The following is a 57,671-nucleotide window of genomic DNA, read 5'->3' as shown; positions in this document are numbered from 1 at the left end:
TCCTAAACCAACCAAACCCGAATTTTGATAGAGATAGCGACGTAGCTGAATTACTGATTCGTAGCTTTCTCGATCTTTGGGAACTAAACAAGCCATAATTGCCCTTGGTCTTGCCATAACCCCCCATAATTGCCAAGTAAGGGGTTTTTTATCTGATAGAGACTCTTGATACTGTTGAAAACTGGCTGCAACTTCTTGCTGTAAGACACGATCAAACTCAGCATTAGCTGCGATCGCTTGACGATAACTTTCGTCCCAAATCAAGTCTGCTAAAGTGAAGTGAAAACTACTTGCAGGTAGAGGGATAAAGAGATCTGTTTCTAGCTGTTGGGATAGTTGTTGTTGAATAGTTTCTACCTGACGATAAAAATCCTGATTGAGATTATCTTCCTCCATCGGAGGGGTGATCGCGCTATAACCAGGAAAAGAAACTGGCTTTCCTTCCACAAACTTAGGAGAATGCTGAATAGTTTGTAGTTGCATTGAACAAGCAGTTGGTAAGGTTAACCTTGCCACTCGGTTGATATAGTCTTGATATGATTCGTCCAATCTAACTTACCTCTAATTCGATCGCTCTGTCGCAATAACTATTGTTTTCAGTGCGGATACTTATTATATTTATTGTGCCGTCTTAATTGCAGGATTTAAACATCAAATGTAACCCACTAGATGTATTAATATTTTATTATTATAAAGATTGCGTATTTAAGCTTAGAATACTGATGTGTTTCAATACACTTATCAAACCTCAATTAATACTCAGCTGTGAAGGGAAAGATTATAGGCTCTCGTTATAAAATCCTTGAGTATCTTGCTGAGGGGGGGTTTGGCAAGACTTATTTGGCAGAGGATACTCAACTACCAGGAAGAGATACTTGTGTGGTTAAGCAACTCCATCCCAGTAGCCAAGATCCCAAGTTTTTAGCCATAGCCAGACGATTGTTTCAAACAGAAGCTTCTACCCTCCATAATTTGGGTCATCATCAACAGATCCCCAAGCTTTTGGCTTATTTTGAGGAAGATGAAAAGTTTTATTTGGTACAGCAATATATTCAAGGTGAAACCCTGGGAAAAGAGCTAGATTCTGGTCTAATCTGGTCGGAAAGCCAGGCGATCGATCTTTTGCGGGATGGGTTGAATATTCTCAAGTTCGTTCATGGTAGAGGCGTAATTCACCGCGATGTCAAACCAGACAATCTAATCCGTTGCGACCTTGATGGTAAAGTTGTGTTAGTAGATTTTGGCACGGTCAAAGAAGTACTTCAAGGACAACAAACTAATATTGGTCAATTGACTGTAGCAGTAGGTACTCAAGGTTATATGCCAACGGAGCAAGCTAGGGGTAAGCCTCGTCCTTCTAGTGATTTATATGCTTTGGGAATGATTGCTATTCAGGCTCTTACGGGAATTGCTCCTCTAGATTTACCCGAAGATGATGATGGAGAAATTATTTGGGAGTCTTCGGCTAATATCAGCCGCGAATTGGCTGAAATATTAACTACCATGACAAGGTATCATTTCAAAGATCGTTATAAGTTAGCACACGATGTTTTGCAAGGGTTAAATAAATTGTCGTCTGCTCGTCTTACCAAGGCGCAATCTATTACTTCTATTCAATCTTGCGTTTTAGATCGGGATTTAAATAACGATCTAGGGGATGTTTCAATGTCTTCAACGGCAAAAATTAAATTGGTTGCTACTTCTACTATCGATCGCCATGATCTTCCAAAGACTGTAAGTGAAAATTGCGATCAAGCAGTTTTACCTCAAGAGAAAATTGACTCTACTACCAAGCATTCTCGACCTCAAAAAACGACCCCAGACAAACCAAAAAGCAAACATATCGATCGCAATATTATTAGTTTAATTGTAGTTTTTGTTTTCCTCGCTCTTGGAGGAATTGGCTTTTTTATGATTAATCGAACTAATTCAGATTCCGAAATAGAACCCGATCTTTCTAAGGAAAGAATGGAACAGGGAGAAGGTTTTAGAAAAGATTTATGAAACTCTACGATTATTTGAAACTAGATCAGTTTAAAATTTCTAAAGACTCAATCATCTTTTCTGCTTTGGGTAAAAACTTATCAAATTTATCGGGTTCGGCAGTATAAATTATCGTATAAATTTCTTTGTAATTAACCGTCCAAACTTCTTGTCGTTTAACTTTTTTGTCTAGATCCATTCCTTGATAAATTACGTATTTACCATCGCTACGCCCTAAGGTTGTTGGTCTTGGAGGAGAAAGAATAAAGTTGGCTAACTTTTCTATTTGATTAACTGCTTGATTGCTATATTCAGTCAGAGATAAAGGTCGAGAAGATTCTTCGACAATTATTGCTACTCTTTCTTGAAATTCATCTGATTCGCTTTCTTTGGGAGAAATAAAAACCATCGTATTATTTAAAAAGTTACTTCTATTTTCTCTCGACCAACCAGCAGGATATTCTACTTTAATATGTTCATTTTCATAAGTAATAAAATCTCCTTGACGAAAACTACTTAAATATAGCCAAGAAGGAATAGCAATGGCACTTAATATTCCTAAGCCAGCTAACATTTTAAATTTATCTAATTTATTTTTATCTGGAATAACAGGAGAATTTTCTGTCGATATACTACTATTTTCTTCCTGAATTGATGTTGGTTTTTGATTTGTAAATGATGTTGAAATTTCAGTGTTTTGAGCTAAATAAATAAGATTTAAAGCTTCCAAAATAGCCGTAGCAGACTGATAGCGTTTTTGCCATTGTTGCTCTACCATTTTGTCAATTAAATCGAGAAAGTTAAGGTCGTAATTAATATGAGGAGGCAGAAGATCTCGCCACATTAATTCTAAATTGACATTTCTATATAATTTATTAGGGTGTTTTCCTGTCATTGCTTGGATTACCACCATTCCCAACGCATAGATATCGCTGCAATATTCTGGCTTGCCATGAAATTGTTCGTCAGGAGTATAACCAGGACTTAATATACCTACTGTACGAGTAAATTGCCCTTCTTTACCAATATTTTGAGGATTGATTTTTTCTTTTACCGCACCAAAATCAATCAAGAAAATCCTATTATCAAAACGATTTCTAATTAAATTAGATGGCTTGATATCTCGATGGATATATCCCGCTTCGTGAATAAATTCTAAGACTTCTAAAGTTTGGCTCAAAAACTTAATCGCTCGATCGCGATCAAAATAATCTATTTCAGTTAATTCTTGCTCGATAGTTTTTCCTTCGATAAATTCTTGAACCAGAAAAAAATGGCTTTCTTCTTCAAAAAAGTCATAAATTCGGGGTATTTGGGGATGATTGCCCAATTTTTGCAAAGTATCTGATTCTTGTTGAAACAAACGCATTGCAGTTTCCAATTGAGCTTGATTATCATAAATAGGGGAAAAATGCTTGACGACATAAGTGCCACCAATTGCACTGAAGGTATCTCTGGCTAAATAGATCGTGCCAAAACCACCACTATCTAGCCTCTTTTCTAAATAATAATGTTCTTTTAGTGTCTTTCCTGCTAAGTTATCAGACATTAAGCTGGTTTCTCAAGAATTAAACTCTAGATTCCAGTCATTGTAATATTATTTACCCGACTTCGGTATCGATCGATTACGATCTGTTATTTATTTTGCATCTATCTTGGCGATCTCTATTGTCTAATTTTCTAGCAGAATTTGCGGTAATTTGGCGATCGCTCTTTGAAAAGGTTGGGTATCATTGGTAACTCTGACTAATACTAATGCACCCTGAATCATTATCATGGCATCTTCGGCTCTTAAACGAGCTTGTCTTGATTCAACTCCAGTTTCTTCGACAATCTTAGCTAAGGTATCGAGCCATTTTTTGAGAGATTGCTGTAGTTGTTGATGAAAGAGATCGTCTGCTTCGCCTAAAGACATCACTGCTAAAAGACAAGGATTTTTTCCCCTTGCATAAAATCGATCTATTTCACCAATCATCAGGATAATGCGATCTTGGGCAGGAAGTTCGGACTGCAAAGGTGCAAAAATATTTTCTTCGAGCCAACTAGCAGTATATTCTAAAACCGCTTCTGCCATTTGCTCTTTACCTCCCTGAAAGTGATGATAGAGGCTGGCTTTTTTTAATCCTGTAGCTTTAGATAATCGGGATACGGTTGCACCCTCATAGCCGTAATGGCGAAATATGGGGATTAATTTGGCAATTAGTTCTTCTTTAACCATTATTTTTGAATAAGAATATCTTGATTGTATGCCGAATGCTTATTGGATACGTAATTTTGTCTATTTTAAAGTCCATATATTTGATTTTTTACCAAACGTTCGGTATATTAAATTCAGCGAAACGAACTAACATTCGGTAGGTCTAGAAGAAAAATGAACCAAACAAAAATCAAACTCTACGGACACGAACTCTCTGGTAACGTTTACAAGGTAAGACTATTACTTGCTCTTTTAGACATCGAATATCAATTTGTCCGCATTGATGTCATGAAACAAGAACAGAAATCCGCAGAATATTTGAAACTAAATCCTTTTGGACAAATACCTCTGCTCGTAGATGGCGATAAAATAATTCCTGACGCTCAAGCAATTTTGGTTTATTTAGCTTGTCAATACGGTAACGAACAATGGCTACCGATAGAAGCAGAGGCGTTGAGTCGTGTTGTCCGCTGGTTATCGACTACTACAGGGGAAATTCGTCAGGGAGTGGAATCGGCAAGATTATTCTATCTATTCAAAGCAAAAACTGTAGATATTAACATCGCCACTCAAAAATCCACGTTTATTCTGGAACAAATCGATCGCCATTTAGCCGATAGAGAATGGTTAGAGTTGGGACATCCAACTATTGCAGATATAGCTGCTTTTCCCTATATTGCTCTTGCCCCCGATGGTAAAATATCTTTAAAGCAATATCCTCATATTTTGGCTTGGATCGAACGCATCAAGCAGTTACCTAAATTTAGAGGAATGCCTGGAATTGATTCCCCTACTATTGTTCCTGTTTAAACTGATCTTCAACTTCACTTTTAAACAAAAAGGAGAAAGATATTATGACAAATTCAGGCTGGGGACGTACCGAATCACCCTTTCATGCAGGGGAAATAGCTATCCAAACTCGATTGGGAATACAAGATCGAATGGATCGTCAGGGAAGGAGGATCATTCGCGAATATTTAACCGAACAACATCAAAAGTTTTTTGCTCGACTAGCTTATGCCATTGTGGGTATAGTAGATGAATTTGATCGCCCTTGGACTTCCATTTTGATAGGTAAACCAGGCTTTCTCTCGACTCCAAGCGATCGCCTTTTAAAAGTTGTAGCCAAACCACTTCCAGGCGATCCTCTCAAAGACAACTTAACAGTAGGCAATGATATTGGCTTGTTGGGAATTGAACTACACAGTCGTCGGCGCAATCGGCTGAATGGCATTATTTCGTCTAGCGATCGCAATAGCTTTGAAGTTACGGTGAGCCAGAGTTTTGGAAATTGTCCCCAATATATTCAAGCTCGAACGTTTGAATTTGTGGAAACTTCCAATAGCGTATCTCCACAAATAAAAGAAATCAATTCGTTTGGAGAATCAGAAAACAATTTAATAGCTAATGCAGACACTTTTTTTATTACTAGCGCATATCAGAAAGAGTCGGCAGGTATTGCCAAGGGTATAGATGTTTCCCATCGAGGGGGGAAGCCTGGCTTTGTTCGTATTGATGGTGAAAAAACTCTGACTGTTCCTGATTTTTCGGGTAACAATCATTTTAATACCCTCGGTAATATAGAGTTGAATCCCTCTGTAGGATTGCTTTTTCTAGATTTTATGTGGGGCGATGTGCTATATCTTACAGGTACTGCGGAGGTAATTTGGTCGGGAAGAGAAATCAGTACTTATGCAGGAGCGCAACAGCTAATTCGTTTCGATCTCCAGAAAGGATATTTAGCTAAAACTAGTCTTCCTTTGTGCTGGACAACTCCAGATTTTTCACCTTTTCTAAAAGATACGGGTTCCTGGAAATAATCTAGATCGTCTAGTCTTGCTTGATGTATGTGTCTGCGTCAGAATAAGTTGAAACGGCACTATAAATTAATGAATACAAAAAGCACTATAAATTATCAAGAGATCGCCAAAGAATTAAACGGAATCGAAACAACTACTAATAGCGATCGCTTAACTAAACTATCTTTAGATTATTATCACTTTAGTCCCATTCTCACAGAGCAATTACAAAATAAACGAGGAGAATTGGCTGCATTTCCTACTACAGAAGCAGAAGTGCTAAAAATTGCTCTAATTTGCGTCAAATATAAAATACCTCTAACCGTCAGGGGTGCGGGTACAGGGAATTATGGGCAGTGTATCCCCTTGGAGGGTGGTATCATCCTAGATACTAGTAAAATGAACCAAATACAATGGCTCAAACCTGGCATAGCTTGCGTCCAACCAGGGGTTAAAATGGCAGCTTTTGACAAGCAAGCTAGGAAAATAGGCTGGGAACTACGCATTGCTCCTTCTACCTATCGTACGGCGACTATAGGGGGCTTTATTGGTGGTGGTAGCGTGGGGATGGGTTCGGTTAATTACGGACAAATAAGCGATCGTGGAAATTTACGACGAGTCCGTCTAGTTACCCTTGAAGAAACACCCCAAGTTTTAGAATTAGAGGGAGATCGAGTGCAGAAAGTGCTTCATGCTTATGGGACGACGGGAATTATTACCGAACTGGAAATTCCTCTAGCACCTGCTTATCCTTGGCAAGAAATAATTGTTACTTTTGATGATTTTATGACTGCTGCTAGCTTCGGACAAGCTCTCAGCGATAGTCATGGTATTGTTAAAAAACTAGTCAGCATTCATGCTAGTCCGATACCCAGTTATTTTCCTGCCCTGAAAAACTACATTCCCCAAGGCAAACACTGTGCTTTATTAATGGTATCGGAATACGATATTACACCATTCCAAGATTTGGTGCAGGAATATCAAGGGGAAATAACCTATAGCAAAACCGCCGCCGAAGCAGCAAAAGGCACTAGCTTATTAGAATTTACCTGGAATCACACTACCCTCCACGCTCGCAGTGTAGATAATAAACTAACCTACTTGCAGACATTTTATTTCACCCTCGAAAGACTAGAAAAACTTTACCAACAAAGGGGAGATGAAATTATGATTCATTTAGAATTTTTGCGAGCGGGAGATAAAGCCGTACCTGCGGGATTGCAATTGATTCGCTTTACCACTGGAGAGAGACTAAACGAAATTATTCGCGATCGCGAATCTCAGGGAGCTTTTATCGCCAACCCCCACGTTTACACGATTGAAGATGGGGGAAACAAACAAGTCGATCCGCAAAAAGTTGCTTTCAAACAACAAGTCGATCCTTATGGTTTATTAAATCCTGGTAAGATGCGCGGCTTTAGGGAATAACTAATGATTGATGATTGATAATGAATAATTGACAATTATAATAGAGCATCCATCAAATCCATAATTTCAATACTCTCAGCAGAGGTAGCTGTATTTTTGTTTGCCAAATCTGTTTCTAATAATCCTTTAAGGGCGATCAATTTCATGCTATTCTCAGCTAAAGTATTGGCGATCGCTTTTCCTGCTTTAATATAACCCACTGCACCCAAATCCATTAAAGCCGAACGACGTAATTGTAGATCGTCCCCCTCTAAAGCTCGAATCAAGATCTCGCCATACTTATCTTCGCGAGTTAGCTGATACATGGCTCTAGCAGCAGCATATTTAACTTTCTCTGTAGGATGCTGGGTAAATGGCTCTATATACTCTACTGCTTCAGTAGCAGACAAAGTTCCTAGTGCTTCGATTACGGCTTCGTAAGGCTCAACTAAATGGGGCTTTCCTGGTACTCTGGTAGCTGATTCTATTCCCCCATCCAACATTTTAATTAAAGCAGCAATACAGCTGTGATCGTCTAGCATTTCTAAAGCTTGAGCAGCAGCTTCTCTGACATAATAATCGGGAAATTCCAAACAACGAGTCAACGGCTCGACAGCCCTTTTATCCCCTAGCTTACCCAAGGCTCTAGCTGCATTACGTCGCAGGGGATAGCCTCCATCGGGGGCGCGGTCTTGTTCGTCTTCTAATGCCATTAATAGGGTGCTAACTGCTGCGGGATTTTTAATTCTAAATTTTCCCAACCACCACGCAGCGTAATATCTCGCCCCTAAATCTTCTTTCTGCTTCAAATTGGCGATCGCGGTTTCTTCGGTTAGCTGCTCTGCTTCATGGATCTCGGTATCCTTTAGGGCATTTACTTCCTCGTTTCTCATCCTTATATCCCTTTGAAATGACAATACTCAGAAAAGTAAACAAATACTAGCCTTTCGGCACGGCATCCGCATACTCTTCTGAGTAGTGCTTGATTAATCAAGTATCTTGATTTTTATATAATGACTATCTTGAAGCAGATAGACTCATATTTATTAGCTGCGATCAAACTAAAACAGTTCTAGCTAAGTGCGTTAATTGCATAGTCTAGGTAGCTGTTTGCTTCAGTAGCAGGATCTCCACTTAAACCGTGGTTAGATTTGATATATTTTAATGCTTCGATATACCAGCTAGGAGATAGCTCGTAAGCGCGGTTGATTTCATCAAGACCAGCTACTAGGTATTCATCCATAGGGCCTGTACCACCAGAAACTAGGCAATAAGTTACCATGCGTAGGTAGTAGCCGATGTCACGAGAACATTTTGCTTTACCTGTAGGAGTAGAAGCATAGTTAGGTCCTTGAGTGCTAGTAGTGTAGGGGAATTTCGCATACACTGCATTAGCTGCGCCATCGATTAAACTTTGAGAGTTGCTAGTCAAAGCTTTTGCAGCTTCTAAGGAAGCATTAGCTTGTTTAAAGCGACCGAAAGCAGTTTGAATTTCAGTGCTGCTTAAAAAACGACCCTGGGAATCAGCAGAGGATACCGCTTCAGTTAGAGGAGTTTTCATGATTGTGATGTTTCTCTTGTTTTACTAATTTTTTGCTAAACAACCAAAGATTGGTTGATTTTATCCAAAGGATAGTTTTTCCCGTCCGGATTAACCTACTGCAGAAGCAGCACGGTCGAAGTAGCCAGCAATTTCAGAAGCAATTGCACTACAGTCGCCAGGAGTAATTCCGTTGCGATCGTTAACGATTGCTAAAGCAGCATCTTTCATTTTTTGCACGCCAACAGCTACGGAAGCACCAGGAGTACCAAGAGCTAAATAAGTTTCACGTAGTCCGTTGAGACAACGATCTTCAAGAACGCTAGCGTCACCAGTGAAGATAGCGTAAGTGATATAACGCAAAATGATTTCCATGTCGCGCAAGCAAGCTGCGTTACGACGACTAGTGTAAGCATTTCCACCAGGAGCGATTAATTGGGGTTGCTCGGCAAACAAAGCACGAGCAGCGTTAGTAACGATAGAGGAAGCGTTACCAGTGATGCGGTTAACAGAATCCATACGTTTGTTGCTAGCAGCAACCATTGCACTAAGAGCATCTAACTGGCTAGTGGATAGGAATTCACCACGAGCGTCAGCTTGAGACACTACTCTAGTAAATGCGTCGAACATTATAAATAATCTCCTACTCGATTTAAATTTGGTTTAGTTGAACTTCAAAAAGGAATCTTAACTTATAAACTCCCCCGAGGCACCAGCGTGAGCCAGCTTGGGGAAAGTCGGGATACTCCACGTCTTACATCGAAGCGGGAGTTAGTTAATCGCCGAAGGTGCTAAGTTACTATTCTCTACGAGCTTAGTAAAAATTTCTTAAGCCACCCAATAAAACTTTACACTCTTAATAAAAAACCTTTCGAGAGATGCACTTATTGGCGATCGCCTGCTGGCTGAACCATAGAGCATTTACCCCTCAGGTAACTTTTATACAACGGCATTGAACCTTTATTTGTTACATCTTGTTAACTTTTCCTGTTTCTACTGAATTCGCACAACAAAATATTTGTTGACTTTGCGAGTTAGTGTTCGCCTCAATCGAGGTTAATTCTCTACGAATAGCCAAGCGAAATTAAGCTCGACTATGAAGTTATGAGAATGAAAGGAAAAAATTTTCTTATGACTTATTATCTTATTTTTCCGTAACCAAAAGCAATTCGCTGTTACTTTTATCAACAATTGACTAAAAAATGTTGTTTATCCCTCAACTAACCAAAGCTAATTGACGTTCGAGGTCGAATAAAAAGCCATGAATATATTCTTCCGTCCATTCTGACCCATACAAACGAGTTAGCATCCCTCTAGCGGGGTCTTTTTCTGCGCGATAGTCAGCATAGCTTTTCTGTGCTTTGAGAATTGCTGATAAGCGTTGTGGATCGCTTACTTTCTGTGCTTGCTGCACGAAATTAATATAAGCATCAAGATAATCGCCAAAAGCTGCAAAAACTTTTGTTTCTACTATTTCTGTTTCGCTGGGGCGAGTCCACAAAAAAGCTGGAGAAAAGTATTGTTGTGCCTCCTCAGGGAAATCCCCCCCCCCAAGGTAAATCTTTTTGGTACTCGTGAAACATCGCCATAATTGGCTCGCTGTATTTAGCCTGATAAGATTTATCTTGACTAAACAAAGGTTGCATATCGATCGCGATTAAATGTCCCCCTGGTAGAGTTACTAAATCCGCACCAAAAAAAGGCAAATCATAATTTAGATCGGGAAAAATTACAAAATTCAGTACCTGGAGAGAATTTCCTCCTTCTACGTGAGCTGCGCGAATTTGTCTTAATTTCTCGGATTTAAAACCGTAACTAGTGGTTAATACCGCTTCTTCTCTTTTACCTTTACCCATCAGACCCTCTTTACGCTCAAAGCCTTGAGGAATAGGATAGGGTTCTAGATCTAACTTTTTTTGCAAAGTTGCGATCGCCAGTTCTAAAAATGGTTGGTATAATGTCATTTCATTTTGTGATTAAACATTTAATGTTTGGGAGCAGATACTGCTAGGGGAGAAGCATCTTCAAATAAGAATTCATACAAGAATTTCTCCGACCATTCCGATCCAAAATAGCTACTAAATAAACCGTGAGCGGGATCTCTCTCCGCACTATATTGGTCGTATTCTTTTTGAGCTTCTACAATACGTTGAATATCTTCTGGCTTAGTTAGAGGCTCGGCTTGATCTAACATTTGCCAATATAATTCCAGATATTCTTGAAAAGCGGGAAACAGACTGTTTACCACGGTTTCCGAATCGAGTTTGGCAAACAGCAAATATTTAGAAAAATACTGATTAGCATCGTAGAATTTCATTTCCAAATTCTGGGCTAGTTCGTTGTATTTATCCCGTATCTCTGCCATTGGCTCAATATACTTATCGACATAGGCGCGATCGCGGAATAATGGCTGAAAGTCCATCACTATCAGGATTTTCTTTTTCCCAAAAGAGAGAAAATCTACCCCCAACAAAGGAACATCGTATTTATGAGCTGGATAAATAACACTATTAAATACTTGAGCGGTTTCTCCCGCATCGATATAAGAATAGCGAATTTTTCTTAATTGTTCGGATTGATAACACCAACTCTGAATAGTTGCAGGATTTTTTCCCCTAGCACTAACATTAGATTCCAATCCCGCAGGAATAGAACGACTGCGGAGATCGAAACGATTAAAAAGTTCTTCTTCTAAATATTCTTTAAAGGGCGCGAACATATAATTATTGCTATATACAGTATGCCTTGTTACCAGAATAAAAACTGAGTCCCTTTCAAGTCTCTTTTTCTCAAGACAATGCAACAAAGCTTTACGAAAAAATGCCTAAAAAAAAAGGGCAAAGACTGATCAATTCTCAGCCTCTTTCCTTTTAAGATAAGCCCGTCTATTCTGATGAAACTTATTCTTCTCCCGCTTCTAAAATACGTTGAAACAAATAGCCTGTACCTCTAGCAGTCAAAATTAATTCGGGGTTGCTAGGATCGTCTTCCAATTTGGCGCGCAGACGAGAAATATGAACGTCTACTACACGAGTATCTACATGACGTTCTGGAGTATAGCCCCATACTTCTTGGAGAATTTCTGAACGAGAGAAAGGCTCTCCAGAGCGACTTACCAATAACTCTAACAAACTAAATTCCATGCCAGTCAGACGAATGCGTTCGTCACCTTTATATACTTGACGCTTATTGGTATCGATTTTAATCGAGCCTACGTGAATTACCCCCGAACTAGGAATTCCTGGCGCGCCATTTTTTTCAACTCGACGCAATACAGAGCGAATTCTAGCTTCCAATTCTTTAGGAGAAAAAGGCTTGACAACATAATCATCTGCACCGAGTTCCAAGCCTGTGATGCGATCGGCAACGTCGCCCAAAGCGGTCAACATAATAATAGGAATATCAGATTCTTTGCGCAGTTCTTGGCAGACTCCATAACCGTCAAGTTTAGGCATCATCACATCTAAGACGACTAAACTAGGTTCGGCGGTACGAAAAGTTTCTAGAGCTTCTTCTCCATCAGCAGCCGTTACTACATCATAACCAATCATCGAAAGGCGCGTTTCTAAAATACGGCGAATACTAGCTTCGTCATCTACCACTAAAATTTTTTCTTTATTAGTCTCCAAGTTAATATACACTCCTTGTTTAAGTAAAATTACTGATATTTAAGTTAAATTTTTATTACCTTTACCTTCTAGATTATCCCGTTGTTGCTCTCTAGTGAAACAGACTACCTAGTTTATGGCGATTATCTTAACAATTCTCTCATTTTTCAAGTATTTCCTGATTTAATTTATCTTTGAATGTCTTGAAATTTCTTAGGATTAAATTTGTATTACCCATTAAGTTTACTAACTTATTATTTTTTTTCTTTAAATCTCTAATTTTTCTTAAGAAAATGGCTAAAGCTAAACAGATATATATTTGTAATGAATGCGCTGCTGAATATAGTCAGTGGTTTGGATTATGCAAAGAGTGTAACGAATTTGGCACGATTTCCGAAGAACCCGTAGAAGTTTCCCCTGGGGGTGGGGGCTATACCAAAGGAGGTGGCTGGCAATCTGGTACGAGGGCGAATAGCAGACATTCTGGGGTTGCTAAACCTAGAATGTCTTTGAAATTTTCCCAAATAAATAATGACGAACAGGAAAGATTTCCTTCTGGCTATAACGAATTTGATCGCGTCTTGGGTGGAGGAATTGTGCCTGGTTCTCTAGTTTTGATTGGGGGAGATCCTGGCATTGGGAAGTCTACCTTACTGTTACAGGTAGCGAATAAGTTATCTCATAGCCTTCCTCGCATCCTTTATGTATCGGCAGAGGAATCGGGACAACAGGTTAAATTGCGAGCATCTCGTTTGGATGTGGGAGAAGAAGAAACTGAAATAGAAAATGGTAACGGTAAGAAAAACGGTAAAGCTGCTACTAAAAGAGAAAATAATCTTTATGTTATGCCAGAAACCGATTTGGAGGAGATTTTAAGGGAACTCGAATCATTAAAACCCCAGGTAGCAGTGATTGATAGTATCCAAACTCTACACTTTGCTGCTTTGACTTCTTCTCCTGGTTCGGTAGCCCAAGTCAGAGAATGTACTTCCGCATTAATGCAAGTGGGAAAAAGAGAGAACATTACCATGCTCATCGTCGGTCACGTTACCAAAGAAGGAGCGATCGCAGGGCCTAGAGTATTAGAACACTTAGTAGATACGGTACTCTATTTTGAAGGCGATCGCTATGCTTCCCATCGTTTGTTGCGTTCGGTTAAAAATCGTTTTGGTGCAACCCACGAAATAGGTATTTTTGAAATGGCTCAAAGTGGTTTGGTCGAAGTAGATAATCCTTCTGAATTGTTTCTGGGCAATCGCGATGAAGCTTCTCCTGGTACGTCGATTGTGGTAGCTTGCGAGGGGACTCGCCCAATTGTAGTGGAGATTCAAGCTTTAGTCAGCCCCACTAGTTATACGTCTCCCCGTCGTTCGACGACAGGTATCGATTACAATCGTCTCCAGCAGATCCTAGCAGTGCTAGAAAAAAGAGTCGGCGTGCCTCTATCCAAACTGGATGCTTATGTGGCTTCTGTGGGGGGGTTGGGAGTTGGTGAACCCGCTGCGGATTTGGGAGTTGCGATCGCTATTGTCGCCAGTTTTCGCGATCGCGTGGTCGATCCCCGCACCGTATTAATTGGAGAAGTTGGTTTAGGGGGACAAGTCCGCCTAGTTTCTCAAATGGAATTGCGCCTTAAAGAAGCTGCTAAATTAGGCTTTAAAAAAGCGATCGTGCCGAAGGGTCAAAGTTTTCCGAGCGATATGGGTTTAGAAATCATCCCCATTTCTAAAGTTATTGATGCCATTATTGCTGCCATTCCTTCAGAAAGATCTGGTGATTTCCCCGTGATAGTTGAATCAGAAGATTGAAATCCTGCATTCAAACTTAATATTAATAGTAGTTTTTGAAATATATCTGGGAAATTCCTTGATAAAAATTTCGCCATCTGCCATAATGATTATCGGCAAGCAAATCTAATATCTCTTTTGAGAGTTGACTTTGTTTTAATGCGGGTGTAGCTCAGTGGTAGAGCGTCACCTTGCCAAGGTGAATGTCGCGCGTTCGAATCGCGTCACCCGCTTATATGTATAAAGATTCAATAACTTGGCAAGTAATTGTTAATCCTGGTCTTGCGACTTTATTAAAATAAAGCTTAAGGCTGCTGGGAAGATCGTAAATAGGTAATATATTTATTTTGATAAATTATCGTAAAAGTATATCTAGCAGTTAACTTCTAATAATCCCCATCGACTAAGCGTGCGTTCATACAAAATACAGAAAATAGATCTAAGCAGCGAGTATCCATGTCCTTGTCGACGAAAAGGCAACTTAAAACCAATTGTGTTGACTGAAGCCTTGGGATGCGATCGTTGTCAGCAGATTTTTGTGGTCAAAAAAGATGGTCAGATAATCGAGCAGCTATCCTCCATCTATCAAAAGAAATCTTGGCGATGGACGGGGAATCGCTGGAAAAATGCCTATGCTCGTTGGACGCAGAGTTATTTATCTACAATGGCTCTTTTGGCTTTAGCTTCAATTATTGTGGCGATAGTTCTCTTGCCGTTAGTATTGCGTTGGCTCAGTAGCCAGAGTATCATTTCTTGGGCAGTGTTATTTCTAGTTGTGACTATACTGCTGATACTGACGCTGTTTGTAGCCTATCGGCATTAACGGAAAAGCAATGCAAAGTAGTTCATCAAGCAAAGTATTGAATATAGTTCGAGAATCTCATAAAGCAGCCACTCAATTGGCTCAAACATCAGCAGCAAAAAGAAGGCTGGGAGTATCAATACTAGCTAAAGCGATTGGTAGTAGTTTTGATGAAATATTAGAAGCCAATACCTTAGACTTAGAAATGAGTCGAGAAATGGCGATCGCCGAACCAATTGCAGATTGGCTGAAATTAACTCCAGAAAGATTGGAAATGACGGTTTCAATTTTGAAACAATTATCAAAATCGGCAGATCCCACAAGGCGTTTGATTAACGCATCCTATCAGCTAGAGCCATCTCAGACTTATTGTCAGTTAATTCCTTTGGGTACAATAGCTTTGGTTTACGAAGCATTCCCGGAATTAGCAGCAATTGCAGCGGGGATGTGCCTCAAGACGGGGAATAGTCTGATCGCTAGAGGATGTAGTGCGGCTAGTAATTCCAATCAAGCGATCGCTAATATTCTACAGAAATCCTTGGCTGCTGCGGATTTACCGCCAAATTCCTTTGGGGCAATCTCTCCTGATTCAGGAATTTCTGTTCAAGAATTAGTTACCCAAGATCGCTATCTTAATTTAGTAATACCCTATGGTCGTCCTAGTTTGGTACAACAAGTGGCTGAAAAAGCAACAGCCACAGTATTGAAGACTACTATCGGCAATTGCTATTTATATTGGTCGATTAGTGGGAATTTGGATCTAATTCGTCAAGTAGTGGTTGATAGTCACGATAGCGAGCCTGATGCGGTTAATGCGATCGAAAAGGTATTGGTCAATCACAATATTAAATCCCCTGCATTGCAAGCTTTATTTAATAGTCTGCAACAACAAGGTTTTCATTTACGTGGTGACGAAGTATTAGTTGAAGCCTTTCCTGAATATCTAAGTTTAATGGAGTCTGGAGAATGGCGCAGACCATATTTGCGTAAGATCGTCGCATTTCGGTTTGTTGAAAACTTACCTCAAGCTGTCTCTTGGATTAATCGCTATAGTAGCGGTCATGCAGACTCCATTGTAACTGAATCTTATCGAGAATGTCGTCAGTTTGTGCGAGATGTAGATAGTGCTTTGGTTTATATTAATACGTCTCCCAGATTTTCCCGCAACCCAGAAGGAGGAGAAGATGTGTTTTTAGGAATGTCCAATCAAAAAGGATATCGCCAAGGATTAATTAGCGTCGAAACCTTTACTACAATCAAGCAGATAGTCCAAGGGTAATCATTGAAAATTTATCTTCTTTTGAGGACACTTAATCACTGACAAGTATAATGAATCATCCAGAGAGAATTGAGCCACAGCCAGGACAAGAATCAGTATGGGATTATCCCCGTCCACCCCGTTTAGAGAAGTCTCCCAAACAAATTAAAATTATCTTTAACGATATTGCGATCGCAAATAGCTCCAATACCTATCGAATATTAGAAACTAGTCATCCTCCTGTTTACTATATTCCCCCTGAAGATATTAAAACAGAGTATCTTTATTCGGCAAGCTCTCAACGCTCCTTTTGTGAATGGAAGGGATTTGCTGGCTATTATGATTTGGTAGTGGGAGAGAAGAAAGTAGCTAATGCAGGTTGGTATTATGCTCAACCCGCAGAGAATTTTGAAGCCATTAAAAATTATGTTGCTTTTTATCCGAGTAAAATGGATGCTTGCTATGTTGATGGGGAATTAGTTACAGCGCAAGTAGGTAATTTTTATGGTGGCTGGATTACTCAAGATATTGTAAGGCCTTTTAAGGGTAGTGCGGGTAGCTGGGGATGGTGATTTTTTTAAGTAATGAGTAATGAGTAATAAGTAAATAATTAGGGAGTTGAGTAATGCTTAAAGCTTGGTTGGTTGGAGTAGGGATTTTGTTTGTTTTGGCTGAGTTTGGTATTTGGCTGAAACAGTTTATTTTGCCGTTGCCAATTTATATTTTAGGTGGGGCTTTTTTGGCGATCGCATCTAATTACGAACAGGGTATCATTGGTATGTTTAGACAACAAGAAGCGACTACTCCTGAAGTATTAGCGCAAACTGCTACTTTGATTAAGGAAGCTAAAATGCTTGAGGATAATAGTAGTGTTTCAAGTCTTCCTTTTGCTTTGAAAACATCACAACTTGATGAGTAAAATATTAATTTATTTTAGAGAAAATCGCTTTATTAAAGATATTCTTGAGCGGAAATCAAAATCTAATTAAATATATAAATTGCTAGTAATATACTGTTCTGTTTTTTATTCCATCTAATTATCAACCACAACTTATAACTGCGATCGCTTTTTCCTCGATCCCATTTTTCTCAGATTTTCTTACAATCTAGATAAGGATATATAAAGAAACTTTAAGCAGTAGGGTATATGAAACGGATTGTTGCGATCGCAGGATTTGAATCTTTTAACGCTAATCTATATCGTCAAGCTGCTGAAATGGCGATGGGGAGGTGTAAAGGGTTGGAAGTGATCTTTTTTAGCGATCGCGATATTACCACTTCCCCTGATCAGGTAGAAACTGCGCTTAAGTCTGCGGATGTCTTTTTTGCTAGTTTAGTTTTTGATTACGACCAAGTTATTTGGTTGCGGGAAAGAGTTCAAGATATTCCCATTAGGTTAGTATTTGAGTCGGCTATAGAATTAATTAGTCTAACTCGCTTGGGTAAATTTGCGATCGGCGATCAACCCAAGGGAATGCCCAAACCTGTTAAATTTATCCTCAGTAAGTTTGGTAATAGCAAGGAAGAAGATAAGTTAGCTGGCTATATTAGCTTTCTTAAAACAGGACCCAAATTACTTAAATACATTCCTGGTAAAAAAGTACAGGATTTACGTAACTGGTTAATTATTTATGGTTACTGGAATGCAGGAGGGACAGAGAATGTAGCTTCGATGTGTTGGACGCTGGCAGAAAAATATTTAGGATTAGAAGTGGGAGAAATACCCCAACCCATTGAAACCCCTAATATGGGTTTACTACATCCTGAATACCAGGGATATTTTACCTCGCCCCAGGATTATCTGGAATGGTATCACAACCATGTAGGGGCTGTTCGCGAACAGCCCCTACTACCAACCATCGGCATATTGTTATACCGTAAACACGTCATCACCAAACAACCCTATATTCTCCAGTTAATTAAACATTTTGAATCCCAGGGATTAATTCCCCTCCCCGTATTTATCAATGGTGTAGAAGGTCATGTAATTGTCCGTGATTGGCTGACTACCGACTACGAACAAGTACAAAGACAGCAGGGTAATAAAGAAATCCTTTCCTTAAAAGATGATGCAGTCAAAGTAGATGCGATCGTTTCTACCATTGGCTTTCCCTTAGTTGGAGGTCCTGCGGGTTCGATGGAAGCAGGAAGACAGGTAGAAGTAGCTAAACGTATCCTCACTGCGAAAAACGTACCTTATATAGTAGCTGCACCTCTATTAATACAAGATATCCATTCCTGGACTCGTCAGGGAATAGGTGGTTTACAGAGTGTGGTGTTATATTCTTTACCCGAATTAGATGGGGCGATCGATACTGTACCTTTGGGTGGTTTAGTAGGAGAGGATATATATCTAGTACCCGAAAGACTCCACCGTCTGACAGGGAGACTCAAAAACTGGATTGGTTTACGTCAGACTCCGACACCAGAAAGAAAGCTAGCGGTTATTCTATACAATTTTCCTCCTGGCTATGGCGCAGCAGGTACAGCAGCACTATTAAATGTCCCCAAGAGTTTACTAAACTTACTTCACTCATTGAAAGCCCAGGGTTATGACGTAGGAGAGTTACCCCAAGATGGCGAAGAGATAATTAAGCAGGTAAAAGAAGCCGATGAATCTGTTACCCCTGTAAATCAGGTAAACGTTCGTACTTTAGCAAAATGGTTGGGATATCTGCAAACCCATAGAGTAGAAAAACAATGGCAGTCTTTAACGGGTACGGGAATTAAAACCTACGGTGATGAGTTTCAACTCGGTGGTATTCAATTGGGTAACATTTGGATAGGCGTACAACCGCCTTTAGGTATTGCAGGAGATCCCATGCGGTTGATGTTCGAGAAAGATTTAACTCCCCATCCCCAATACACCGCTTTCTATAAATGGTTGCAAAACGAATATCAAGCTGATGCAATAGTTCACTTTGGAATGCACGGTACAGTAGAATGGTTGCCAGGTTCGCCTTTGGGTAATACGGGTTATTCTTGGTCGGATATTCTACTAGGGGATATTCCTAATCTTTATATCTATGCAGCCAATAATCCCTCAGAATCTATTTTGGCAAAACGTCGGGGTTATGGTGTTTTAGTTTCTCACAATGTTCCTCCTTATGGACGTGCGGGTTTATATAAAGAGTTAATTGCCCTACGGGAATTAATTGGGGAATATCGGGAGGATACAGCCAAAAATTCGGCACTTCGGGAGATTATTTGTCAGAAGATTGTGGATGCTGGTTTAGAAAAAGATTGTAAGTTTGAGGAAGGTTTGAAACAAGGCATTAGTTTTACGGTAGAGAATGCCAAACTGTTTAGTAAGAATATGCTGAATCAATATTTTGTGCAGGTATATGAATATTTGCAAGTATTGGAACAGCGTTTGTTTTCTTCGGGGTTGCACGTTTTGGGGGAAAAGCCGACTGTAGAAGGGTTGCGATCGTATTTGGAGGCGTATTTTGATGGGAAATTGTCGGAAGATGAGATTGAGGGAATTATCTCACGCAGAGGCGCAGAGGCGCAAAGGGATGACGCAAAGTTTACTTCTGAGTTTGAAGAGGCGTTAAAAATTAGGGATTTATTGACGCAGAATACGGATGAAATGGTGAATTTATTAAGGGGATTGAATGGGGAATATATACCCCCTGCCCCTGGTGGCGATTTGTTGCGAGATGGTAGCGGAGTGTTACCGACGGGGAGAAATATCCATGCTTTAGATCCTTATCGGATGCCTTCCCCTGCTGCCTATGAACGGGGTAAAGAAATTGCCAGAAAGATTATTCAGCAGAATTTAGAGGACAAGGGCGCGTATCCCGAAACCGTAGCAGTAATGTTATGGGGTTTGGATGCGATTAAAACTAAAGGGGAATCTTTGGGGATTTTACTAGAATTAGTGGGGGCTGAACCTGTCAAAGAAGGTACGGGGCGCATTGTGCGTTATGAACTAATACCTGTAGAACAATTAGGGCATCCCCGCATCGATGTATTAGCTAATCTATCGGGTATTTTCCGCGATACTTTTGTCAATATTATTGAGTTGCTAGACGATTTGTTTAGAAGGGCAGCAGAAGCCGAGGAATCAGAAGATAATAATTATATTCGCAAGCATTGTTTGGCTTTACAAGCCCAAGGAATAGAAAATGCGAGTGCAAGAATGTTTTCTAACCCTGCGGGGGATTTTGGATCTTTGGTAAATGACCAAGTGGTAGATAGTAATTGGGAATCTAGCGACGAACTTGCAGACACTTGGAAAAACCGCAACGTTTTTAGTTATGGACGCAAAGATAAGGGACAAGCTAGACCAGAAGTACTAACACAACTATTGTCAACTAGCAGTCAAATTATTCAAGAAATAGATTCGGTTGAATACGGCTTAACTGACATCCAAGAATATTATGGCAACACTGGCGGGTTGAAATTAGCTGCGGAAAAACAAAGCGGTAAGGAAGTAGAAGCATCATTTGTGGAAAGCTTTTCTAAAGATACCAATCCTCGCAAGCTAAAAGACTTACTCCGCATGGAATACCGCACTAAATTACTTAATCCTAAATGGGCGGAAGCAATGGCAGATCAGGGTTCTGGTGGTGCTTACGAAATCTCCCAACGAATGACGGCGTTAATCGGTTGGGGCAGTACCGCTAGTTTCAAAGACGACTGGGTATACGACCAAGCAGTTGATACTTATGCCTTAGATGCAGGGATGGCAACCAAGTTACGAGAAGCCAATCCTGAAGCTTTTAGAAATATTGTAGCGCGGGCGATCGAGGCTCAAGGAAGAGGTTTATGGAATGCAGATGAGGAGAAGTTAGATAAGTTGAGGGAATTATACGAGTCTACCGAGGATGAGCTAGAGGGAGTTACAGTTTAATAGTCACATAATATTGCGCTTATATTGATATATTGTGCTTGTATTACTTATTGTAAAAACTGAGAGATTTCGTTTATCTAGGGAGTTAGGGTGTAAACAATATCTATAAAAAGAAATTTTGTTTTTACCCTGAATTACCATTAAAGTAAGAATCGTGTGCAACAAATCAGTTTAATGTGTTTCTCATTTTATCAGGCTAAAGTAAGCAACTAGCCTTGAGTTTTATATGTTCTAACTCTATAACTTGCAAAGTATGAAACCAATTCTAAAAATAGATCGCGCCACCATTATCAATCATTTGAAACTCTCCAGCCAGTTAAACCGAGTTTTGGAAGGAATCGCTACTTGTAAGATTATTGAATCTAAAGCAAGGGAAATCGGAATTGATATTAGCGATGAAGAATTACAGCAAGCTGCTGATGATTTTCGGATAACCCACGATCTACAAAATATTGAAGCTACTTGGCAATGGTTAAAAAGCAATCAGATGTCAATGGATGAGTTTGAGGTTTTGATGCGTACTAATATTATTACGAAAAAACTAGCTCATCATTTATTTAGCGATCGCGTTAAAGCTTTTTTCTTTCAAAATCACTTAAACTATGCTGGAGCAGCTATGTATGAAGTAATTTTAGATGATGAGGATATGGCGATCGAATTGTTTTGCGCTCTCCAAGAAGGAGAAATGAGCTTTCATGATATAGCTCGAACTTACGAATCAAACCCCGCACGTCGTCGTTCTGGTGGCTATTGTGGGGTATTACAGCGACAAAACCTGAAACCTGAAATATCCGCAGAGGTATTTGCAGCATCTCCACCTCAACTGTTAAAACCTATCGTTACCTCCATGGGAGTTCACCTAATCCTAGTCGAAGAGATTATTCAACCCCAACTAGATGAAGAATTGCACAATCAAATTATGTCTGGTTTGTTTTCTGAATGGCTGCAACAACAATTACAAGAATTTCAAATAGTTACCGATCTTTCAGAAGTAAATCATCAATCTTTAGCTAAGAACTTGTAATAGTAGCTAACTAAATAAAAAATGGTTAAAGTAGCTTCAGTAAATTGTGATACTGCTGGACTTCAACCATTGATTCGGCAAAATTGCTACACATTTAAGGTAGCACGGCTAATCTTAGGCATTGTTAGTTTGAATCACCCCTGCGTTATTGGTTATTGAATTAACACTAGTGTTACTACCTCCCCCAAAAGCTATCTGAATATTAACCAAATTAGAAACTATAAAGATATTAGCTGTATTGCTTTGATTGACAAACTGATTGCGGATTCGTCTTCTACCGCCAAAAACCAGCTCTGTTTCATTCTTGTTCAATACTTTCAATTCTGATTTAGCTGGCTGAATTTCAAAGATATTTATTTTAGACATTTTTCTAGATTAACTAATAGTTTTAATTGAAAAGGCGATACAAATAAAAAATATAATATTGACCAAGATAGATGGTGGAGCAGCACAGCGACTCAAGTAAAGTCGCTACACTTAAATTATCTCCACCTCGACTGTTGTAATGAAACAATACCTCAAGGCAAAATTATATTCCTGATTACTTGAAAGCGATCGCCTTAAAAAGGTCAAATCGGTAATATAATTAATACAGTTAATTTATCGATGGGAGATTTTAAAAACTTCTGGTCGATACTCTCTACATCGATGCAAGTGAGACAAAATATTTTTTAGTTTAGTTGCTTTGACCCAGACCAGTAAAATTGTCGATGTTGATGTTAGCAAAGTTAGAAGCAAAACCATTTCCGATGCTACCAGCCAATTGAGTATTGACTACGATAGTGGGGTTGACTATAACACCAATATTATTAGCTACATTCACGTTTACGTTAGCTAGACTGCGACGACCACCAAAAACTACGTTAGTTTCAGTATCGCTCAACAAAGATAATTGAGGCTCTGTTGGGATTGTATCAATTTGAATTTTAGACATATTACTAGGATTGAAAGTATTCTTTGTCTAACCAATCTATTCACTCGGCAAAAATCACTTGATGAATAGATTGGTTGTTAGATAACCAAAGACTTAATTGCATCAGCAAAAAGAGTCTCAAAAGATAGCGGTGAAGTTAGCTTCCGAATTCGTCATCAGAATTATTATTGGTTAGTTTGATTGACTCCAATAGAAGCACCTGCAATAATCTGAGCGGAGTTGCCACCAAAAACACCATTGGATAGCTGAACATTAGTCACAGTGGTGTCAGCAAATATAATTGCGTTATTGCCTTGACGACGATTGTCGTTAAAACTACCTAGATTGAAGTTCAAGCTACGACGACCTCCAACTACTGTGGAAACTTCCTGGCTATTTAGTACTTCTAAAGAAGTGTTGTTTAGTTCGTTGAATTGAATTTTAGACATGGTTTTTCCTCTAAATATGAGAGTTAATCTTTAACAATTTGTCCGAGTCTGGGAAACTTTCGATGACTACTTATCATTCGATAAGTAGTCATCGAAATTGTTATTATTGGTTAGTTTGGTTAACTCCAATAGAAGCACCCGCACCAATCTGAGCAACGTTACCACCAAAGACACTATCAGATAGTTGAACATTAGTAACACTGGTGTCAGCGAATAGAACTAGACGATTGCCTTGACGACGATTGTCGTTAAAACTACCTAGATTGAAGTTCAAGCTACGACGACCTCCAACTACTGTGGAAACTTCCTGGCTATTTAGTACTTCTAAAGAAGTGTTGTTTAGTTCGTTGAATTGAATTTTAGACATGGTTTTTTCCTAATTAAATATGAGAGTTAACTAAAAATCAAAATTGTTATTATTGGTTAGTTTGGTTGACTCCAATAGAAGCACCTGCACCAATCCAAGCCGAGTTACCACCAGCGAAACTACTATCTAGCTGAAGATTAGTCACAGATACGTTGGCAGATATACCTAAATTATTACCTTGACGACGATTGTCGTTAAAACTACCTAGATTGAAGTTCAAGCTACGACGACCACCAACTACTGCGGAAACTTCTTGGCTATTTAGTACTTCTAAAGAAGTGTTGTTTAGTTCGTTAAATTGAATTTTAGACATGGTTTTTCCTCTAAATATGAGAGTTAACTGAAAATCAAAATTGTTATTATTGGTTAGTTTGGTTGACTCCAATAGAAGCGCCTGCACCAATTTGAGCGAAGTTACCACCAGCGAAACTATTATCTAGCTGAATATTAGTCACAGATACATTGGCAGATATACCTAGATTATTACCTTGACGACGATTGTCGTTAAAACTATTGCCATTAAAGTTAAAGCTACGACGACCACCAACTACTGTGGAAACTTCTTGGCTATTTAATACTTCTAAAGAAGTGCTGTTTAGCTCGTTGAATTGAATTTTAGACATGGTTTTTTTTTCTGAATCTAAGAGTTTATCTTCAATAATTTGTTCGAGTCTAGAAAACTTTCTGTTGTTGTTTTTCTCTCGATGAATTCATTGTGCAACAAATAAATTGGAATAACAACTGTTTTGGACATCTAGATTAGACACAACTATCAGTGTTTTGTCTTTTTTACCAAAAATGTAAATAATTATTTTTTTATATTTTTAAATAAAAAGCATACAAGCTTTTTTCCCCTATAAAAACTTGTTTTGAATAAATTAGAAGTAGTTTTAAATACTTTATTTTGTTTTGAATATAAAAAAAAAGGATATAGTTTGGGGGTGAAATACAATAAATATCTTTGGCAGTACAGACAAAAGACTAGAAGTGTTCTTGTAGCCCATAAAAATATGGGAGGATCGCAAAACACGTTAAGACATATTAAGAGGAGTTATGTGCTTTTTAGATGCCCAAAAACCAGGAAAAACGAATCGATATTGGCAAAATTACTGCAAAGTAGTATTTAAGAACTAAAATATTCGTTACAAAGGGAAACATTTAATTATGGAAAATGAACAAAGAACAATTAGGCGATCGCCCTAACTGAAATTTAACTCTCCTCAACCCAGATAAAGGTATAAAGGTAGCTATAAATTCGATCGCTTTACGGGTTTTTCTGATGAGCATTTTTGCTTTGGCTCAACCCAGCGAAATCGAATAACTCTGTATCTGCTAGATGAGAAGGAGTAACATTTTGCAGACTGCGGAAAAGATTGTTAATTCTTCCTGGGGTTTCTCTTTCCCAAGTTTGCAACATTTGCTTGATTTGTACTCGCTGTAGATTTTCTTGACTACCGCATAGATTGCAGGGAATTATGGGAAATTCTCGCACAGTGGCGTATTTTTGTATTTCTGTTTCAGTGCAATAGGCTAAAGGACGAATAACGATATTTTGTCCGTCATTGCTGAGTAATTTAGGAGGCATAGCTTTAAGTTTGCCACCATAAAACATATTGAGAAATAAAGTCTCGACAATATCGTCGCGATGGTGTCCTAAAGCAATTTTATTAATGCCTTCTTCTGTGGCGACTCGATAAAGGATACCCCGACGCAAACGAGAGCATAAACCACACATAGTTTTCCCTTCGGGAACTATATTGGTGACGGTACTATAGGTATCTTGTTCCACGATGCGATAGGGAAGGTTTAACGAAGCTAAATACTCTGGCAATACTTGTTGGGGAAAGCCTGGTTGCTTTTGATCGAGATTAACTGCTAAAAGCTCAAACTCGATTGGTGCTTTGCGTTGCAAACTCAACAGCATATCGAGCATGGTATAGGAATCTTTTCCTCCCGACAGACACACCATAACTCGATCGCCTGCTTCAATCATATTATAATCGGCGATCGCTTTCCCAACCTGTCCTCGTAAGCGGGCTTGGAGTTTTTTAAAATTTTTAGAAGTACGAGTTTTAGTTGCTTCCATGATTAATAAATATAGTGTTACCGTTATTAGAATCAAAAATAAATATTTTTGCGGGATCGAATCTAACTAAAATGCGATCGCCTTTTTTCCCTTGCCAAGCTGCCCCCGCAAGTAAATTAAGATTAAGATTAGATTCGGGTGTATTTGCTTTAATCAAAGTTTCTCTACCTAAAGGCTCAACTAAGTTTACCTGAAGTGCTAAAGCTTCACTTCGATCTGACTCTCCGCCACTGTATAGGGTAATATTTTCGGGACGAATACCCAAATCAAATTTTTGTCCTGGAGTGGGTTGTAATTGTTGTAGGGTTTCCGAATTTAGGGCGATCGATTGATGGTTAAAGATAATAAATCGTCCATTACTATAGGTAACGGGCAAAATATTCATCGGAGGATTGCCCAAAAATCCTGCCACCATACTATTAATCGGACTAGCATAAATAGCTTGGGGACTTCCTATTTGCTGTACTTGCCCGTCGTGTAACACTACTACTCGATCTGCCAATGTCATTGCTTCTACTTGGTCGTGAGTTACATAAACAGTAGTAATTTGGAGTCGTTGATGAAGTTGCTTTAATTCGACTCTAGTATCATCGCGCAACTGGGCATCTAAATTAGATAAAGGCTCGTCTAACAAGAATACTTGAGGCTTACGAGCGATCGCTCTACCCAAGGCAACGCGCTGTTGTTGTCCTCCCGAGAGCTGTTTTGGCTTGCGCTTGAGCAAGTGTTCGATATCTAAAGAGCGAGCAACTTCCTGCACTCTCTTAGCAATCTTTTGCTTATCTTCTCCCCGCATTTTTAAACCAAAAGCCAAATTCTCTCCTACGCTCATGTGAGGATAAAGAGCATAGTTTTGAAACACCATTGCTACATCTCGCTGTCTAGAGGGGACATTATTCACCAAACGATTTCCCAAATATAGTTTACCGCTAGAAATAGACTCTAGTCCCGCGATCGTCCTTAGTATAGTCGATTTTCCGCAACCCGAAGGCCCAACTAGTACCCAAAATTGGCGATCGGGAATATCAAAAGTAATATCTTTAATGGCAGTGACGTTACCAAAATGACGAGTAATTCCCTGTAAGCTAACTTGAGCCATAAATTGATTTATGTTTTCAGTACTAATACGATCATAATAATTAATAATTAAAATATATTGTTGATTTCCAAAAACCATTGTTACAATAGCCGTATTTTCTGGAATTGTAAGACTGAGGTATATGTCTAGACTCTCTGCCATATTGCGCGATGGAGTTATTCTCAATAACCGCTACCGAATTGTGAAGCAGATTGGTCAAGGTGGCTTTGGTAGAGCCTACTTAGCCGAAGATATTCATCGCTACAGAGAATTGTGCGTCCTCAAAGAATTTGCGCCCCAAGTAGAAAGCGATCGCGAATTAGACAAAGCAGAAGATTTATTTGAAAGAGAATCAGGAATACTTTACAAGCTACAGCATTCCCAAATTCCCAAGTTTGAAGCTCTGTTGCAAACCCGTGTTGATGGCAAACAATCTCTATTTATTGTCCAAGAATATATCGAAGGAGAAAGTTATTGGGAATTATTAAAACGTCAGGGTAAATTAACCGAAGCAGAAGTGATCGATATGATTTGGGAGTTGCTTCCTGTACTCGAATATATTCATGATGCAGACTTAATTCATCGCGATATTTCTCCCGATAATTTGATTCGTCGCGAAAGTGACGGTAAGACAGCCTTAATTGATTTTGGCTGTGTAAAAATAGCTGCCAATGCTGTTTCTAAATCAACAGGGCAATCTATAACTTTAATTGGTAAAAAAGGTTATTCTCCCGACGAACAATTGCGTCGCGGTCAAGCATTTCCCTGTAGCGATTTATATTCTCTAGCAGCCACTGCCATAGTTTTATTGACAGGCAAACAACCCGACGAACTTTATGATAGTCATCAAGGAGAATGGGATTGGGAATCTCAAGCAAAAGTCACTCCCAGCTTCAAAAGAGTGCTTAATAAGATGTTGGCATATAAGCCGCGCGATCGCTATCAATCTGCGTCAAAAGTACGTCAGGTTTTAACTAAAGAAAAAGATTCTATCCTCAAGGATAGTGCGACCAATATTGTTAATAGTTTTGTATCTCGTATTAGGACTTTAATAGTTGCTCCAGCAGATCAAGAAAGTTCAATCAATGAGAATAATAGTAATTTCACTTCCAGATTATACGGTACTGTTTCTCGCCTTCGGACTAGAGCTACAAATATCTCTCGTCAAGCTACTCATATTCCCACAAAAGAAGATTTTAGAAAGTTTAAGCCTTGGCAATGGGGAATAATTAGTGCGGGGGTTTTCCTAGTTCCTGGATTAATTAGTTTTGCTGTAATTAAAACTAGAATTAATAATAATTTTGCTTTTAATTTTAATCGTAATCCAGAAGAATCTGTTCTTCCCAAAAATGAAAAAGATTTGCAAAAAAATATTTATCAAAGAGTCGAGTCTTTGGATATCAATCCTAGTGCTTTTTATAAGCAAGTAGATACTGTTTTTCACCAACAATATCCCGATTTAAAAGGAGTCCAGTTAACCGAAAAAATAGAGCATAAAAATTATCGAAAAGTTTGGTACGATATTGCCACCAAATTGTTGAACCGAAAAGAAATAGATAGATAGATAGATAGATAGATAGATAGATAAACTATTTAATTCTTACTCTTGTTATTACACTTATTTGTATTACTCAATATTTGTTTTAAATAAAAACTTAAATAAAAATATTTTTGCGATCGCTAATCATCGTTCATCTTACCTATTTAAAGAATCAAATAAAATTGATATATAAGACTTCTATCCCTAGCTATAATTTAGTAGATGTACTTTAATACTTTCAGTTTATAATTTTATAGATTTACGAATTATGCTCGATCCCACTCTGTTTTGGACAATTATCGGGGGAATTCTCTGTCTAATGGAATTAATTTTTCCCACCGCTTTTGTCAGCTTTATGATGGGCGTTGCAGCACTAGTAGTAGCGGTAATATCTCTATTATTACCTCAATATACTTTATTGGTGGGTTTATGGTTAATCTTATCTATTAGCTTGACTGTTCTTGCCAGGCGTTTTCTCAATTCTCACCGTAAAAGTGCAATTACGGGAGATGACGTAGAAGCAAAAGCAATTAGTGGTATTCCAGCGGGAACAACAGGGAGAGTTTTGTACGAAGGAAATTCTTGGCAAGCCAAATGTGCTGATGAAACCAGAGATATTGCTCCCAATGAAGCGGTTTACGTAATTGAGAAGCAGGGAAACACCCTAATTATCTTACCCAACAAAATGCTCGATCGAGATTGAAGTAAACCGAATAAATAGCTCCCTCTCCACAAAATTGAAGTTATAAAGTTATAAATAAAGCAATACTTAACTTAACTATTAGGAGAATTTGATTATGGGTACGTTGATACCTTGGGTGTTAGCAATATTAGTTGCATCTGGACTTAAGGGTTCAGTCAAAATTGTTAAAGAAAAAGAAGAATATTTAATTGAAGGTTTGGGTAGCTATCGCCGAAAATTAGAACCAGGTTTGAATTTTATCATTCCCGTCTACGACCAAGTAGTTTATAAAGATACGATCAGAGAGAAAGTTTTAGACGTTCCCGCACAGTCTTGTATCACTCGCGATAATGTTAGTATCACTGTTGATGCTGTTGTCTACTGGCGCATCATGGATATGTATAAAGCTTTTTATAAAGTAGAAAATTTAAGAGATGCCATGGTCAATATGGTTTTAACTCAAATTCGTTCGGAGATGGGTAAGTTAGAGTTGGATCAAACTTTTACTGCTCGTACTGAAATTAACGAAATTCTCTTAAGAGAATTAGATATTGCTACCGATCCTTGGGGAGTAAAAGTAACCAGGGTTGAATTAAGAGATATTATGCCTTCTAAAGCCGTTCAAGATTCCATGGAATTACAAATGGCAGCAGAAAGACAAAAACGGGCAAATATCTTGACCTCTGAAGGACATCGGGACTCTGCTATTAATTCGGCTCAAGGGGATGCTCAAGCCAAATTATTACAAGCTGAAGCGGCGAAAAAGGCAGCTATCTTAAATGCTGAAGCCGAACAACAAGCGATCGTTTTAAAAGCTCAAGGGGAACGCCAAGAACAAATCTTGAAAGCCGAAGCCACCGCCGAAGCGATGAAGATTGTGATGGAAAAACTACAAAACGATCCCAACGCACGAGAGGCATTACAGTTTCTTTTGGCTCAAGAATACTTAGAAATGGGCAAAGAAATAGGTAATAGTGGAAGCAGTAAGGTGATGTTCATGGATCCTCGCAGCATGATTTCGACTATTGAAGGAGTTCAATCAGTCATAGCCCAAAATAATAATACTAGCAATAGCGATCGCACTCCTTATAACCCCATGGAATTAGATTTAGAAAGAATTAAAAAATAATCTTACGACAATAAAAGCCTTCTGCATATTGTTCGGGGGAATTAGATTCAATACCTCTAATTCTTAAGATCGCTGAAAAAGTTTCTTCAGTAAACCATTGTTTATTATTTTGAGTTTTAAAATGATTCATTAAATGGTCTATTTTTTGCTGGCGAATAGACTTACTCAAACGAACCAAAATATTGGGTGAAGCTAAATCACCGTCATATTTAGGAATTTCATATTCCCAGATTAAATGATCGCGAAAAGTATTCCTAGTTAGTTCGGAAACTAGACGATGATCTTGATGTAGATCTTGTTGATAATGAGTCAAAATTAAATCGGGATTGACTTCTTGTTTTAGTTGTTCAAAGTAAAGTTTGATATCTGCCCCAGTGTAAGGAAAAAAGCCATCTTTGAATCCTTTAATGATAATTTTTTTGTGTTTAACTGAACTAAGAAAATCTGCCGCACTTTCAACTGCTTCTTTTTCTCTTTCTCCTTTTGCTCCAAAAACAATCCAATATATATTGATATCGGGATACATTTCGATTAATTTTAAAATAGTACCACCACAGCCAATCTCAATATCATCGCTATGAGCCCCAAGACATAGTATTTGTTGCAGTGAATTATTGAAATCTAGTTTAAGCATTTTGCTCTTTCAAAAGTGGGGAGAAATTATTGTTGATATTGATGAATAAAAGCATTTTATACGTCATACTTGGATTCACCAATGTCCTATTTTTTAGCAAAAACCATACACTCAGTTTTCCCTGGCTTCATGGGAATAAAAAAACTACCCACAAAAGCACAGTTTCTTCGAGCAAAAAAATCAATCGTAAACTGTTTAGACATTAGAGCGGGATAATGCTGATATCCTCTACCCGTAGCAAGCCAATTCTCAAGAGTAGCATCATCAAAACATTCTTCTGTTACAATATCGAATACGATTTTACCTCCTTTATTTACAACTCTTGCCATTTCTGTAAAATAGCGGAATGTAATTAAAGAAGGCTGTCCAGGTAATACTTTGTGAGCTTGAATCAAGTCAATAGATTCAGATGGTGTGGAAGAAAGAGACTTGCCGTCAGTTGGTTGAGCAATAAGGTCGTATTGTTGAACCAGCCAGTTTTTCCAATCCTCTGCTGTTTCATAAACTTCACAATAGCTAGGATGACAAAGTTGGAGAACTTTATCCAAATAACGTCCCGATCCTGGTCCTATTTCACAAACTCGGTCTATTTTCTCGGCAAACACCCCTAGTTTAGTCATCTCATCTATAGTATCTTGAGTTGCACCAGGCTTATTGTGTTTGGCATCAATATAATCTCCAACGGACAAGTTGCTTTGTTTTGCACCTTCAATAGTTTCCTCAAAAGGAATATAATCTCGATAGTCTACAAAACGTTGTTTGGATCGAATTAATTTTAAATTTAATAATCCCAGTGAAGCATTCACTCCATTGACAACAATAGTCTTTAGTTCTTTTTTCATGGATTTTTATGATTTATAATCATTGCGATCGCTTGAAAAGATAATACTATATTGGGACTAAATCTCTGATTAATTATTTAATCCTAGATAAGATGAGCCATTGGGAACAGTATAAAAGCTGGGATTGGGGGCGGACTTACCGTTTTTTTTCGCTTGAGAATGAGAGTCCCAGACAGCCCAAGGCATTTCTCCTTGATTGTACATCTCATCAAACATCATTTTTTCTTTGAGGGTATCCATACAAGCCCAAAAACCTGGATTTCTATAGCCAAGGAGTTGTTTTTGAGCGATTAGGCGTTGAAAGGGTTCGACAACCAACTCTTCTCCCGACTCTATATAGTCAAAGATTTCTGGTTTGAAGGCAAAGAAACCGCCATTGATCCACAGATTTGATTTAATAACAGGCTCGATCTTCTCCACCAGAGAATCATCGGCGATCGCAACAACATGAAAAGATTGGGAAGGCTGCACGCAAAGGAAACTTGCTATTTTATTAGATTGCTCGAAATTATCTAAATATAGGTTTAAATCTAGATCGCTTAGACCATCTGCATAGTTAGCCAGAAACATTCTTTCTCCTTCGAGATAGGGTTTGACAGCCATCAACCTCTCGCCAATGTTACGTTGTAATCCCGTATCGATGAAGGAAATGCGCCAGTCTTCAATATCGTTATTATATAAATGTACTGTTCTGCCACCATTAGAAAGAACAAAGTTATTTGATAAACATTCGTTGTAGTTAAGGAAATAATTTTTAATATAGTCGCCACGATAACCAAGACATAAGATAAAGTCTTTGTGTCCAAAATGGGCGTAATAACGCATTAAGTGCCAAATGATTGGTCGATAACCGATATCTACCATTGGCTTGGGAATTGTTTCGGAATGCTCTCTTAAACGAGTTCCAAAACCACCACAGAATAAAACAACTTTCATAATTATTTTTTTTATTAAAATTTAGTTATATCTACGGAAGACTGGTTTGACAGATCTCCCGACTAGATATTTTTCTACACCTTCATCTAATGCCCGACGATAGACATTAAGGGCATCGCCGATAGCGTCTACTGTCTGTTGGATATCATTATCTTGGTGAGCAAAACTTACTACCAAAGAAGGTGCAATAATACCTCGTTTAATTATCTCCTGTAAAAACAAAGTCCGAAAGGGTTGCGATCGCTTCTTGTTGGAATCTTTAGTAACATAAATCAAATTACAAGCTTTTCCTTCAACCCCAAAATATCCTGCTAAATCGCGATCGGCGATCGCTTGATTGATGCCTTTAATTAATTTTCCTCCCTGGCGATAGAGATGTTCGACAACATTTTCGGTTTGATAGATCTTCATTACTGCCATTGCTGCTGCCAGACAAGAAGTTTCTGCACCGAAGGTAGTAGAAAGTAAAAATACCCTTTCGCGATCGTGATCTAATCCTCCCAATTCCATAATTTCTCTTTTTCCCGTTAAGGCTGCAATGGCAAAACCATTCCCCATCGCCTTCCCAAAGGTAGAGAGATCGGGAACGATATTATGTAGCTTTTGCGCGCCGTTGAGATGCCAGCGAAACCCCGTAATAATTTCATCAAGGATAAATAATGCCCCGTTTTCGTGACAGATCCGTTTAACTTCGTGCAAGAAGTTATTTTTCGGCAAAGTCATTCTTTCCGCTTCCATAATCAGACAAGCAATCTGATGGGGATGGCGATCAAATAATTCCTTAACGCTTTCAATATCGTTATAGTTAAACTTAAGAGATAGATCTTGTATTGCTTGAGGAATACCTGCATTCATCGCAGACGCGCCAATAAACCAATCATCTGTGGAAAAGAAGGGATGATCGACACAATTAGCTACCAGATCTCTTCCTGTATAAGCACGAGCTAGCTTAATCGCAGCAGTAGTCGCATCCGAGCCATTCTTGGCAAATTTGACCATTTCTCCCCCTTCAATTAGGTCGAGAAACATTTCAGCACACTCGACTTCGATCGCTGCGGGGCGGTTAAAATTAAGCCCTTGGAGCATCTGTTTATAGGCTGCTTCTACTACAGGCTCGTAACCATGTCCTAAAGTAACGGCTCGCAAACCCATGCCGTATTCAATATATTTATTATCATCTACATCCCATACATGACAGCCTTTGCCCCTAGCTACAAATCCTGGTGCTAATTCAGGATATTGATCGTCGCCTTTGGCATAAGTATGCGCCCCGCCAGGAATCAAACGATGGCTTTTTTGTTTTAACTCTTGGGATTTCTTGAAGTTATTTATCTCTTGTTTTTTATCTCTAGAGATCGTCATAGTTATTGATTAATTTTTAAAAGGTTTCCATTAACTAAAGCATTGGCAGCATCGCGAATTACAGTAAAATCTAAGCCAGAGCGATCGCTAGTATCTAAGAGACTGTGTTTTCCGTCTGCTAAATTCAATACCCATAGGGTTGCTAACTCTTTAGTTTTTTTATCTTGCGTTCCGCCAAAAGTGCCGTATAATCCTCGTTTTCCTAGTTGAGGTTCGCATTGAGGATTAGTACTGATATAGGTATAGTTATTTTCTAAAATATCGATAATTTCTAGATATATAGCCAGAGATTCGCCTAATTTATCTGGTTTAACAAAGTCCAAGTTATCAGCAGAGGTATGATATTGAGGATATTGACCAAAAGGTGTGCGAGTCAAACTACCCACGGGTAAATTAAAGCCAGGAGAGCAAAATTGTCGCTCGTCATAACCATAGGGAGAAAAGTCGTTTATTTGATATTGTTTGACTGAATTTTGCAAGACGTGAATTACTGTTTTATCTATCTGGGCATCCCCGCGACGACTTTTTTTGTAGTTAAATTTTCCCGTATCTCCCACCCCCGCGACGACTAAACCGTGCTTAATCTTAGCAGTGCGAGCTTCGTTTAAAGCCAACCAAGCGATCGAGCCTATTGTGCCAGGGATAAATAAAAAACGGTAGGAGTATCTTAAATCGAGGGATTTTAAATATTCTGCTAAAAAAGTTACCAAAGAAATACCCGATAAATTGTCATTACACAGGGAAGGATGGCAAATATGACAGGTTAGCAAGACTTCCTCCTCACTTGCTCCTGATAGATAGTATTCGCCGTAGGTTAGATGTCCAGGCTCAAGAGAAGTGTCGATATATACTTCATATTCATCTTCTTCTAAAGCTTCTAATTGCTTATGAGTCAGGCAAAAACCCCAGTTGTCGCTGTAATAAGAAGTACGATATGGTATCCATTCTGGGCGATCGGGGATGGAAAAAAGATGCTCTTTTAATTTGGCTAGGGACATCTTTTGTTGGATGGGAATGCTGTAATTAAGCAAATGCAAACTGTGGTGCTGGAAATCAATTACTTTTTTTCCTTGGGAGTTTTTGACATAAGCATCTCGAACATTCCATTCTTGAGGGATCGTCCAATCAAATACTTGCGTTCCTGTTGGCACTTCAAATATTTCCAGAGGAATATGTTCCTGGAGGATATGTAGTGTCTTTCTTACTCCATCACCAGTAATACTACGGCAGATCGGATACAATTGGGAGATTAATTGATACATCCGAGAGCCATTTTCTTTGGCATTAAAAGTTTTTAAAGATATAGTCATATTGCTTGGCTAAAGAAGATTTATATTCTTGTGTTTTGCTTGCCAATTGTGCTTTGATGGCTTGGCGATCGCGATGAAGAGAGTTAAATTTATCTTTGATGACATCTACTTGAAAATTATCAATCTCCAGACAATATTTTGATTGCCCAGTATCCTGCATCAGCATATCGATTTTGGGATGATAGGAAAGAGCTAGTACTGGTTTATCGATCAGTAGGGATAATAATACTCCATGAAAGCGAGAAGCAATAACAAAATCGAGGTCTATTAGTTGATTCATCAACTCATCTACGGTTAAAATTGGTTTTTCGATAATGCGATCTTCGGCTACTCCCTTTTGTTTTAGTAATGCCTTAAAATCTTCAATTGCAAGCTTATCGTGAGCAGTTTGCCCAGGGAATAATGCCAAATCATAATTTTGCTCTGTTAACCAAACAGCAAAGGTTGCTAGCTTATTGAGATAGTCTATATAAACAGCTTCGTCTTTTTCTGGCCAAGAAGATTTGGGATTAAAATAAGACATTGCCCCAATACCGATTATTTCTCGATCTTGAGGATTTTTTGGCGATTTTTGCGAAAAATCTGTCGGCAAACTAAAGGCTAGATCGGCAAATACGGGATCGTTTTGCTCAAAACCTACTACCTCCCTAATATACTTTTGAGAATCTTCGTCTCGATAAGAGCGATAATCAGCTAAAGAAAGGGTAATGCGCGTAAAAAGCTTACTTAAGGGTTGGTTAATTGGTGCTGCACCGACGCTAACAATCAAAAATTTTGTGCCACTAATCTTAGCAAATAAACACCATGTTAATAAAGTGAAAGGATGTCCCCAAGCACCCCCCCAATAATCATCAAGTTGTCCTCCCCCAGAAACTATCAAGCTATCAAGATTTAGTTGCTTAAAGTTTTGATATGCCCTCACCAATGCTAAAATTTCTAAAATATTGGTGATAATTTTTGAGCCGACTTTCCTTACCAAAGAATTAGCAGTATTTTTATTCCACTGAATTAAAAAATTAGTCAATTTAGAAGGAAAACTCCCTTCGGTTTTTCCTTTCCACCAGCAGTAGTCAACAGAATTAGCTGCTTTATTAATCGGATAAGTAGTAATACCATGCCTCAATTCGGTGTCTTGAGGTTTGATTGAAAAACCATAGATTTGTATATTGGAATTGAATCGACGAAGATTGCTAATCATACTTTGTTGAATAGCAGCGTCTCCTAAATTTCCGCCACCAAAAGGTCCGATTAAACCAATTTTTTGGAGTAAATTGGGATTTTTAGGCTTGACTGATTCTATTTTTTCTCGGTCGAAAGTATGGAGAGGGTTCATTCTCAGTTGGTTATCGATCTTAAAGATGTGTTATTTATCTTATGGCGATATTAATTAATTTTAAAGATCTCTACAAACTTAAAATTAACTAATATGGACTTATTGTTGATTAAGCCAAGGATTTTTAGTTATGAGTATCAGCACTTCGGTAATTAGCTTTTCTCGAATATTTTTTGCCCAACCTACAACTCTGCTATAACAGAAAAGTTTATTTTTTAAGTTAATAGGGGAACGATAAATGATGCTTAATAAATGAAATATTTGTCGCCAATACATGAAGTAACAAAAGTATGGCAGGTTGTTTTCGTCTATTTCTGGGTGAAACCAAGCCATTCTTTGATAGCGATCGCTATAAAGTTCAATCGATCGCTCTTGATGATATCTTTTATAAAACAAAGGCTCGTCTATTTTATAAAATTTACCAAACAAGCTTAATTGAGCCAGAAAAGCGCGATCGGAATCTGAATAATTTAATTGAGGATCAACTTTGGTCAAAACATCAGATCTAGTCAAAGCATAGGTAGCTTCGCAGCGATGTTCTCTACTAACAAGTCGCCGAAAACGCTGGTAAGGCTCATCTTCTTCACCGATATTGGTATCGATAGTCTTAATCTGTTTGCCAGCACCATCAATTACCGAGATATCGGAGTAGCATAAAACAAATTCAGAATTTTTTTCTAAGATCTCAAAAGACTTGGCAATTAACTCGGGGGCGAGAAGATCGTCGTGAGCCATCAGGCGAAAATACTTCCCCCTGGATAATTCAAAAGTACGAGTTTCGTTGTTTACTCCGCCAATATTGATCGAGTTGCGATAGTAACGAATTCGCGGATCTTGGGCTGCATATTGACTGCAAATTTCTTTAGTGCGATCGCTTGAAGCATTGTCAGAAATAATCAGTTCAAAATCTCTAAAAGTCTGTGCCAAAATCGAATCTAGAGCTTGTTCGAGATACTTTTCTCCGTTGAATACGGCTAAACCAATGCTGACCAAAGGAATTTTGTCGTTCATCGCTTGTTATGAATGGGGTTCACGGGGAATAAAAAAAATTTTGCCTGATTTAATTAAGATACTAATCAAAGCTGTTATGGATTACTAAATATCTTAAAGAACTTATACTTTGTGTGTATTATGTTTAGATTAAGGATGGGATTTTCATAACAGGGATCGAATCCCTGGGCAACAAAAAGTCAGCCCAATCTTGCCAGTAATGGGTTTATTCTTTCTTACCTAATTAACCTTTTCCTGTTGGTGCGACGTAATCTGCTAAATTGAGATCCTTTTCCGAAATAACGCTTATCTCTTCAGACCAACTTATATCAAAGCTAGGGTCATTCCAACGGTATCCCCTCGCGCATTCTGGGGTATAAAATTGAGACATTTGATAAAAAACTTCGGTATTATCTGCCAAAGTTTGAAACCCGTGGGCAAAGCCTTCAGGAACGTATAATGCTTTGTGATTGGCAGGAGTTAACTCTACCCCAACCCATTGCAAATAAGTTTCTGAGTCGGGACGCAGATCGACAATGACATCGTAAATTGCCCCTTGAGTACAACGGACTAACTTAGCTTCCGCGTAAGGCTCGATCTGGAGGTGCATTCCTCGCAATGTTCCCTTCTTTTGATTAAAAGAAATATTGCATTGCACTAGGTTAGGATTTAATCCGCGATCGCGAAATTCTGTTTCGCACCAACTACGAGCAAAAAAACCTCGTTCGTCTTCTAGTTTTTTTGGTTCGACGATATAGGCATCTTTTAATTTTGTAGGAGTGAATAACATTTCCCTATTTGTTTTGTTAATAAATCAATCAATCAATCAATAACCGTCACTTCAGGAATAGGTACGACAAACTTACCGCCCCATTCTTTGACTGCTGCCATCTGCTTAATAATTTCATCTTTGAAATTCCAGGGCAAAATCAGGACATAATCGGGTTTAGTTTCCATAATTTTATCGGGATGATAAATCGGAATATGAGTCCCTGGCAAAAACTTTCCTTGCTTGTAAGGATTGCGATCGACAGTGTAGTCGATAAAGTCGGTACGGATACCACAGTAGTTGAGGAGAGTGTTGCCTTTTCCTGGTGCGCCATAACCCGCGATGGTTTTACCTCCTCGTTTGGCTGTAATTAAAAATTCTAATAACTTGCGCTTAGTTTCTTTTACCTGTTCATCGAAGTTAACGTAAGATTGCATTTCCTTAAAACCTGCTTCTTCTTCTCTTGTAATCAAGGCGATCGCGCGATCGCTCATGGGCTTACTTTCATCTTCCTCATGACGGGCGTATATTCTTAACGAACCTCCATGAGTAGACAATTCTTCCACATCAAACAAGGTCAAACCGTGTCCTGCAAAGATTTTTTGTGCCGTAATAAAACTAAAATAAGAGAAGTGTTCGTGATAGATTGTGTCAAACTGATTTTCTGCCATCAAACACATCAGATGGGGAAACTCAATGGTAATTACTCCTTCTGGTGCAAGCAAGATCTTCATCCCTGCGACAAAATCATTTAAGTCTGGTACTTGAGCCAGAACATTGTTACCTAAAATTAAATTTGCTTGTTTGCCTTTTTTTATCAGCTTTTTAGCGCATTTCACACCAAAAAACTCAACCAGGGTGGAAACCCCTTTTTCTACCGCCACTTTAGCAACATTTGCTGCGGGTTCAACTCCCAAACAAGGAATATTTTTCTCCACAAAATACTGTAATAAATAACCATCGTTGCTAGCTACTTCCACTACATGACTTTGTTCGTTAAAGCCAAACCGTTCCACCATCAACTCTGTATAATCTTTGGCGTGTTGCAACCAAGTATCCGCATAGGAAGAAAAATAAGCATATTCAGTAAAAATATGTTCTGGGCTGACGTAAGATTCTAGCTGTACCAAATAACAGCGATCGCATACGTGGACGTGGAGGGGATAAAAGGGTTCTTCTTGGTTAATTTGCTCTAGGCTTAAGTAACTTTCACATAGGGGCGACATTCCCAGATCGACAAAGGTATGACTTAAGGGGTTGTCACAAAATCGACAGCTAGAATTAGTTAATTGGAGTTTATTATTGGCTTGATTTGTTGTTTGAACCATGATGATTAAATAAATTGATTAAACAGTTTTAAAATTATTGAAAAATTGTTATTCAGAAATTTCCCAAGTAGCATCCTCCAAATAACTACACTCGTTAGGTTTCCATTCATAACCTACTAAACCAGGACGCTCTACACTGCCCATCGTAATTTCAAAGGGGCAAATGTTCGTCAATGATTCCAAAAGAGTGTGGGGTGCCGAACGCTTAAAAAACCAAGTCCTCAAGGTATAAGAACCCCCATAAAGCCTTAATTTAGGAATTTGACACCGAAGGGTAAATAATCCCGACTTGGTAAAAAACGGTGCATCTTCTTTAAATAACCAAAACTTAGTTACTGGTTGTTGCAAGTCGTTGACGATCTCGACTAAAAAGCGTAAGCGATCGCTCGGTTCGTCTACTTGCAGAGTAAACTCGAACTCGATCGCTTTCCCCCACATCTGAACCCCGTCTTCTGATGAATGTACTTGCGCTGAAGCCAAATAACTGCCTGTTTTACTAGCTGGTGCTTGATAAAAAGCGGGGCTTTCTGTTCCATCTTCTTGTCCTGCAATATATAGCCCGACTGCCTTGTCCGTATTACCATCAAATTGAACGCCACCTTTATTTAATAAAATACAACGCTTGGTCAATTGAGCGATCGCTTGCATACTATGACTGACAAATAATACCGTTCGTCCTTCTTTGGTTGCTACATCCCCCATTTTTCCCAGACATTTTTTCTGAAAAGCAGCATCTCCCACCGCCAATACTTCATCCACTACTAAAATTTCTGGTTCTAGATGGGCAGCCACAGCAAAAGCCAAGCGCACATACATCCCTGAAGAATAGCGTTTTACAGGGGTATCGAGAAACTTCTCTACTTCGGCAAAATCGACAATTTCAGCGAATTTCTGCTTTATTTCTACTCTAGTCATTCCCATTACCGAACCGTTGAGAAAGATATTTTCTCGTCCAGTTAATTCTGGATGAAATCCCGTTCCTACTTCCAGAAGACTGGCAACCCTTCCTTGGATCGAAATCCTGCCTGTGGTTGGTTCTGTAATACGACTCAACAGCTTGAGCAAAGTGGATTTACCCGCACCATTGCGCCCGATAATTCCTACGGCTTCACCCTGTCCGATTTGAAAATTGATTCCTTGCAATGCCCAAAATTCTTCTTGAGTGGGATTGATTGTTTCTTTGCTTTTTGGCTTTAAAATCTTCTTCGCAAAAGTTTTCGTCCCATCGCTAATCACATCCCGCAAAGCTTTATATTTATAGCCTTTAGCATTTTGTTGTTGATGGGAAATAATATACTTTTTGCCCAGATTTTCGACCTTAATAACTGGTTTGGACATTATATGATTACTAACTACTGATTATTTTTTTGGAGGTGGGCAATAAAAGCTTATTTTGAGTTATCAACAAGTATATTTTTCTTGCCCACTCTACGACGGTACGTATAAAACTTGCCTTGTCTCTAAATTACATCGGCAAAGGTGCGTTCCATCTTGCGGAAATACCAAATACCACTCCACAACAGTAAGGTAATAATTCCTAGAGAAAGCAAAAACCCTGGTAGATATATTTGAGACTCACCCCCCAAAATAGCCCAACGGAAACCGTCAATCACCCCCACCATCGGGTTAAGAGAATAAAGCAGTCGCCATTGTTCGGGAACAACTTTGCTACTGAAGCCCACGGGAGATATATATAGACCAAACTGAACAATAAATGGCACGATATAACGGAAATCGCGATATTGAACGTTGAGTGCTGCTAGCCAAAGTCCTACTCCCATAGCTGCCAAGAAAGCAATCAGGATAAATAGAGGAATGGTAATTATCCGCCAGCTAGGAACAAAATTGTACCAAGCCATTAGAGCCAGCAAAATCATACCAGAAATCATAAAATCGACAAAACTGACGATAACTGCACTAGCAGGAACAATTAAGCGCGGAAAATAGACTTTAGAGACTAAATTAGCATTAACAATTAAGCTATTGCTGGATTCTGATAAAGAATTAGCAAAAAATTGCCAGGGTAGCATGGCTGCAAATACCAAAATTGGATATGGTACGCCTTCAGAGGGTAATTTGGCTAAGTTGCCAAACACTATAGTAAAAACAATCATGGTTAAGAAGGGTCTAATTAATGCCCAAGCAACACCAATGACAGTCTGTTTGTACCGTACTAAAATATCGCGCCAAGCCAGAAAGTAGAATAACTCGCGATAGTTCCACAAATCTTGCCAGTATCGCTTTTCGGTTCTACCCGCCTCAATGACTAATTCTTTGGTACTCATTTAGTTAATTAATTCCAAAAGAAATTGCGATCGATTTGCTGAGTTTTTAATAGATATTCTAGTTGTTTTAGGCGAGTAAACCCTCTAGAAACAAAAGTTTCTGACGACATATCAATTTGCTGAAATATTTCGTATAGCTGTTGCGCGCCACGTTGGGCATCCCACTCGCATTTGAATCCTGGTAGGGTTGTCGCGATCTTATCAAAAGAAACGCGGTAACTACGATTATCGGGGTCTTTAGGACCAAAACTCAACTCACAGCCGGGGAAAGTGTCGGCAACTATTTTGGCAATATCTTTGACTTGATAGTTAGATGCCGTATCCCCGACATTAAAAGTTTGATTATGGATAATATCTCGCGGTGCATCCACGGTACAAGCGATCGCCTGACAGATATCTAAAACATGAACTAATGGTCGCCAGGGCGTCCCATCGCTGGTCATTTTGATTTCTTTGGTTGTCCAGGCCAACCCCGATAAGTTGTTTAAAACAATATCAAAACGCATCCGAGGAGATGCCCCATAAGCCGTAGCGTTCCGTAAAAAAGTCGGGGAGAAACCATCATCCGCCATTGCCGAAACATCTTTTTCTACCATAGTTTTGCAGATAGCATAGGTAGTCTGGGGATTGACGGGAGATTCTTCGGTTAATTCTCCTTCAGCTATCCCATAAACACTACAGGAAGAGGTATAAACAAAACGACGTACACCTGCTTGTTTGGCTAAATTGGCAACATGAACCGAACCTTTATGATTAATATCGTAGGTAATATTAGGGACTAGTTGTCCAGTAGGATCGTTGGAAAGTTCCGCTAGATGAACTACTGCCTCCACGCCTTGAAGATCTTCAATAGTTATATTTCTAATATCTTTGTTGAGGGTTTTGGCAGTCGATTCTGTTCCATTGTAAAACCAGCCAACTTTATAATAACCAGTATCAACAGCTATAATATCGTGTCCCTGCTGCATCAGCATTGGAGCAAGGAGAGAACCAATGTATCCCTCCGTTCCTGTTAACAGTATTTTCATGGGCTAAATTTATGATTTTTTTGATTTATTTTTAGATAAAAAAAGGGGGTGTTATTTGCCAACACATTAAATATACTGGCTAAAACCCTATTTTATATAGCTTGATCACTTTCCAGGCTTTTGGATTAACCATAATTGTACAATGCAAATTCCATAAATTTATTCCTAGTAATTTATCAGAAGATTTTCATTTCTTTCTAAGAACAATGAGGGAGACTTATGAGTAATAAAAACCACGACAGCCAAACAAGTCAATGCTCCTTTATTCCTTATTCAAGCAGTTAACTAGTCCCCAAAAAAAGACCCAAAATATTGCTGTCGAGCGCGAAAATAATTATTTCAGAGATTCATCCTTTAAAGCTAAACTCGTGGGAAAAATATTAGATACAGCTTCTTTAAAAGTCAGATTGACAGTGGGTATTGCTGGGGTTGCAGCATTGGGAATGGGAGGTTTGGCTGTATGGACGAGTATGAGAATGCAGCATATTTTAGTTTCGACTAACAAAGAAAATATGAAGTATATTGCAACTCGATTTCCTCAGGATGTAAAAATATATAGTGAAATGATCCCTTTAGAAGAAGGGGCAAAAAGAGCGATCGCATCTTTATCTACGACGGATAAACTGATTTGGATTAAAGATGCTGAGGGAAATATTACAGCTAAGTCTCAAACTTTAAATACACCAGAAATTGGCGATACTCTTTTGGCAGTACAAAACGTTCCTTTGATTCCTCAGGTACAAGATTTGCATGGTAGTTATTGGTTGATGTGTGCTACGCCATTACAAGTAAACGGAATTAATTTGGGTCAACTATATTTGGCACACAATATCACCAGAGATCAAGTTATGTTCTTAAACTTGATGCGTAGTTTGGCTGCGGCTACCATAATTGCGATCGCAACTATGACCGCAATTATTGCATTTTATATTGATCGCTCGATGCAACCTCTAAAGAAAATAAGTCAGCTTACTGCTACTATTTCAGCCGATAAATTAGACCAAGCTCGCATTAGTTTGGAACAAGCTCCTAGTGAAGTTAAAGAGTTAGCAGAAACTGTTGATGGGATGTTAATTAGGTTGTCTGATTCTTGGGGACACCAACGAGAATTATTGAGTAATGTTTCTCATGAGTTGCGGACACCTTTAACTATTATTTCTGGTTATATTCAAAGTATTTTAAGACGTAGTGACAATTTATCAGAAATGCAGACTGAGGCATTAAAAACTGCTGCTTCAGAAGCCGATCGCACCGTACAGTTATTACAAGATCTGCTAGATTTAGCAAGATTGGACAGCGATCGGATGCAATTTCAACTAGAACCGATTATTCTCAACGATCTACTTCATGAAGTAGTGGGAATGGCAAAACAATATAGTGCAAGAATTATTACACTGGACTTAAAACCCGATATAATTGCCATCAAAGCAGATAGTCATCGTCTCAAACAAGTACTATTAAATCTAATCGATAATGCGGTTAAATATTCCGAACCTGCCACACCTATAACTTTAAAACTAAATCGAGAAAACGACCGAGCAATTATTCAACTTTGCGATCGCGGTGTGGGTATTCCGCTGCAACAACAGGGACGTATCTTTGAACGTTTTTTCCGCGTCGATGAATCTCGCAATCGTGCAGGAGGCACGGGATTGGGATTGTCCATTGTCAAAACCTTGGTTGAAGGTATGGCAGGCAATATTACCGTGCGATCGCAATTAAATGAGGGGAGTACTTTTACTCTTAGTTTTCCCGCACAATAATTTAATAATTTAATAATTTAATAATTTTAATTCGCCTCGTACAACTGCACTTGGGAAAATTTGCCAGGATTGGTTTCTACTTGAGGAACAATCAAACAAATAATAATCAGACTCATCAAGACAAGCGTACCTTTAGTTCCTCCTTTAATTTTCCACTGAAAATATTTTCGAGTCAGTTTATCCGTAGGTGGCAGCAAAACGAAACCAATTAAGAAGAAAAGAATGGCGATCGCAATGTAAGGTGGTGGATTCATTAACGCACCAAAAGCAGCCATCAAAAATAGAGTTCCGAGAAACCAATTGAAACGAGAAATCATCAATCCTAGTTTTGTTGAGACAGTATTAAATAGTACAGCCAATCCCTTGACCACAGTTTTAGGATTCCCAGGTTAATCGAAAATCTATCAATATGCTACTAATTGTAATCAAATTTTCTTTTATTCTTCTGCCAGACTTTGATAAATAATAGTTACAAACTGTTCTGGTTTGAGAAATCCTCCACCCCATTGCTCGTCATAATCAGAAGTGGGTTTAGAAGCAATAAACTCTTCTAGAGAAATACCTTGAGCGATCGCCTTTTCGGTTCGTTTTTTGACTTCTACTAGCATTTGTCGATAATTGTCTAACTCAGCGCGATTAGACAACGCACCGTGACCTGGGATAATCTTGGTTTCATCTCCTGCTAGAGCGAGTATTTTCTCTGTCCCTAGAATCATACCCGCTATTGAGCCGCCGCTAGAAGTATCGATAAAAGGATAGATACCATTAAAATAAATATCTCCCGTATGAATTACATCTACTTCGGGGAAGTGAATCACCGTATCCCCATCGGTATGGGCTGATTCTACGTGAAATCCATGGATAGTGCGATCGTTAAAATGAAATGTGGTAGTGTCGTTAAAAGTAATCCTAGGTAATGCTGCGGGGGGAGAAGCAGGGACTTCTCTTTGAAATGCTTCGATAAACTGCTCTGTACTCATGCGAGTATAAACTTCATCGTGAGCGACAATAACTACTCCAGAATCACCCAGATTTTCGTTACCACCAGTATGATCTTGATGCCAGTGAGTGTTAAGTAAAAACTGGATTTGTCCATCGCTAATTTCACTGACTGCTGCCTCAATTTTATCTGTCAGAGGAGCGAACTGATCGTCAATTAATAATATTCCATCATCTCCCACAGATACCCCAATATTTCCTCCTTCTCCTGTCAGCATATAAATATCTTCTGCCACGGGAATGGTTTTGATTTCAACCTCATCAAAATTTACATCTTGAGCTAAACTTGCTTTGCCAAAAGCAATCATACTAATTAAGGCTATTGTTCCTTGTTTGATAAATTTCATCGTTTTTTCCTGTTTTTCTGGCTAAATACTCTGTAATCAATTAAGCGGATTTAATATTGGTAAATTTTTCAACCAAGCTCAAAACATCGTGACGGCTTAACTTTGGCTTACCGATAGATATGGCATCTAAAGTACCTTTTGCCAATACATAAGGAATCTGGCAAAAATCCAGGGCAGGACTATTTTTAGGTAAAGCTTCGATATATAAAGCAGCTTGTTCTAGCTGACGACGAGCGTAGGCTTGAATATCTTTGTTCGTCCAACCATCGGGAATAAAACTAACTCCTCGTAACGAATCTTCCCCTTGATTTCGCACAATATTAACTGCTTGTAAACCCCGACCAAAAGCGATCGCTTGGGTGCGATTAGTTTCTGTACCGTCATACCAAGCCCACAAATCTGATAAGAGCAAACCTACTGCCCCTGCTACGCTAAAAGTATAGCGGTCTAGATCTGCTTTAGTGGAAATTGTCCAATTTCGTTCCGCCCAATAAGCCATGCGATCTGCCATGGCTGCGGTAGCATCCCAAATTCTGGGGGCGATCGATTGATCTGCCAGACTAGCCCATTCTCCAATACTCAGGCTAACTTCTGGCAAAACATCTTTATAGGGAATAAGATCTGCACCAATTCCTCTATAAGCATTAATATCAGCGATCTCTTGTAGTCTCAAACTAATATTACGTAACAAATAAGCTTTGGTTTGATTGTCAAGGTCAGGAGTATCTTCTATTTCGTCGATCGCACGCATACAAAGATAAGCTGATGCTACTGCATCTTGTAACTTTTCTGGTAGACGGGCAATAGGGATATAGAAAGTCCTGCTCGTTTGTTTAAGAGTTTCTAATGCTCTATTCCGAAAATCCATCTTTTCCGCTACTCCTCACGCTGGCTTAACGAAAAGGATACACTGAAAACTCTAATTTCTGGATAAGTTTAAACAAAATTCCTGGGTTAATTGTTGTCTGGCGCACAATATCTAGTTCAAATATTGGAATCGAGCTATTTATGAGAAAATAATAAACTTAGTCAAACCAATCGATCGCAATTTAGATTTACACTCATGTCCAATACCTACAATGTTGAAATTAACCATCAAGGTAAAACTCATACAATTCAAGTCCCAGAATCACAAAGTATTTTAGATGCTGCAACGAATGCGGGTATCGATTTACCATTTTCTTGTAGTGCTGGAGTTTGTACTACCTGTGCTGCTCAAATTCTCTCAGGAGAAGTAGAACAAAGCGATGGCATGGGGGTATCCACAGAATTACAAGCAGAAGGATATGCTCTATTATGCGTGGCATACCCTCGTTCTGATATTAAACTAGAATCTGGCAAAGAAGAAATCGTCTATCAAAGACAATTCGGCAAACAGTAATTAGTATTTATTACGTCAATCATTAAACTGTTCCGATGCGATCAAAAGGCCAAAAGCGAAAGACTGCATGACCAATGACGTTTTCTGCGGGGAGAAAACCCCAAACATGGGAGTCATTACTGTTATTACGATTATCTCCCATCACAAACAGTTTTCCTTCTGGCACTTTCACAGGAATTAAATCGTATTCTGGAGGGGCAGCAATATAGTCTTCTGATTGGGGTTCGTTGTTGATATAAACGACTCCATCTTGAATTGCTACTGTTTCTCCTGGTGTAGCGATCGCTCTTTTGATAAATGCCTGATTCTTTTCGTAACCCAAAAGTCTCAATTTAGTAGGTGGCTGAAAAACTACGATATCTCCTTTTGCTGGAGGATGAAACTTGTAAGCCACTTTCTCGATTACCAAGCGATCGCCTGTTTCTAAAGTGGGAAACATCGACTCAGAAGGGATATAACGAGGTTCTGCAATAAAAACTCGGATTAAAAAGGCTAATAACAGAGCAATCAGGACTGTAGTTCCATTTTCCTTAAAACCACGCCATAAATTAGCTTTTTTATCTAATTCGGTCAAAGACATAAAAATAATTAACAACAATAATCAATTGTGAATAGATGTGATACCTATTGATACTATTGTCGTTCCTCAAGGGGCAGAATACCAAGCAGTTTGTCGTGGACTAAAAAAAGCCAATTGCGATCGCCTGAAAGTTCTGCCTATTCCTATCGGGACAAAAAAGATCGAACAAACTTTAGCGGACTACTCTTGGGAATTAATTAAAGCTCAAAATATCTTGATTATGGGTTTGTGTGGTAGCTTGTCGCCAAAATACTCTGTAGGGGATCTAGTGCTTTATCAAAGCTGTTGTAATTTAGATGGTGCAGAAATAAATTTACACAAAGAATTAACTACCAAAATTCAGCAAAGGCGATCGATAGATTTAGTTACGGGGCTAACCAGCGATCGCCTTATTTGTCGAGCTAGAGAAAAATTACAGTTGAGTAAGACTTATCTTGCAAGTGTATTAGATATGGAAGGTTATGACTATATGAAAAAATTCCAACAGCGAAATATTAACGTCGCGATGTTGCGAGTGGTTAGCGACGATCTAACGGGAGATATACCCGATCTTAGTCAGGCGATTGATGAAGAAGGCAATTTAAAAACTCTGTCAATGGCGATCGCTTTTTTCAAACAACCCCTTGCTGCGACTAGATTAATCAAAGGCTCTTTGAAAGGATTGAAAATATTGGAGCAAATTACTTATCAATTAGTTGAATAGAAAATTGTCAACTAATTCTTGCTTGCTCTAGATCGACCAAAATCGCTTCTCCAAACCAGTATTGAGCAAATTCTTCAAAAGTTTTTATTTGCATCCCATAAAGGGGATTAGCAATCAGGATTAAGCGTTTTTGAGGGTTGATTGATAGTAATGCTACTGCATGAGAAAATCTAACACCTTTGCCAGATTTGGGTTTCTCTTTGACATGAAGCAAGGCGGGTTTATTAAGACTAATTAAATCTTCAACAGTTAAATTATGACGATATTCAGGATTTAACTCCAACTTCTCCATCGCTCTAATTTCCGATAGAGTAGTTGTGCCAAAACGATTGGTTCTAGTTAAAGCTACTACCTCTCTTTCGGTAATGATAGGATGTTTTTTAGTAACGCGGGATAAAGTAGCAATGCTAGAAGGCGCACAAGTATAAGGCGTAGTTTGTATTATAACCCCGTTGACAAGTTTGGGTTTAGCTACCATCGCCTGTACTGGCTGAAGAAAGAATAATAAAATACTCAAAGCAAAAGCGATCGCGCCTAAAGCTACTAGTAACTGAACTACTTTCTGTCGAGAACGTTTTTCCGACAACTCCATAACCAATAATAAGCCCAGGAAAAAACAGCCCATCCCCAGAATAATTTCATTAAAATATCCTGCTAGATAAATTAAAAGCATCGGTGGAAAAATCTTGGGTAATACCGAAGCAAGATGAAATTTATCCAGGATAACCAATATACCTAACACAGGCATCAGCGCAATTAGCAGCCAAACCAAAGATCTTTGATGATTCTTGAGAGCATTATCAGAGGTGATTCCAATAGCAGCCAGATTCTTACCCAACATCGCACCACAGGCAAAAGCTAAGGCGCATACTAAAACTGTAATAGTCATAAGTTTTGTCAATCCTTGATTCGGGACAAATTTATTTTTTTTTAGCTATCAGCTATTAGCTATTAGCATTGTCTAGTTTTAGTATGGGAATCAATAACCATAATTGCCTGTGATCTAAAGCATTTCGGACAAGTAAAAAGTCTACAAACTCGTTATTTGTTATTTGTTACTTGCCAGACAGTTGCGTTGTGGAGGTTTCCTCCGTTGAGCAAACTGTCGAGGGTATTACTTATTCAGGTTCGACCCAGCGATCGTCTGATTTAATTAAATTAATCAATTCCTCAACACCTCGATCTTCAGGAACTTTTTTAATTTCTTCTCGACCGCGATAAAGAGAAATATAGCCTGGCTGTTTGCCCACATAACCATAGTCAGCATCTGCCATTTCTCCTGGACCATTTACAATACAACCCATCACTGCAATATCTAAACCTGTAAGATGTTTGGTGGCTTCGCGAACCTTATGCAATACTTCTTCTAGATTGAATAAAGTACGACCGCAAGAAGGACAAGCAACATACTCCACCATTGTTTTACGCAGTCCTAAAGCTTGCAGAATACTGTAGCAAACAGGGATTTCTTTTTCGGGAGATTCGGTTAAAGAGACGCGAATCGTATCGCCAATTCCTTGAGCTAATAGAGTGCCAATTCCCGCAGTAGATTTGATTCTGCCATATTCCCCGTCTCCTGCTTCGGTAACGCCCAAATGCAAAGGATATTCCATGCCTAATTCGTTCATTCTCTGTACCATCAAACGATAAGCAGCCAACATGACAGGTACGCGAGAAGCTTTGAGAGACAGTACGATATTGTAGAAATCTAAAGATGCGCAGATTTTAATAAATTCTAAGGCTGACTCTACCATCCCTTCTGGAGTGTCTCCATAGGTAAAGAGCATTCTTTCGGATAAAGAACCATGATTTACGCCAATACGCATCGCTTTACCTTGGTCGCGCAAGGAAATTACCAAAGGTTCGAGGGTGGAGCGAATTTTATCACCAATTTCGGTAAATTCAGTTTCTGTATACTCAGTGCGATCGCTTTTGGGTTTTTCAAAGACATACAGCCCAGGATTGATTCTTACTTTATCAACGTGCTTGGCTACTTCTAAGGCAATTTTCATGCCGTTATGATGAACATCAGCAACCAAAGGTACTGTTTGATAAGTATCCGCTAGTTTTTGCTTGATTTCTGCTAATGCTTTGGCATGAGCCATACTAGGCACTGTCACCCGCACAATTTCGCAGCCAATCTCATGAAGACGACGAATTGCTGCTACTGAGCCATCTATATCTAAAGTATCTTCGTTAATCATCGACTGCACTACCACAGGATTGCCACCGCCGATAGTTATATCGCCAACTTGGACGGGGCGGGTTTTCCTTCTATGAATAGTAGTATCAAAAGCGGGTGTATTAGTAAGATTAGGATTATCCAGAGTTTGCATAACGATTAACTATTGCTTGAGGCAAAATTTTATATCTAAATTTATGTTCTATTTTACGGGTTAGTCGGGATCTAGTTGGAGAAAAAAACTTACCATTTTAATGTTCCCGCATCATCTCCCCGTTCTCGTTTGGCTTTACTGTCATTTTCAAACCACTGAATAATTTGTTGGTGAGATAAGTCTTCGATCGCAACTTGAGACTCTTGAGCTATTTTCTGTAATAGTCTTTGGGAAGAGATGGTTAAGCGAGTCAGAAACTTTTCGGGAGATGTCAGCAACGCTGCTTCAACATCGGCAGATTCTTCTGGAGTTAAATATTGATCGGGTGTTTGAGTCATTAAGATGTGTTGATTTATTTGTTGATTCAAGAAAAATCTAGCTCCCTAGAGCGATCGCTATTAAAAGGTAGTTTTATTTATTGTGATATGCCGAGTAAACTCCTTGAACGTTATACCAATTAAGAAAAATGCGAGCTACTTGTTCGGCTAATTGAGGTTTACCAAGATCGATCAACAGTTGCATTACTGGTTTAAGAGTACGTTCGTTCAATCTTCCCCCTAAAGATAAAATGCCCCAAAGAAGACGATGTAAAATTGTCATTTGAATCATCATTTTGACATCCAAAGTAGGATGTTTTTTATAAAAAATGACTCCCATTTTTCCTCTTTGAATTTCTTGTTCGATCGCTTGAGGTATTTGTTCTAAATTAAAGGCAGGATGCCAATGATATCCTTTAGCTTCGGGACACTTGATTAACTTTAAATTGAGCTTTTTAAGCCGTACTCCTAGCTCCAAATCTTCCCAACCATAGAGTTTGAATCCAGTGTCAAATAAGCCAGCTTTTTCTAACCATTTATGAGCGATCGCCACATTTCCCGTAGCAAAATAGGCAGCGGAAAAATCGGTTATTTTATAAGGTTCGGCAGTAGGATTTTCAAAGTTATTAGTATTAATTACTGCTCCATAAGTAAAAAGGCGATCGCTTTTAAGTTCTTGTTCTCCTCGAACTAAAGCATCAGCATGAGATTGCAGAAAACTTTCTGTGACAACTAGATCGCTATCGATGAAAACTATTGTGTCTCCCTTGGCATTGTTAACCCCTAAGTTTCTCGCTGCTGCTGCTCCCTGATGATCTTGTAAATATACTTTTACGTGGGGTAATTGAGCTTTATTTTCTGTCAACCAAGCCAAAGTTTTGTCAGTCGAACCATCATCAACTATTACTATTTCATAACCATCAATTTTGCGATCGAGGAGTTCTTGTTTTTCTAAAGCAATAATGCTTTTTTGTAGAATAGGGAGTCGATTATAAGTAGGAATTACAATGCTAATATACATTTAAAAATATTCTATTTATTTTTAATTAATATACCGCGCGAATATATAAATAACGACCAGATAATAATAGCAAAAAAATATTAAAGCGATCGAGGGTTCTCTCTGAAAATTATGAATAAAACCACTCATCGTCAAATCCGCGATCGCCATAAGTTTAGTTGACACTCACATTATCTGATGCCAAATCTTTAAATTGCTTGCCAATTTCAGGGTTATAAACGAGCATATAATTCCAATAATTCTCAAACACCGACTCAACATAACCTTTGGTTTCGCGATAAGGAATTTTTTCGACGAATTCATCTACATCCTTTAAGCCATAGCGAGATACCCATTTTGCAACTGCATTAGGTCCTGCATTGTAACTAGCTACAGCCAGCATGGAGTTATTATTATATTTTTTATGAGTAAAATCGAGATAATAAGTACCAATATTGACATTATCTTCGGGTTTGGTTAGAGAATAATTAGATAAACCAATATTTTTAGCTGCGGTTTTGGCTGTGGGAGGAATTACCTGCATTAAGCCCAATGCCCCCGCAGAAGACTCAATTTCTGGTTCAAAGCGAGATTCTTGGCGAATTAAGGCAGTTACCAATAAAGGATTGAGTCCTCTTTGTTTTGACCATTTTAGAATAGTATTTTCAAAAGGAAAAGGATACAAAGCTTGCCAATACTCGGGAGTTTGGCGTAGTTGTTGCCATTGTTGTTTATCTTCTGGTGTATCTCGATCCTCTAAATACCATATTTGATTGATACCCCGTAGATTTTTTCCTTGATAAAGTTTAAATAAGCCTTGAGTAAATTCATCAGCAACGGTTAAATTAGTGCTTTGTGGCTTATCGCTGATTTCGGTTTGGAATTGCGCCCAGGCTTCTTCCTCTAAGCCTAATTTATACAATTCTTGGAAAGTTTCCGAACCACCAGGAGGAAAAATTCGCTCTATTTTCACTACTTCAGGAGTTTTATAACGTACGGTGGTAAAGTCTCCCACATCCCAACCCAAAGCAACCGCAGATCGCCAAGCATAATAAGAGCGAGGAAAACGCGCTAAAACCAATTGATAGGCTTGAGTGGCATCTTCTGGACGATTGAGCTTAGTTGCCCACTTAGCAATCCAAAAACCAGCTTTAGGAGCAATCTTGCTGTCTGGATTGTTGATTACAATGGGTTGCGCCCATTGCCACGCACTAACAAGATCTCCTGCTTTGGCTTTTTTGCTAGCCATATTCCAGCGATATTGAGCAGCGGATTCAGAATTTTTGTAGTCAGTTAAGACTGTTTGACGGGCTTGAGCAGCAGATCTGGGGCTACCCAACCCATCGAGTAAAGTTGCTTTTTCTAATAAAGCTTCTGGTGCGTGGTGGGGAAATTTTTGGATTGCCAGATCTAGATAAGCTAAACCTTCTTTTTTGTTGACAATAGTTGCTAAACGACGCAAACCCCAACCAGTATCTGGTGCATCGGGATATTCTGCGAGCAATTGCAAATAAAACTGTTTTGCAGTGGCTTTGCTATTGGCAATATGGTATCCCCTACCAGCGCGATAGAGATTGCCAGATGTACGGGGAGCTTTTGCGTAGGCTTTCCCAGCTGGACCGTAATCCCATTTTACCCAATAACTATCGGCGATCGCCTCCCAAGTTTCTGGAGTTAGTTGACTGCTGTATTCTTTGACTAAACGATCTCTCATTTTGTCTACCCCAGAATCGTCTGGAGTATATTTGACCAATACTGCCATCAGGTTTGGTTGATTGGGATTTTGGCTGAGTTTTTGGCGAATTATTTCGTGGGTGCGGGGATGGGAAGGAAATTTAATAATTGCTTGTTGCCAATAGGCGGGGTTGGTTTTGCCCAACAAATATAAAGCCTCGGCAGAAGCTGGAGAATTGGCATAGTTACTCGCCAACTTTTGCCAAACTTTTTCTGCTTCGGATAGTTGGTTTTCTAGTTGATAAGCTTTCCCTTTAGAAAGCAAAATATAGGGAGCGAGTAAAGGATAATTTTGTTCTAAACCCTGTAATTGAGCTAAAGCTGCTTTACCCTGTTGGCGATCAATTAGATCCGCAGCCAATAAAAAACTAGTACGGCTATTTTCGGAAGAACTACCCGATGCAGTTGCTAACATAGGAGTGATAATCGGCTTTTTTGTAGCAAGATTATCGTTAGAATTATTTTGAGTAACTAGCATTTTTGAACCCAAAATTATTGTCGCGATCGAGCCAATACTAATTAATAAAAAAGTCTTGGGAGTCAAAATTTTCCACATATTACTTTCTTAACAGTGTGAGGGGTAGTGTTATGTTTATTGTTCCCTGAAAATAGATTTTTCCGATCGCCAAAAATTTTAATTACCACGATTATCCACTGGCACTCAAGCAAGTTCGAGTAATTTAGATACTTAAAATTAGCGAGATATAACCATCATTGTAATATGTTTTTATTCAGTTAATTATGCAGTTATGATGAAGTAAAAGTTCGTTATTGTAAGAATTGATGAACTGTCAAAATAAAAGCGATCGCTCTCAAGTTTAACTTAAAGCGATCGCTTTTTAGTTGGATATTTAAGTTAATTTATGATAACTATATTTGCTTTAATTCCAGTTACCAATTAAGGTAAATGCCGACCAGAAATAGGGATGATCTAAGTTTAAAGTTCCTTCAGGAAATTGAGGAGGCAAGTCTAAGTTGTGCCCGTTAGATAAATTCACCTGTTTGTGATTGACTTTGACATTACCTTGAAGCATTTCTAACTGGGTTTGACGTAAAGCCTCTGCTTTAAGTAAAGTACTATCCAAGCGATCGTAAAATTCTCCCATCAAAGCTAGTGTTCCTACATCACTGACATACCAAAGACTTGCCAAGGCTGACTTTACTCCAGCTTGCACTGCCAAACCTGCAAAACCCAGTTCTGCCTTTTCGTCACCTAAGGCGGTTTCACAAGCACTCAAGACTAAGAGTTCGATAGGAGTAGCATCGCTATTCCAACCTAACTCGTTAGATAAATCTTGTAGCTGGGGTATTTTTAATTTGCCGTCATAAAACTGAATGTAGGAATCATTCTGACTACCAGCTTTAAACTCTGCATGTGTTCCTAAATGAACGATTGGAAAAGGAGTTTCACGGCTATTTTGAGCCTTGAAATTCTCCACAGTAAACTGCTCGTTGATAAATACTTCTCCCTGACGAGGTTTGCTCACAATTGTTTCCAATTCAATGGGCATAGTCGGTAAAGCAGCTTGCTCGGCAAATTCTGATGCACCCATTGCCAAAATAGAGCTTTGGTCTAAACTAACATAACGAGTATCTGTCAGCCCAAAACTAGGTACTATTGCCACTGCATACTTCTCAATCAGAAACTGCTTGCCATCATGTAGTGCAGCCAAAGGTAACAAACGCAAACCTGAATCCATCGAAAATACTAAAACATCGATATTATTGGCTTCTAATTCTGCTTCAATTGGCTCGATTAAAAGTTTGTATAGCTCTTGTGAAGATTTTAGATAGCTGCTTTGACTCAACTTACTCGAATCGCTTACTTCTTCTCGAAACTGAGTTGCCGTGGCAATGATATCTTGACGGGAAATATCTTTAATGGTTTCTCGTAAGGTTACAGACTGGGGTGTTTTTGGCGAATCTAGTTTATCGAGATCGGTTGATGCAACTAACGAACTATCTCCATTAGCTAATTTTGCTTGGTTAGGAAGTACAACAAAAGCCTCCAAGCGATCAGATTGCAAGGATATATTAATGAACGCGGGGTTTTTACCCGTTTGTTGTCCGAGTTCTGCCAATCTATCAGAAATTTCTGTTACAGAAGGAACTTGACCGTATAGTTGTAACCCAGAACTATCCATTAATTGAGTTAGTTGGAATTCTTCCTGCATCTGTATGGCTATATCGGTAGGTGATTCTTGAACTTGTACCTCATAAGCAATGCGATCTACTTCTTGACCGAGATCCTGAGAATTATCATTATTATCTGCTACTTCTTCCTCTGTATCTTCAGTTTCTTCGGCTATTTCTTCAGTCTCTTCGGTTTCTTCTGTGGCTGTCACCGTCTCTTCATCGACTTCCTCAACTAATTCTTCGGTAACTTTATCTTTGATAACTGCTTCAGTTTCTTCTGTTAACTCAACACTATCGCTTTCAGATGAATTATTAGATGAATTATTAATGGTTGCCGTTTTTTCTGTTACCTCACCGCTTTCGGTACTAGCGTCGTCGGTAGCTACTCCTTCGCTTTCAGACGAGTTATTAACAGTATTAGTTTCTTCTATTACTTCAACGCTTTCGGTATTAGTATTAGTTTCTTCTGTGACTGTTTGAGATGGAGAATCGTTATCCAAATTAAGGTTGTTATCTACTTCAATCTCCCTCGGTGTTTGCGTTTGTGAGTTTACTACAGGAGTTTCTACTGGAAGTTCGGGAACAACACTATCTTCAACGATCGCATTTGCATCTCCTGCGGTATTTTCCCCTAAAGTAACTCCAAAATCATCTTCACTGGTAACAACTTCTCGATCGGTGGCATTATTGTTGCTGGCGATCGCTTCCATGACATTTTCATTGGCAGCATTTCTTTCCGCAGCGTCATTATCATTTGCGGTATTGTTGCGGAGAGTTTCTACATCATTATTATTATCATCATTATTATCATCATTATTATCATCATTATTATCATCGGCGATCGCCTCTTCACCAGGAGTTTCTACATTTTCTTCTACAGCGATCTCTTCCGTAGGAATTTCTTCCCCATCTACTATGGCTTCTTCCATAGGTGTCTCCCCTGGAGTTTCCCCATCTCCTTCAGCTCCTTCAGCAACTGGCTCTGTGGGAGTTTCTCCATCTCCTTCAGCTCCTTCAGCAACTGGCTCTGTGGGAGTTTCTCCATCTCCTT

General features: G+C 38.8%; 55 protein-coding genes, 1 tRNA gene and 1 pseudogene (1 of these 57 cut by a window edge). 18 read left to right on the top strand and 39 right to left on the bottom strand.

Going from position 1 to position 57,671, the window contains the following annotated elements; translation table 11 throughout:
* Positions 1-549, bottom strand: partial view of a DUF1868 domain-containing protein gene (locus tag I4641_RS07395; RefSeq protein WP_229639838.1) — the 5' portion only. Its footprint begins 231 nt before the window's first position; 549 of the gene's 780 nt are visible here — the first part of the coding sequence; its start codon is at positions 547-549; the stop codon falls past the left edge of the window.
* Between the two features lie 216 nt (positions 550-765).
* Between I4641_RS07395 and I4641_RS07390 the strand changes: the two genes are divergently transcribed.
* Positions 766-2,004, top strand: coding sequence for a protein kinase domain-containing protein (locus tag I4641_RS07390; protein ID WP_229639837.1), 1,239 nt, complete (start codon positions 766-768; stop codon positions 2,002-2,004).
* A 25-nt stretch (positions 2,005-2,029) separates the two neighbouring features.
* On the opposite strand, the gene I4641_RS07385 is transcribed toward I4641_RS07390, so the two are convergent.
* Both I4641_RS07385 and I4641_RS07380 read right to left on the bottom strand, forming a co-directional pair.
* Positions 2,030-3,532 (bottom strand): serine/threonine-protein kinase, encoded by a 1,503-nt coding sequence (locus tag I4641_RS07385; protein WP_229639836.1) that lies wholly within the window; start codon positions 3,530-3,532, stop codon positions 2,030-2,032.
* 123 nt (positions 3,533-3,655) lie between these two features.
* Positions 3,656-4,201 carry a TetR/AcrR family transcriptional regulator gene (locus tag I4641_RS07380; RefSeq protein ID WP_229639835.1) on the bottom strand — a complete coding sequence of 182 codons (546 nt, stop codon included), beginning with the start codon at positions 4,199-4,201 and terminating at the stop codon, positions 3,656-3,658.
* Positions 4,202-4,354: 153 nt separating this feature from the next.
* On the opposite strand from I4641_RS07380, the gene I4641_RS07375 reads away from it, so the two are divergent.
* The 3 genes from I4641_RS07375 (at position 4,355) to I4641_RS07365 (ending at position 7,407) form a co-directional block, all read left to right on the top strand.
* On the top strand, positions 4,355-4,990 hold the full coding sequence (locus tag I4641_RS07375) for a glutathione S-transferase family protein (protein WP_229639834.1): 636 nt from the start codon (positions 4,355-4,357) through the stop codon (positions 4,988-4,990).
* A gap of 44 nt (positions 4,991-5,034) precedes the next feature.
* On the top strand, positions 5,035-6,000 hold the full coding sequence (locus I4641_RS07370; RefSeq protein ID WP_229639833.1) for a pyridoxamine 5'-phosphate oxidase family protein: 966 nt from the start codon (positions 5,035-5,037) through the stop codon (positions 5,998-6,000).
* 69 nt (positions 6,001-6,069) lie between these two features.
* Positions 6,070-7,407: an FAD-binding oxidoreductase gene (locus I4641_RS07365; RefSeq protein ID WP_229639832.1), complete on the top strand. Its 1,338-nt coding sequence runs from the start codon at positions 6,070-6,072 to the stop codon at positions 7,405-7,407.
* A 35-nt stretch (positions 7,408-7,442) separates the two neighbouring features.
* Here I4641_RS07365 and cpcE read toward each other — a convergent pair whose 3' ends face one another.
* From cpcE to rpaB, 6 genes and pseudogenes are all read right to left on the bottom strand, one after another.
* The gene (cpcE, locus tag I4641_RS07360; protein ID WP_229639831.1) at positions 7,443-8,279 is read right to left on the bottom strand and encodes a C-phycocyanin alpha-cysteine-84 phycocyanobilin lyase subunit CpcE; all 837 of its coding nucleotides are present in this window, start codon (positions 8,277-8,279) and stop codon (positions 7,443-7,445) included.
* A 179-nt stretch (positions 8,280-8,458) separates the two neighbouring features.
* Positions 8,459-8,947, bottom strand: coding sequence for a C-phycocyanin subunit alpha (gene cpcA / locus I4641_RS07355; RefSeq protein ID WP_229639830.1), 489 nt, complete (start codon positions 8,945-8,947; stop codon positions 8,459-8,461).
* A gap of 90 nt (positions 8,948-9,037) precedes the next feature.
* Positions 9,038-9,556, bottom strand: coding sequence for a C-phycocyanin subunit beta (cpcB, locus tag I4641_RS07350; protein WP_229639829.1), 519 nt, complete (start codon positions 9,554-9,556; stop codon positions 9,038-9,040).
* Positions 9,557-10,142: 586 nt separating this feature from the next.
* A pseudogene (locus tag I4641_RS24140) lies at positions 10,143-10,890 on the bottom strand (phycoerythrobilin:ferredoxin oxidoreductase).
* A gap of 20 nt (positions 10,891-10,910) precedes the next feature.
* Entirely contained in the window at positions 10,911-11,645 is a 735-nt protein-coding gene (locus I4641_RS07340; protein ID WP_229639828.1) for a 15,16-dihydrobiliverdin:ferredoxin oxidoreductase, read from the bottom strand.
* A 181-nt stretch (positions 11,646-11,826) separates the two neighbouring features.
* Entirely contained in the window at positions 11,827-12,567 is a 741-nt protein-coding gene (gene rpaB / locus I4641_RS07335; protein ID WP_369426736.1) for a response regulator transcription factor RpaB, read from the bottom strand.
* Between the two features lie 260 nt (positions 12,568-12,827).
* Between rpaB and radA the strand changes: the two genes are divergently transcribed.
* The 8 genes from radA (at position 12,828) to I4641_RS07295 (ending at position 22,263) form a co-directional block, all read left to right on the top strand.
* Positions 12,828-14,342 (top strand): DNA repair protein RadA, encoded by a 1,515-nt coding sequence (gene radA, locus I4641_RS07330; RefSeq protein WP_229639827.1) that lies wholly within the window; start codon positions 12,828-12,830, stop codon positions 14,340-14,342.
* A 140-nt stretch (positions 14,343-14,482) separates the two neighbouring features.
* Positions 14,483-14,554 (top strand) — tRNA-Gly (locus I4641_RS07325).
* 176 nt (positions 14,555-14,730) lie between these two features.
* Positions 14,731-15,144 (top strand): hypothetical protein, encoded by a 414-nt coding sequence (locus tag I4641_RS07320; protein ID WP_369426735.1) that lies wholly within the window; start codon positions 14,731-14,733, stop codon positions 15,142-15,144.
* Positions 15,145-15,154: 10 nt separating this feature from the next.
* Positions 15,155-16,402, top strand: a complete 1,248-nt coding sequence (locus I4641_RS07315; protein ID WP_229639825.1) for a glutamate-5-semialdehyde dehydrogenase — start codon at positions 15,155-15,157, stop codon at positions 16,400-16,402.
* Between the two features lie 50 nt (positions 16,403-16,452).
* On the top strand, positions 16,453-16,953 hold the full coding sequence (locus I4641_RS07310) for a DUF427 domain-containing protein (protein ID WP_229639824.1): 501 nt from the start codon (positions 16,453-16,455) through the stop codon (positions 16,951-16,953).
* A gap of 53 nt (positions 16,954-17,006) precedes the next feature.
* Entirely contained in the window at positions 17,007-17,300 is a 294-nt protein-coding gene (locus I4641_RS07305; RefSeq protein ID WP_229639823.1) for a hypothetical protein, read from the top strand.
* A 228-nt stretch (positions 17,301-17,528) separates the two neighbouring features.
* A complete protein-coding gene (gene bchH / locus I4641_RS07300) occupies positions 17,529-21,239 on the top strand; it encodes a magnesium chelatase subunit H (RefSeq protein ID WP_229639822.1) in 3,711 nt (1,236 codons plus the stop codon).
* Positions 21,240-21,492: 253 nt separating this feature from the next.
* Positions 21,493-22,263 carry a peptidylprolyl isomerase gene (locus I4641_RS07295; protein ID WP_229639821.1) on the top strand — a complete coding sequence of 257 codons (771 nt, stop codon included), beginning with the start codon at positions 21,493-21,495 and terminating at the stop codon, positions 22,261-22,263.
* Positions 22,264-22,377: 114 nt separating this feature from the next.
* Here the strand turns inward: I4641_RS07295 and I4641_RS07290 are convergent, their stop codons facing one another.
* From I4641_RS07290 to I4641_RS07255, 8 genes are all read right to left on the bottom strand, one after another.
* Positions 22,378-22,629 carry a hypothetical protein gene (locus I4641_RS07290; RefSeq protein ID WP_229639820.1) on the bottom strand — a complete coding sequence of 84 codons (252 nt, stop codon included), beginning with the start codon at positions 22,627-22,629 and terminating at the stop codon, positions 22,378-22,380.
* A 310-nt stretch (positions 22,630-22,939) separates the two neighbouring features.
* Entirely contained in the window at positions 22,940-23,197 is a 258-nt protein-coding gene (locus tag I4641_RS07285; protein WP_229639819.1) for a hypothetical protein, read from the bottom strand.
* 164 nt (positions 23,198-23,361) lie between these two features.
* Positions 23,362-23,625 carry a hypothetical protein gene (locus I4641_RS07280; protein ID WP_229639818.1) on the bottom strand — a complete coding sequence of 88 codons (264 nt, stop codon included), beginning with the start codon at positions 23,623-23,625 and terminating at the stop codon, positions 23,362-23,364.
* Positions 23,626-23,728: 103 nt separating this feature from the next.
* Positions 23,729-23,992 carry a hypothetical protein gene (locus tag I4641_RS07275; RefSeq protein WP_229639817.1) on the bottom strand — a complete coding sequence of 88 codons (264 nt, stop codon included), beginning with the start codon at positions 23,990-23,992 and terminating at the stop codon, positions 23,729-23,731.
* A 49-nt stretch (positions 23,993-24,041) separates the two neighbouring features.
* Entirely contained in the window at positions 24,042-24,305 is a 264-nt protein-coding gene (locus I4641_RS07270) for a hypothetical protein (protein WP_229639816.1), read from the bottom strand.
* Between the two features lie 46 nt (positions 24,306-24,351).
* Positions 24,352-24,615, bottom strand: a complete 264-nt coding sequence (locus I4641_RS07265; protein WP_229639815.1) for a hypothetical protein — start codon at positions 24,613-24,615, stop codon at positions 24,352-24,354.
* A 641-nt stretch (positions 24,616-25,256) separates the two neighbouring features.
* Positions 25,257-26,078, bottom strand: a complete 822-nt coding sequence (ttcA, locus tag I4641_RS07260; RefSeq protein ID WP_229639814.1) for a tRNA 2-thiocytidine(32) synthetase TtcA — start codon at positions 26,076-26,078, stop codon at positions 25,257-25,259.
* Entirely contained in the window at positions 26,065-27,177 is a 1,113-nt protein-coding gene (locus I4641_RS07255; protein WP_229639813.1) for an ABC transporter ATP-binding protein, read from the bottom strand. Before I4641_RS07255 ends, ttcA begins: the two co-directional genes overlap by 14 nt.
* 121 nt (positions 27,178-27,298) lie before the next feature.
* Here I4641_RS07255 and I4641_RS07250 point away from each other — a divergent pair, with 121 nt between their 5' ends.
* The 3 genes from I4641_RS07250 (at position 27,299) to I4641_RS07240 (ending at position 30,507) form a co-directional block, all read left to right on the top strand.
* A complete protein-coding gene (locus I4641_RS07250) occupies positions 27,299-28,720 on the top strand; it encodes a serine/threonine-protein kinase (RefSeq protein ID WP_229639812.1) in 1,422 nt (473 codons plus the stop codon).
* A gap of 244 nt (positions 28,721-28,964) precedes the next feature.
* Positions 28,965-29,399: an NfeD family protein gene (locus I4641_RS07245; protein ID WP_229639811.1), complete on the top strand. Its 435-nt coding sequence runs from the start codon at positions 28,965-28,967 to the stop codon at positions 29,397-29,399.
* Between the two features lie 94 nt (positions 29,400-29,493).
* The gene (locus I4641_RS07240) at positions 29,494-30,507 is read left to right on the top strand and encodes an SPFH domain-containing protein (protein WP_229639810.1); all 1,014 of its coding nucleotides are present in this window, start codon (positions 29,494-29,496) and stop codon (positions 30,505-30,507) included.
* Here I4641_RS07240 and I4641_RS07235 read toward each other — a convergent pair.
* From I4641_RS07235 to I4641_RS07180, 12 genes are all read right to left on the bottom strand, one after another.
* Positions 30,497-31,141 (bottom strand): PIG-L deacetylase family protein, encoded by a 645-nt coding sequence (locus I4641_RS07235; protein ID WP_229639809.1) that lies wholly within the window; start codon positions 31,139-31,141, stop codon positions 30,497-30,499. The two genes, I4641_RS07240 and I4641_RS07235, sit on opposite strands and share 11 nt — an antisense overlap.
* A gap of 86 nt (positions 31,142-31,227) precedes the next feature.
* Positions 31,228-31,983 (bottom strand): hypothetical protein, encoded by a 756-nt coding sequence (locus I4641_RS07230; protein ID WP_229639808.1) that lies wholly within the window; start codon positions 31,981-31,983, stop codon positions 31,228-31,230.
* A 69-nt stretch (positions 31,984-32,052) separates the two neighbouring features.
* On the bottom strand, positions 32,053-32,919 hold the full coding sequence (locus I4641_RS07225) for a glucose-1-phosphate cytidylyltransferase (protein ID WP_229639807.1): 867 nt from the start codon (positions 32,917-32,919) through the stop codon (positions 32,053-32,055).
* Between the two features lie 21 nt (positions 32,920-32,940).
* Positions 32,941-34,281: a glutamate-1-semialdehyde 2,1-aminomutase gene (locus I4641_RS07220; RefSeq protein WP_229639806.1), complete on the bottom strand. Its 1,341-nt coding sequence runs from the start codon at positions 34,279-34,281 to the stop codon at positions 32,941-32,943.
* Positions 34,282-34,283: 2 nt separating this feature from the next.
* The gene (locus I4641_RS07215) at positions 34,284-35,591 is read right to left on the bottom strand and encodes a DUF4910 domain-containing protein (RefSeq protein ID WP_229639805.1); all 1,308 of its coding nucleotides are present in this window, start codon (positions 35,589-35,591) and stop codon (positions 34,284-34,286) included.
* A complete protein-coding gene (locus I4641_RS07210; RefSeq protein ID WP_229639804.1) occupies positions 35,566-36,924 on the bottom strand; it encodes a polysaccharide pyruvyl transferase family protein in 1,359 nt (452 codons plus the stop codon). Before I4641_RS07210 ends, I4641_RS07215 begins: the two co-directional genes overlap by 26 nt.
* A gap of 99 nt (positions 36,925-37,023) precedes the next feature.
* Positions 37,024-37,935, bottom strand: a complete 912-nt coding sequence (locus I4641_RS07205; protein ID WP_229639803.1) for a glycosyltransferase family 2 protein — start codon at positions 37,933-37,935, stop codon at positions 37,024-37,026.
* Between the two features lie 223 nt (positions 37,936-38,158).
* Positions 38,159-38,704: a dTDP-4-dehydrorhamnose 3,5-epimerase gene (gene rfbC / locus I4641_RS07200; protein WP_229639802.1), complete on the bottom strand. Its 546-nt coding sequence runs from the start codon at positions 38,702-38,704 to the stop codon at positions 38,159-38,161.
* Positions 38,705-38,736: 32 nt separating this feature from the next.
* Entirely contained in the window at positions 38,737-40,011 is a 1,275-nt protein-coding gene (locus I4641_RS07195) for a class I SAM-dependent methyltransferase (RefSeq protein WP_229639801.1), read from the bottom strand.
* A gap of 48 nt (positions 40,012-40,059) precedes the next feature.
* Positions 40,060-41,349, bottom strand: a complete 1,290-nt coding sequence (locus I4641_RS07190) for an ABC transporter ATP-binding protein (RefSeq protein ID WP_229639800.1) — start codon at positions 41,347-41,349, stop codon at positions 40,060-40,062.
* A gap of 122 nt (positions 41,350-41,471) precedes the next feature.
* On the bottom strand, positions 41,472-42,296 hold the full coding sequence (locus I4641_RS07185; protein ID WP_229639799.1) for an ABC transporter permease: 825 nt from the start codon (positions 42,294-42,296) through the stop codon (positions 41,472-41,474).
* An 8-nt stretch (positions 42,297-42,304) separates the two neighbouring features.
* Positions 42,305-43,324, bottom strand: a complete 1,020-nt coding sequence (locus I4641_RS07180; protein WP_229639798.1) for an NAD-dependent epimerase/dehydratase family protein — start codon at positions 43,322-43,324, stop codon at positions 42,305-42,307.
* 254 nt (positions 43,325-43,578) lie between these two features.
* Between I4641_RS07180 and I4641_RS07175 the strand changes: the two genes are divergently transcribed.
* Positions 43,579-45,087, top strand: coding sequence for a sensor histidine kinase (locus I4641_RS07175; protein ID WP_229639797.1), 1,509 nt, complete (start codon positions 43,579-43,581; stop codon positions 45,085-45,087).
* 26 nt (positions 45,088-45,113) lie between these two features.
* Here the strand turns inward: I4641_RS07175 and I4641_RS07170 are convergent, their stop codons facing one another.
* From I4641_RS07170 to I4641_RS07160, 3 genes are all read right to left on the bottom strand, one after another.
* A complete protein-coding gene (locus tag I4641_RS07170) occupies positions 45,114-45,458 on the bottom strand; it encodes a hypothetical protein (protein WP_229639796.1) in 345 nt (114 codons plus the stop codon).
* Between the two features lie 66 nt (positions 45,459-45,524).
* A complete protein-coding gene (locus tag I4641_RS07165) occupies positions 45,525-46,433 on the bottom strand; it encodes an MBL fold metallo-hydrolase (protein ID WP_229639795.1) in 909 nt (302 codons plus the stop codon).
* A 40-nt stretch (positions 46,434-46,473) separates the two neighbouring features.
* Positions 46,474-47,301 carry a squalene/phytoene synthase family protein gene (locus I4641_RS07160; protein WP_229639794.1) on the bottom strand — a complete coding sequence of 276 codons (828 nt, stop codon included), beginning with the start codon at positions 47,299-47,301 and terminating at the stop codon, positions 46,474-46,476.
* Between the two features lie 195 nt (positions 47,302-47,496).
* Between I4641_RS07160 and I4641_RS07155 the strand changes: the two genes are divergently transcribed.
* Entirely contained in the window at positions 47,497-47,814 is a 318-nt protein-coding gene (locus I4641_RS07155) for a 2Fe-2S iron-sulfur cluster-binding protein (RefSeq protein ID WP_229639793.1), read from the top strand.
* 22 nt (positions 47,815-47,836) lie between these two features.
* Here the strand turns inward: I4641_RS07155 and lepB are convergent, their stop codons facing one another.
* Entirely contained in the window at positions 47,837-48,394 is a 558-nt protein-coding gene (lepB, locus tag I4641_RS07150) for a signal peptidase I (RefSeq protein WP_229639792.1), read from the bottom strand.
* A gap of 37 nt (positions 48,395-48,431) precedes the next feature.
* On the opposite strand from lepB, the gene I4641_RS07145 reads away from it, so the two are divergent.
* A complete protein-coding gene (locus tag I4641_RS07145) occupies positions 48,432-49,097 on the top strand; it encodes a phosphorylase family protein (RefSeq protein ID WP_229639791.1) in 666 nt (221 codons plus the stop codon).
* A gap of 7 nt (positions 49,098-49,104) precedes the next feature.
* Here the strand turns inward: I4641_RS07145 and I4641_RS07140 are convergent, their stop codons facing one another.
* The 6 genes from I4641_RS07140 to I4641_RS07115 all read right to left on the bottom strand — a co-directional run.
* Positions 49,105-49,986 carry a cysteine peptidase family C39 domain-containing protein gene (locus I4641_RS07140; RefSeq protein WP_229639790.1) on the bottom strand — a complete coding sequence of 294 codons (882 nt, stop codon included), beginning with the start codon at positions 49,984-49,986 and terminating at the stop codon, positions 49,105-49,107.
* A 229-nt stretch (positions 49,987-50,215) separates the two neighbouring features.
* Positions 50,216-51,433, bottom strand: a complete 1,218-nt coding sequence (ispG, locus tag I4641_RS07135; protein WP_229639789.1) for a (E)-4-hydroxy-3-methylbut-2-enyl-diphosphate synthase — start codon at positions 51,431-51,433, stop codon at positions 50,216-50,218.
* A gap of 89 nt (positions 51,434-51,522) precedes the next feature.
* Positions 51,523-51,771 carry an NDH complex assembly factor CRR9 gene (locus I4641_RS07130; RefSeq protein ID WP_229639788.1) on the bottom strand — a complete coding sequence of 83 codons (249 nt, stop codon included), beginning with the start codon at positions 51,769-51,771 and terminating at the stop codon, positions 51,523-51,525.
* Positions 51,772-51,844: 73 nt separating this feature from the next.
* Positions 51,845-52,771, bottom strand: coding sequence for a glycosyltransferase family 2 protein (locus tag I4641_RS07125; protein ID WP_229639787.1), 927 nt, complete (start codon positions 52,769-52,771; stop codon positions 51,845-51,847).
* A 154-nt stretch (positions 52,772-52,925) separates the two neighbouring features.
* Positions 52,926-55,040 (bottom strand): lytic transglycosylase domain-containing protein, encoded by a 2,115-nt coding sequence (locus tag I4641_RS07120; RefSeq protein ID WP_229639786.1) that lies wholly within the window; start codon positions 55,038-55,040, stop codon positions 52,926-52,928.
* A gap of 325 nt (positions 55,041-55,365) precedes the next feature.
* Positions 55,366-57,671, bottom strand: a 2,306-nt coding sequence (locus I4641_RS07115; protein ID WP_229639785.1) for a CHAT domain-containing protein, incomplete at its 5' end; no start/stop codon positions are given.

This window comes from Waterburya agarophytonicola KI4, assembly GCF_020640915.1.
Lineage (GTDB): Bacteria > Cyanobacteriota > Cyanobacteriia > Cyanobacteriales > Xenococcaceae > Waterburya > Waterburya agarophytonicola.
This window is presented reverse-complemented; position numbering and strand designations above follow the sequence as displayed.

Excerpts from the sequence above, each read along its gene's own strand:
- I4641_RS07385 (WP_229639836.1), bottom strand. The coding sequence starts at position 3,532 with ATGTCTGATAACTTAGCAGGAAAGACACTAAAAGAACATTATTATTTA.
- I4641_RS07285 (WP_229639819.1), bottom strand. The coding sequence starts at position 23,197 with ATGTCTAAAATTCAAATTGATACAATCCCAACAGAGCCTCAATTATCT.
- I4641_RS07250 (WP_229639812.1), top strand. The coding sequence starts at position 27,299 with ATGTCTAGACTCTCTGCCATATTGCGCGATGGAGTTATTCTCAATAAC.
- I4641_RS07190 (WP_229639800.1), bottom strand. The coding sequence starts at position 41,349 with ATGTCCAAACCAGTTATTAAGGTCGAAAATCTGGGCAAAAAGTATATT.
- I4641_RS07165 (WP_229639795.1), bottom strand. The coding sequence starts at position 46,433 with ATGAAATTTATCAAACAAGGAACAATAGCCTTAATTAGTATGATTGCT.
- I4641_RS07295 (WP_229639821.1), top strand. The coding sequence starts at position 21,493 with ATGAAACCAATTCTAAAAATAGATCGCGCCACCATTATCAATCATTTG.
- I4641_RS07155 (WP_229639793.1), top strand. The coding sequence starts at position 47,497 with ATGTCCAATACCTACAATGTTGAAATTAACCATCAAGGTAAAACTCAT.
- I4641_RS07205 (WP_229639803.1), bottom strand. The coding sequence starts at position 37,935 with ATGAACGACAAAATTCCTTTGGTCAGCATTGGTTTAGCCGTATTCAAC.
- I4641_RS07270 (WP_229639816.1), bottom strand. The coding sequence starts at position 24,305 with ATGTCTAAAATTCAATTTAACGAACTAAACAACACTTCTTTAGAAGTA.
- I4641_RS07215 (WP_229639805.1), bottom strand. The coding sequence starts at position 35,591 with ATGACTATATCTTTAAAAACTTTTAATGCCAAAGAAAATGGCTCTCGG.
- lepB (WP_229639792.1), bottom strand. The coding sequence starts at position 48,394 with ATGTCTTTGACCGAATTAGATAAAAAAGCTAATTTATGGCGTGGTTTT.
- I4641_RS07375 (WP_229639834.1), top strand. The coding sequence starts at position 4,355 with ATGAACCAAACAAAAATCAAACTCTACGGACACGAACTCTCTGGTAAC.
- I4641_RS07365 (WP_229639832.1), top strand. The coding sequence starts at position 6,070 with ATGAATACAAAAAGCACTATAAATTATCAAGAGATCGCCAAAGAATTA.
- cpcA (WP_229639830.1), bottom strand. The coding sequence starts at position 8,947 with ATGAAAACTCCTCTAACTGAAGCGGTATCCTCTGCTGATTCCCAGGGT.
- I4641_RS07140 (WP_229639790.1), bottom strand. The coding sequence starts at position 49,986 with ATGACTATTACAGTTTTAGTATGCGCCTTAGCTTTTGCCTGTGGTGCG.
- I4641_RS07130 (WP_229639788.1), bottom strand. The coding sequence starts at position 51,771 with ATGACTCAAACACCCGATCAATATTTAACTCCAGAAGAATCTGCCGAT.
- I4641_RS07160 (WP_229639794.1), bottom strand. The coding sequence starts at position 47,301 with ATGGATTTTCGGAATAGAGCATTAGAAACTCTTAAACAAACGAGCAGG.
- ttcA (WP_229639814.1), bottom strand. The coding sequence starts at position 26,078 with ATGGAAGCAACTAAAACTCGTACTTCTAAAAATTTTAAAAAACTCCAA.
- I4641_RS07230 (WP_229639808.1), bottom strand. The coding sequence starts at position 31,983 with ATGAAAAAAGAACTAAAGACTATTGTTGTCAATGGAGTGAATGCTTCA.
- I4641_RS07310 (WP_229639824.1), top strand. The coding sequence starts at position 16,453 with ATGAATCATCCAGAGAGAATTGAGCCACAGCCAGGACAAGAATCAGTA.
- I4641_RS07265 (WP_229639815.1), bottom strand. The coding sequence starts at position 24,615 with ATGTCTAAAATTCAATTCAACGAGCTAAACAGCACTTCTTTAGAAGTA.
- I4641_RS07195 (WP_229639801.1), bottom strand. The coding sequence starts at position 40,011 with ATGGTTCAAACAACAAATCAAGCCAATAATAAACTCCAATTAACTAAT.
- I4641_RS07225 (WP_229639807.1), bottom strand. The coding sequence starts at position 32,919 with ATGAAAGTTGTTTTATTCTGTGGTGGTTTTGGAACTCGTTTAAGAGAG.
- I4641_RS07370 (WP_229639833.1), top strand. The coding sequence starts at position 5,035 with ATGACAAATTCAGGCTGGGGACGTACCGAATCACCCTTTCATGCAGGG.
- I4641_RS07245 (WP_229639811.1), top strand. The coding sequence starts at position 28,965 with ATGCTCGATCCCACTCTGTTTTGGACAATTATCGGGGGAATTCTCTGT.
- rfbC (WP_229639802.1), bottom strand. The coding sequence starts at position 38,704 with ATGTTATTCACTCCTACAAAATTAAAAGATGCCTATATCGTCGAACCA.
- I4641_RS07280 (WP_229639818.1), bottom strand. The coding sequence starts at position 23,625 with ATGTCTAAAATTCAATTCAACGAACTAAACAACACTTCTTTAGAAGTA.
- I4641_RS07315 (WP_229639825.1), top strand. The coding sequence starts at position 15,155 with ATGCAAAGTAGTTCATCAAGCAAAGTATTGAATATAGTTCGAGAATCT.
- I4641_RS07255 (WP_229639813.1), bottom strand. The coding sequence starts at position 27,177 with ATGGCTCAAGTTAGCTTACAGGGAATTACTCGTCATTTTGGTAACGTC.
- cpcE (WP_229639831.1), bottom strand. The coding sequence starts at position 8,279 with ATGAGAAACGAGGAAGTAAATGCCCTAAAGGATACCGAGATCCATGAA.
- bchH (WP_229639822.1), top strand. The coding sequence starts at position 17,529 with ATGAAACGGATTGTTGCGATCGCAGGATTTGAATCTTTTAACGCTAAT.
- I4641_RS07275 (WP_229639817.1), bottom strand. The coding sequence starts at position 23,992 with ATGTCTAAAATTCAATTCAACGAACTAAACAACACTTCTTTAGAAGTA.
- I4641_RS07340 (WP_229639828.1), bottom strand. The coding sequence starts at position 11,645 with ATGTTCGCGCCCTTTAAAGAATATTTAGAAGAAGAACTTTTTAATCGT.
- I4641_RS07210 (WP_229639804.1), bottom strand. The coding sequence starts at position 36,924 with ATGAACCCTCTCCATACTTTCGACCGAGAAAAAATAGAATCAGTCAAG.
- I4641_RS07185 (WP_229639799.1), bottom strand. The coding sequence starts at position 42,296 with ATGAGTACCAAAGAATTAGTCATTGAGGCGGGTAGAACCGAAAAGCGA.
- I4641_RS07380 (WP_229639835.1), bottom strand. The coding sequence starts at position 4,201 with ATGGTTAAAGAAGAACTAATTGCCAAATTAATCCCCATATTTCGCCAT.
- I4641_RS07235 (WP_229639809.1), bottom strand. The coding sequence starts at position 31,141 with ATGCTTAAACTAGATTTCAATAATTCACTGCAACAAATACTATGTCTT.
- I4641_RS07290 (WP_229639820.1), bottom strand. The coding sequence starts at position 22,629 with ATGTCTAAAATAAATATCTTTGAAATTCAGCCAGCTAAATCAGAATTG.
- I4641_RS07120 (WP_229639786.1), bottom strand. The coding sequence starts at position 55,040 with ATGTGGAAAATTTTGACTCCCAAGACTTTTTTATTAATTAGTATTGGC.
- I4641_RS07180 (WP_229639798.1), bottom strand. The coding sequence starts at position 43,324 with ATGAAAATACTGTTAACAGGAACGGAGGGATACATTGGTTCTCTCCTT.
- ispG (WP_229639789.1), bottom strand. The coding sequence starts at position 51,433 with ATGCAAACTCTGGATAATCCTAATCTTACTAATACACCCGCTTTTGAT.
- I4641_RS07175 (WP_229639797.1), top strand. The coding sequence starts at position 43,579 with ATGCTCCTTTATTCCTTATTCAAGCAGTTAACTAGTCCCCAAAAAAAG.
- I4641_RS07240 (WP_229639810.1), top strand. The coding sequence starts at position 29,494 with ATGGGTACGTTGATACCTTGGGTGTTAGCAATATTAGTTGCATCTGGA.
- I4641_RS07125 (WP_229639787.1), bottom strand. The coding sequence starts at position 52,771 with ATGTATATTAGCATTGTAATTCCTACTTATAATCGACTCCCTATTCTA.
- I4641_RS07305 (WP_229639823.1), top strand. The coding sequence starts at position 17,007 with ATGCTTAAAGCTTGGTTGGTTGGAGTAGGGATTTTGTTTGTTTTGGCT.
- radA (WP_229639827.1), top strand. The coding sequence starts at position 12,828 with ATGGCTAAAGCTAAACAGATATATATTTGTAATGAATGCGCTGCTGAA.
- I4641_RS07220 (WP_229639806.1), bottom strand. The coding sequence starts at position 34,281 with ATGACGATCTCTAGAGATAAAAAACAAGAGATAAATAACTTCAAGAAA.
- cpcB (WP_229639829.1), bottom strand. The coding sequence starts at position 9,556 with ATGTTCGACGCATTTACTAGAGTAGTGTCTCAAGCTGACGCTCGTGGT.